This is a genomic window from Mycobacterium vicinigordonae, assembly GCF_013466425.1.
GTDB lineage: Bacteria > Actinomycetota > Actinomycetes > Mycobacteriales > Mycobacteriaceae > Mycobacterium > Mycobacterium vicinigordonae.
On the sequence record NZ_CP059165.1, the window covers coordinates 3960278 to 4015928 of the forward strand.

Below are 55651 nucleotides of genomic sequence, written 5' to 3' on the forward strand. Positions count from 1 at the left end.
ACCTGATGAAGCCGGACGAGGCGTGGGAGCTCACCTACCACGACTACGACCCGGACAGCGAGCGGCTACGGGAGACCTTGTGTACCGTCGGCAACGGATATCTCGCTACCCGGGGTTGCGCACCGGAGGCTACCGCTTCGCCCGCGCACTACGCGGGAACCTACGCCGCCGGCATCTACAATTCGCTGACAGACCAGATCGCGGGCCGGACCATCGAAAACGAGAGTTTGGTCAACCTCCCCAATTGGTTGTCTTTGACGTTCCGTATCGACGGCGGGGCGTGGTTTAGCGTCGATGACGCCGAATTGTTGGCGTACCGGCAGAAATTGGACCTCAGGGATGCCACGCTGACGCGCGAACTTCGCTACCGGGACAGCGCGGGACGGACCACCACGATGACCCAGCAGCGGTTCGCGTCGATGCACCAGCCGCACGTGGTGGCGATGCGCACCACACTTAGGGCTGAAAACTGGTCCGGGACAGTGGAATTCCAATCATTGGTGGATGGATCGGTACAGAACACCATGGTCGAGCGGTATCAGGCCCTGTCGAGCACCCACCTCACCGGCACCGCGATAGAGCACCCGGCGCCCGACTGCGTAATGCTACGAACGCTCACCTCTCAATCGCAGATCCCGATCGCGGTCGCGGCGCGCAACACGGTGTGGCGGGACGCTGCGCCCGCCGCGGCTCAGTATTCGGCGGTGTGTGAGGACCAGCGCGGCGGCCACCGCATCGAAATGGCCATCGCGGAGGGTGAAGCGATCAGCCTGGAAAAGGTCGCCACCGTGTTCACCGGTCGCGACTCCGCGATTTCTGAGCCGGCCCGGACGGCCTGGCGATGCCTTGAGGAAGCCGAGCGCTACGATCACCTGCACCGCCAGCACGCACGCGCCTGGGCTCGCCTGTGGGAGCAGTGCAGCGTCGGATTGAACGACGGCGCAAAGGCATTGCGGATTCTGCGCCTGCACCTGGTGCATCTGCTGCAAACCCTTTCGCCGCACACCGCCGAACTCGACGCCGGCGTTCCCGCCCGTGGGCTGCACGGTGAGGCCTACCGGGGGCATATTTTCTGGGACGCGCTGTTCGTGGCCCCGGTGCTGAGCCTGCGGATGCCGAACGTCACCCGCTCCCTGTTGTTGTACTGGTACCGGCGACTGCCCGAAGCCCGAAGCGCCGCTCGCCGCGCTGGCCACCTCGGCGCAATGTTTCCGTGGCAATCGGGCAGCGACGGGCGCGAGGCAAGTCAGGAACTTCATCTCAATCCCAAATCCGGTCGCTGGAACCCGGATCCGAGCGCACGAGCACACCATGTCGGTCTGGCCGTCGCATACAAGACCTGGCAGCACTACCAGGTGACCGGTGATCGCCAGTACCTCATCGACTATGGCGCCGAAATGCTGGTCGAGATCGCGCGATTCTGGGTAAGCCTGGCTATTTTCGACAACGAGCGCGGCCGCTACGTGATCCGTGGCGTCATCGGCCCCGACGAATTCCATTCCGGCTATCCGGGCCACGAGTACGACGGCATCGATAACAACGCCTACTCGAACGTGATGGCGGTGTGGGTGATCACGCAGGCGATGGCAGCCCTGGAGCTGCTTCCGCTGCGGGAGCGACTCGATCTGACCGCCCGAATCGGTTTGACGACAGCCGAACTCACCAGATGGACGCATGTGAGTCGGCGCATGTTCGTACCCTTCCACGACGGGGTGATTAGCCAGTTCGAGGGGTATTCGGAACTCGCCGAGCTGGACTGGGAAGGATATCGGCTGCAGTACGGCAACATTCAGCGTCTCGACCGAATCCTTGAAGCCGAAAACGACAGTGTCAACCGATACAAGGCGTCCAAGCAGGCCGACGTGCTGATGCTGTTCTATCTGCTCTCCACCGAGGAGTTGCTTGGCTTGTTCGGGCGGCTCGATTACCACTTCACTCCTGCGCAAATCCCGCGGACGATCGACTACTACCTGGGCCGAACCTCGCATGGATCGACGCTTAGTGCTGTCGTGCATTCCTGGGTGCTGGCTCGTTCAAACCGGGACAATGCGCTGGAGTATTTCGACGAGGTCCTCGACTCCGACGTCGCCGACATCCAGGGCGGCACCACCGCCGAAGGGATCCATCTGGCGGCAATGGCGGGCAGCGTGGATCTCCTGCAGCGGTGTTTCACCGGACTGGAGACCCGCGACGACCGCCTGGTGCTGGGGCCGCACTGGCCCGGCGGCATGGGGCCCATCGAGTTCCCGTTCGTGTATCGCGGTCAACGCCTTCATCTTCGGGTCAGCGGTCGAAGTGCGAGTCTGACCGCGGAAGTTGGGGGTCACGGTTCGATCGACGTCGAATGCCGTGGGCAGGTACACCGGCTGGCTCCAGGGCAGACCATCGAGGTCACCTGAGGGGCAACCGCTAATCCCGCGAGTGGCGCCAGACGGGTCAGTGCCGCACCAGCAGCACCGAGCAGTCCGGATAGCCTAGGATCGGATGGCAGTTCGGCGTGGCCAGGCCCGGCAGCGTGTCCGCGTCCGCCTCTCCGATAACCGCGAGATCTATTGCACCGCCATGCTTTCCGGCCAATTCGTGACCAGTGCCCGCGGCGACCACCTGAACAGGAACGTCAGGATAGCGGCGGACCCAGCTGTCCACGCGACGGTCGATCTGACGCACCATCGCGTGCCGGCGTCGGCCTTCCTCCATTGCCGCTCGCACGACTTCGTCGTTGTCGGCTTCGTCGTTCAGCACCACCGCGATCACTCCGAGGCGAGTCGGGGAACCGTCGTAGTTGGTGCGGATGACCGCCACCGGGCAGTGCGCACCAGCCACCAATGCGGCGGCAGTCGGCCCCAGAGATCCGTCGGTCGCCCAGCCGCGCCGGGCGGTGCCCACGCAGACCAGGGCCGTATCTTGAGATTCGTCGACCAGAACCTGGGCGGGGTCGCCGGACAACACCACCGTGTCAACCTCGACGAACGTACCTTCCTCGCGTGCTGCGCTCTGCACGGCGCACTCCGCCTGCGAAAGCGCCGTTTCGGCACGCTCAAGGTCCCAGTCGGAGGCTGTGAGTCCGTTGGCTGCGATCACGTACACCAGCCGAAGCGGCACCTGGCGGCTGACGGCCTCGTCGATCGCCCACTTCGCCGCGTTGACCGCGGCTTGTGAACCGTTGACGCCCACGGTCACCGACTTGGCGTTGAGTGGGTTCATATTGGCTCCTGCTTACGATTGCTGCGCTTCCCAGGCTAGGGGGTGCACGGTCATTTAGGCAGGGGCCGTTCGGCCTCACCTGCAGTGCCCGCACGTGTGACGTCGAGAGGCTGTGCGGCCAGTTCGAGCAAACTGTTCACGTCCGCGGCCGAGCAGGCCGCTGTACCCGGGGTCAACAGCATCGCGGCGCCCGCGGCGATGCCGAGCCGGATCGCCTCGGGCAGCGTCCAGCCCCGGCTCAAACCCACCGTGATCCCGGCGACCATCGCGTCACCGGCCCCGACCCCGCTACCCCCGTCCATCGGAACGGCCGGAAATCGCAGGCCGGCGTCTGCCGTCGCGAGCAGCGCCCCGTGCGAGCCTAGCGACACCACCACGACCTGGGCTCGCCCGAAGGTGATGAGCTCCTGCGCAGCTTCCAATTGGTCTGCCTCGGTGAGCAATTCACGTCCGACGCATTCCCGTAGTTCACGCACGCTCACCTTCAGCAGGTACACACCGGATGTGACGCACCCGAGGGCCGCACCCGATGTATCCAGAATCAGCAACGCACCCACGGCGCGGCACAGCTCGGCGACCCTGTCGTAGAAGTCGTCGGGCACACCGGGGGGCAAGCTGCCGCTGGCCACCACGAACTGCGCCGAGCGAGCCGCCATTCGCAGCTCCTGCAGACATCTGGCCTGTTCCCGGTCACTCAACAGGGGTCCGGGAAGGACAAACCGGTATTGGCGGCCAGTGCTGGTTTCGTTGACGGTGAAGCTCTCCCGGGTGGCGGCGTTGATCGGAATCTCGGCGAAGGACACGTCCTCGTCGCTGAGCAGTTTCGTCAGCAGGCCACCGGTCGATCCGCCCGCGGGGAACACCGCGAATACCGAACCACCCAGAACACTGGCGATCCGGGCGACGTTGACGCCCCCACCGCCCGGGTCGTAGCGGGTAGAGCTGCAGCGTAGTTTCTCGGTCGCCCGCACCACCCCCACCGCTGTGGTGACGTCGAGCGCCGGATTCATCGTCAGCGTGACGATCCGCGGCAATCCTGCGAGCGGCCCGGCCGGACTAACCATATTCGTTGACCCTGCCCGTTCTCGGCTGGCTTAGGTGAAGTTACTCGTCGTCTTGTTCGCGTGCGGGCAGGATTCCGCCTCGGCTTACAGGCCGCTCGGATAGGTTTCCGGTGTCTCGCCCGCTATCCACCGGCTGGTGCGCTCGAGTGGTTCCAGCGCGCGGGTGTGATCGATATGGATCATCGCGTCGAACTGACCGAGCGGTCGCACGTGGAAATAGTGGCTCTGCCGCTCGGTGGCCGGCTGATAAATCACTCCGATGGCGCGGCCGAGCCGCACGTCAGCCAGTGGTGCCGCGGCCCGCTGGTCCACGAGCGCGGACACCAGGAACGCCTGCCGCCCGGTCTCGTGGAACAGCCCTTCGACGCTGCCCACCAGCGCCGGCCGAACCACCTTGCGCTCGGCGACGCCGCCCCACTCGCTGGCCGCGGTCACCGTGCCCGAGTAGGTGCTCAACCCAATCAGCCGCGCCTCGTCGCCGTAGCGCTGACGCACCAGCTGCCCGAGCGTAAGCTGCCCATCGGCCCAGACCTCGGTCGCCGTCGCATCGCCGACGTGAGAGTTGTGCGCCCACACCGCAATTCGGGCAGAGGGCGAGTCGCGATCCCGATCCAGGTGCATAAGCAGCGCCTCGAGGGTCTGCGCCATGTGCTGGTCGCGCAGGTTCCAGGAAGTAACCCGTCCGCTGAACATCGCGCGGTAGTACTCCTCGGCGTTGCGCACCGTCTGCGCATTCTGCTGGGCATAGAACAGCTCGTCCTGTGCCAGCGGTCCGTCGCTGCTCAGGTACGCGAACGCGTTTCGCTGTAGCTCCACCAGCTGTTCGATCACCTCGTGTTCGCAGCTAGGGCCGGCGCCGAACGCGGCCGCAAAACCGTACGCCTGGCCGTCGTCGGCGCTGTTGTGGTCGAAGCAGGCGTAGCGGTTCCGCGCCCGGGCCGCCGCGGCCGGGTCGACCTTCTCGAGGTAGGTGACCACTTCGCCCATCGACCGATGCAGGCTGTACAGATCCAGCCCATAGAAACCGGCCTGGCGCCCGCCCACTGACGTTTGCCGCTCGTTGTGTCCGCGCAGCCACTCGGCGAAGTCGCGAACCACGGTGTTGCGCCACATCCAGCCGGGGAAGCGCTCGAATCCGCGCAGCGCCTGCTCGGCGTCGGCGTCCTCACCCAGGCTGCGGACGTAACGATTGACCCGGTAAGCGTCCGGCCAGTCCGCCTCGGCGGCGACCCCGATGAACCCCTTCTCCTCGATCAACCATTTGGTGATCTCGGCGCGCGCCTCGTAAAACTCGTGTGTGCCGTGCGAACTCTCCCCGATCAGCACCACTCGCGCGTCGCCAACGATCGCCTCCAGCACGTCGCTCGGCGGAATGCCCTGGGGCGAATTGATCGCCGCAACATTGAGTACCTCCGCGGGCGTCGGCGTCGAAGGCCTGATCACCGGGATACCGGTAGTCGGGGTAGCGAGCAGTCGGCGAACCTCCTCGTCACTGACCTGGCTGAAGTCCCAATACGACTCCCCTACCGCCATGAACGGGGTAGGCATCGATGCGCATACCACGTCGTCGACCACGGCGGCGAACTCTGCGCACGTTGATTCCGGAGCGGCCGGCACTGCAATAACCAGCTCGGCCGGCTCGGCCTCACGCAATGCCTGCACAGCCGCGAACATGCTTGCACCAGTGGCCAATCCGTCGTCGACGAGTAGCACGGTCTTGCCCGCCACCGCTACCGGCAGACGGCCGTCCCGATAGGCCGCTTCGCGGCGAGCCAGCTCGCGGCCTTCACGGTCGGCGACGTCACGCAGCTGTTGGGGGGTGATCCGCAGAGCCCGCACCATGTCGTCGTTGATCACAACGCGGCCACCGCTCGCCAAAGCTCCGACGGCGAACTCTTCGTGGCCCGGTGCACCCAGCTTTCGGACGATGAACGCGTCCAGCGGAACGTGCAGTCCCGCCGCCACCTCCCACGCGACGGGCACACCGCCGCGGGCCAGGCCGAGTACCAGCACGTCGGGACGGTCACGGTACGCGCTCAACAGCCCAGCCAGCACTTTGCCGGCCTCGCGGCGGTCACGGAAAACGCGCCTCGGGGAGTCCGACGCTGCGCTGGTCATGGTTTGTCAGTCCTGATCATCAGTGTGCGGAGGGTGCTCATTTGCGCCTCCTAGATCTCGAAGTCGCCGTTATGACGCTGTCCATTCGACCGATCCTGTTTGACCACAGCAAGAGACGGAAGTCCCTGCTCTTTGAGCCCTTCGTCGATTTCGCGCACGGGGCAACCGGATGCCGAGGTTTGATACCCCAACCCGATGTAGGACATGACGCGTTCCAGGATGAGCCGGAAGGCATCCCCGTCCTCGGCGAGCCGGGAAAGATCCCTGCGACACAGAAATCCCTCGAGTCGCCTGTCCAACGACCAACTCGCGTACACGGCCTGATCGGCATACGGCGAGCTCAGAAATTTGCAGGCCAGCGCGTCGACGTCCGCGTCAGTCAACTGCATGGAACCGCTTTGTTCATACACCATTTCGCATCCATGGAACGATCGGCCGGGCATCGGCCATCGGGTGGCACACCGCTGGGGACATGGCTACCTAACTCCTCGCGTGACACCGATCGATGCCGATCAACCCCTAGGCTCCGCCACCTGCGCATCGGCCAATAGGGTCCTTCGTCACCGTCCCCTGGCCCACTGGGCCTGCGTGGGCCGGACAGACTACGGTCGTCGGTGACGAAAAACCACGACTCGAAAGGGGCGGGCCGATGCCGGTGTCCGGCGAGGGAGTCACGATCCTCTCAGAGCACGAATGTTGGGATCTGTTGAGCAGTGTGCCGATCGGGCGGCTGGTCACCAGCGTCGACGCGCGGCCGGAGATCTTTCCGGTCAACTTCGCCGTGCAACGCCGAACCGTCCTCTTCCGCACCGCCGAAGGCACCAAGCTGATCAGCACCGCGATCAACAACCACGTCGTATTCGAGGCCGACGAGTACACCCTCGCCGAGGGATGGAGCGTGATCGTCAAGGGCGTCGCGCGCTCGGTGCGCGACGACGAAGACCTCGAGGAGGCCGAGCGCGCGCAGCTGCTGTCCTGGACCGCGCCAACGAAAACGCATTACGTGCGAGTGCTTCCCGAACTGGTCACCGGCCGCAGGTTCCGCTTCACGCCTCGGTGAGCGCGCCCCCGCAGCGCGCCACCGAATAATAAGGACTTCAGTCCCTCGCGCCCAGCCCGGTCCGGTGCTCGAATAGAGGTATGGGACTATCAGTCCCGGATGCCGGAGGTACCACCATGAACACCACACAGCTGCATCCCCGAACCCAGGCCTTTGCGCGGGTGCTCGGCCCCTTCTTCGCGATCGTGGGTGTGACGACCGTGGCACGCGGATCGCAGATGCGCGCGCTGCTCGACGGGTTTGAGTCCAACCCAGCCTGGGCCTGGGTGACCGGAACCTTCGTGCTCCTAATCGGTATCGTGATCGTCGCGCTGCACCCCTATTGGCGGGGAGCGCCGGCAGCCACCGTGTCCGTACTGGGCTGGATGCTCGCAATGCGCGGACTGCTGCTAGTAGCCTTCCCCGGCGCATTCATGTCCGCCGCCAACGCCACCGTCGGAATAGGTGCGCTGTGGACCGGCGCCAGCATCCTGGTGGCGGCGGTCGGGGCGTATCTGAGCTACGTCGGCTGGCGACCGGCGCGGGCTCGGGTGAAGACTGCGCAGACAACGAGCCGCGATCTTTCTAGCGCCGCGTAGTCGATGATCGTCGATTAATTTCGCGCACAGCCAGATTGACCGCACGCGGCACCGCACACGCCACCTTCGGAGTCAGCTCCGTGCCGTGCCCGGTGTCGGCTACCTCGACCATGACGACCACGACCGAGTCGGGCACCCGGTCCAGCGTGACGCCAAGCGCGTGCGTGCGGGCGAGATCGACGGTGTGCGAACTCAATCCCCCGTCGCTGGCCAGGTCAGTCAACGCACAGCAGCGCACGCGACCCGGAACCGGCTCCGCCACCACGGCGCCGTCGACCAGCACAGCCAGGCGGGCACCGGCCCACACCTGAAGCAGGCTCATCGGATCGGCAATGTCAGTGAACACCCGAACATCGGGCAACGCCATTTTCTCGATCGCCTCGGCGGCCAGGATCCCGACGGCGTCGTCGCGTCGGAAGCGATTACCCAGGCCAACGACGATGGTGCGCGCGGTCACCGGCGGCGCACCGTCAGGGTCAAGAAGTGGGTGGCGCACGAGATGCACGGGTCGTAGCTGCGAATCACCCTCTCGCACAATAGGGTCAGCGCCGCGTCATCGATGTCTAGATTGGCCGACACGACGCGGGCCAGGTCGGCTTCGATCGCGCCCTGGTTCTGCGAGGTGGGCGGCACGATGGTCGCCGCAGAGATCAGCCCGTCATCACCAATCCGGTAGCGGTGATACAGCAGGCCGCGGGGCGCCTCACTGACACCGTGCCCCACCCCGGCGCGGGCCACCACGTCGACGAACGGGCGTGCCGGGCGCTGGTATTCCTTGATGATGCGCAACGCTTCCTCGATCGCGTATACCACTTCTACGGAGCGAATAACGATGCTGTGGAATGGGTTTCGGCACTGGCCTGTTAGTCCGGCGCGAACTGCGGCCTGAGCGGCGATCGGCGACAGCACCGCCGAGTTCAGCGAATAGCGAGCCAGCGGCCCGGTGAGGTGGCGGCCACCGTCCAGTGTCGCCTGCAGCGCCGAAGAGTGCGGCACTTGCTTTTCCCTTACCCGCTCGGTGAATTCAGCCACCGGGAAGGGCCTGCCGGCGCTGCGCACGATGGTGCCGTTCTCGATCGGGTAGCGTCCGGGCGTGCTGAGCGCCAAGAACTCGTGGTCGATCTCGAGTTCGGGGAACTCGAAGCCCGACACCCACTCGACCGTTGCCAGCGCTTCGTCGAGGGCGCGGCGCAGCCGTTCGGCGATCGGCGCGAGTTCGGCTTTGGTTGGCACCGAATAGAAGCCGCCGACACGCACGTTGATCGGGTGTATCGCGCGCCCGCCGACGAATTCCATCAGCTCGTTGCCGGCCTTCTTCAGCGACAGGCCACGCTCAACCGCGGCCGCGTGCTGGCGGGACATGGCGACGATGTCGGGGCAACCGAGGAAATCCGGCGCGTGCAGCAGGTAGATGTGCAACACGTGGCTGTGCATCCACTCGCCGCAGTACAACAACCGCCGCAGCGCAACCAGCTCGTCGTCCAGCGTCACCGCGCAGGCGTCTTCGATGGCGTTGCATGCGCTGAATTGATAAGCCACCGGGCAAATTCCACAGATCCGTGCGGTCAGGTCGGGTGGTTCGGTGTAGGCGCGGCCGCGCAGGAATGCTTCGAAGAACCGCGGCGGTTCGTAGATGTTGAGCTCGACCCTTTCCAGCGCGCCGTCTTTCACCGTGACGTGCAGTGCCCCTTCGCCTTCCACCCGGGCCAGGGTGCCGACATTAAGGGTTCGGGTGCTCACCGCGGTTGCCGTTCGGCGGCAAAACTGGTCACGTTGAAGGTCGAGAACACCCGATCCACGTCGCCGTCGGACATCCCGTCGCGGCGCAACAACGGAATCAGTGTCGCGGTCTGCGGCGCCGCAGACGGCCCGAAACAGCCGAAGCAACCGCGATGATGCTTCGGGCACAGCGCACCGCAGCCAGCGTGGGTGACCGGGCCCAGGCACGGCGTGCCGTCGGCGACGACCAGGCAGGTGACGCCACGCATCTTGCATTCGGTGCACACCGTCTTGGCGGGCAGTCGGGGTTTGCGGCCGATCAACAGCGCGGACAGGGTGTCGAGTAATTGTCCGCGGTCGATCGGGCAGCCGTGCAGCTGATAGTCGACCTCGACGTGGGCCGAGGCGGGAGTCGACGTCGCCAAGGTCTGGATGTAGTCGGGTCGGGCGTAGACCACCGAAGTGAATTCAGCGACGTCAGCGAAGTTGCGCAGCGCTTGAACTCCCCCGGCAGTCGCGCATGCGCCGATCGCGACCAGCACCCGCGACTGCGCGCGGATGTCGCGGATCCGCTGCTCGTCGTGCGGTGTGGTGACGGAGCCTTCGACCAGCGACACGTCGTACGGCCCGTCCACCGTCGCGCTGGACGCCTCGGCGAAGTTGGCGATAGTAACTTGGCCGGCCAGGGTGAGCAATTCGTCTTCACAATCCAGCAGTGTCAGCTGGCAACCGTCGCAGGACGCGAACTTCCATACTGCCAGTTTGGGTGGGCTCATCTACAGCTCCTTCACCCGCAGCAACGGGCCGGCGACGTCGTAGGTCACGACGGGCCCATCGCGGCATAGCAGTAGCGGACCCAGCTGACAGTGCCCGCACAAGCCGATGCCGCACTGCATGTTTCGTTCTAGCGATACTCGAATATCCCGAGCGGCAATGCCTTTGGCGATCAGTTCCTCGGCGCCGAAGTGCAGCATGGCCTCGGGGCCGCAAAGCAGCGCTGTGGTGCGGTCGGGCTGCAGGGTGAGCCGGCGCAGTGGGGCGGTGACTAGGCCGACTTCCCCCGTCCAGCCCTGCGTCGCGGCGTCAACGATCAGGTGCAGGTCGATCTGCGGGTCGTTGGCCCATTTCTTGAGCTGGGCCGCAAACACGAAGTCGGACTTAGAGCGTGCGCCCACCACTAGCGTCAGCGTGCCGTAGCGCGCTCGCTGCGCCACCGCTTGCAGGATCGCCGGACGCAATGGGCACAAACCCACGCCACCAGCGACCATGACCAGATCTCGCCCGAGGGCTTCGGACAGGCCCCAGGTTGTCCCGAACGGCCCGCGGACGCCGATCACACTGCCCGGCTGGGAGTCGTGCAGTGCCCGGCTCACCGCGCCGACCGAGCGCACGGTGTGCGTGATGGAGCCGTCCGTCACCGTCGGGTCACCGGACACCGAGATCGCCACCTCGCCGACACCGAAGGCGTAGAGCATCATGAACTCACCCGGCTCGGGCGCCCGCAGTGCCTCGCCGAGCGGCTCAAGGCACAGCGTCGCCGAATCCGGGCTCTCCACAATGCGACTGCGCACCCGGTAGGGAACGGGCGCCATCGGCGAGTGCCGCTCAGGCTGGACGCGGGCAAGTTCAGTCATCGTCGGTCGCCTCTGGCGATCCGGCCATCTTGTTGATCTCCTCGGTGATGTCGATTCCGGTGGGACACCAGGCGATGCAACGTCCGCAGCCCACGCAGCCTGACATGCCGAACTGGTCGTGCCAGGTGCCCAACTTGTGAGTGATCCAGTGCCGGTATCGGGATGCCCCGGACTGTCGGACGCTACCGCCGCCGTGTACGTAGGTGAAGTCGAACTCGAAGCAGGACGCCCAGTTTCGCCATCGTTCGGCGTGGTCGCCGGTCAGATCGCTGACATCCTCGGTGCTGGTACAAAAGCAGGTTGGGCACACCATGGTGCAGTTGCCACAAGTCAAACAACGCTCTGCCACATCATCCCACTGCGGCGACTCGCGTGCGTCGATCAGCAGGTTGCGCAGGTTCGTCTCGGGCATCCGGCGACCCATGCGATGCGCAGCGGCTTCGACTTCACTTCGAGCACTATCGATTTCGTCTTCCGACGGTGCCCGGTGCGGCAGTTCGGCCAACACTTCGGCACCGTCGGGAGAGCCCACGTCTACCAGGTAGCTGGGTTCGCCGTCGTCGTCGAGGAGTTCAGTGAGTGCGAGGTCGTAGCCGGCCCCGACAGCGGGTCCGGTACCCATCGACGCGCAGAAGCACAGCCCGCCGGGTTCGGTGCAGTTCACCGCCACCACGAAGAGGTTGCGGCGGCGGCCGACGTAGGAGCTGTCGGGATAGTCGGCGTTACCGAGCACGCGATCCAGCGTCGCGATGGCGGCCAGATCGCACCCGTGCACGCCGACCAGCGCATATCGGGGTGGTTCCGGCTCAGATTGGACTGTTCCATCACGGCTTCCGGCCCACAACCGTAACCGCGCCGGGTGCAGGAACTGCTTCCACGACTGTGCCCCGGCTGAATGCCCGAACACCGCCTTGTCGTCACGGCGCCGGACCCGATAATGTCCAGGACCCACGTCCACGCCCCAGCCGCGTGGAAGATCGGCCGCGGAGTCGAGTTCGGAAAGCACAATCGCGTTGTCGCGCAACGTCGGGCCCACCACGCGGTAGCCGCGTTCGATCAGCGACTCGACGAGTTTGTGCAGTCCGGCCACGTCCAGCAACACGCACGTTTCGGACCGCCCGGTCATCGACATATCATTGTCCGATCAAGGTCATGCTGTAAACGGCCGTCTACTGGCCGACCGCCTGTTCGGACTCAGCTATCCATTCGACGAAGTCGTCGAGTTCGCGCCGCGGCGTCGAAGGCAACGGATCGGCGTCGATGGGTGCCCAGCCGACACGCAACAGCATCTGCGGATAGCCGTTGGCGCCAAAGACGTCTGCCCGCACCGCTTCTCGCGTCTCGGCGATCTCCAACGGCTCGGTGATGGGGCAGCTGGCCAGGCCCAGCGCGGTGGCGGTGAGCAGCACGATGCTGGTGGCCTCGCCGGTACGCAGCCAGGCCAGCTTGTCGTCAGTCATCGTTCCCAGCGCCAGGACCGCCGCATTTTCCACGTCCGGTGTGGCACCCGAGGGCATCCGCAATTGGGGTCGGGAGAACAGCCGGCCAGGCATCGGCGCGGTGCGGTCCGGCACCGGCGTGCTGTGCGCGGGTATACCGTCGTCTGAGGCGTGCCGACCGCTCCAAGCGGTGAGTTCGGCCAGGTAGTCCGCGTCGGCTGCGTGGTTCCAGACCGATTCCGCCACAATCTTGTTCAATTTGTCGGTGGCGTCGACCTGACGCAGCGCCACCCCGGCGCGGGCCGCGCGGGCCGCCATCAGAGCGATGTCACCACCCGCAACCGGCCAAAAGCTGTAGTGCCGCCGATCCGTTCGTCGCCGCGGTATCGCCGCGGCAAGCATGATGTCGAGCTGGCCGGCCGGATGCGGGGACACCTGGATGGCCGCGAGGTGATTCGGATCGTAGAAATTAGGCAGCCGGTTCACTTTGGCCTGCCATCCCGTCGCAGCCAAGCCGGTGATGCAGTGGTTGAGTGCCGCACCACAGCTCAGGATCATGTCTCGGCCATCGGGGTCGGTGTGGGGAAGTTGCAGTGTCGGATCGCAGTACAGGTGCAGGCTCGTCTCTCCCACCCGCCAGCGCCACGGCTGCGTGTTATGTACTGACGGGGCCCGGGAGGCCAGTCGCAGCGCCGTCTCAACAGTGCCGCGGTCTGGAAAATGTGCGTTCATCGCTAGCGACCTCATTCGTGCCTTTGTCTAGCTCACATGTAGCTCACCTCCAAGATGGCGTTGCGCCGGCCGTGACACGAGGGCACGGTGTCCCATTCAGTGAGGACTTTGTGCCATTGCTCGCAGCCGACGATCATCCCGCTGGTTCGGGGCCTAGACGTCTGGCAGCCAGGGAACCCGCGATGGAGGTGGCAACGATGGTGAGCAGGGCGCCGAACATCAATGCCGACGGCTCGCCGGCGCGCAGCAGGTGTTGCTGGGTGCCGATGGTGGCCGCGGCTACCGGCACACCGAGCTGGGCAGACGTCAGCACAGCCAGCGTCAAAGGCTGACCGAACAGTCGCCCGACGGAGTGCACCAGGATTGCACCGATTCCCAGGCTTGCCCCGAGCACAATGAGCCCGGGTTTGGCGGCCAGTTCTCGGACCTGCAGCGAGGCACCCAGCCAGATGAAGAAGAGCGGGCTGAAGAAGCCTTCGGTGATACCGAACAGTTGACGCGCAAGCCGCCGCGGTTCCCCGACCGCGGCGATGGTCAGCCCCAGCGCGAATCCCGCCAGCATGATCGACACCTGCGTGCGTACCGCCAGCGTCGCCAGCGCGAACAACAGCAGGAGGTTGGTGCGCAGCTCCAGCGCGAAACGCTTTCGACCGGAGTACTTGCGCACCCGCTTGAGCCAGCCCCGGCGGTCGGCCGCCCGCAAAACAAGGAACAGCACCACCGCGCAGCCGGCGACGGCCAGTGCGCCCAGCGCCGCCACTGGCGCGCGCTTGATGTCGATTACCAAGGGCAGCAGCACGATAGACGCGGTATCGGCGATGGCGATCTGCGCGGTGACGGCTAGTACTTGTGGCCCGTGCAATTGCAGCGAATCAAGCACCGGCAGCACAACCGCGGCCGAGGAAGACGCGATCAGTACCGCATAGACCGCGGCATGGCCGGTGCCGAACACGCCAGCAAGGGCGATTCCCGCGGCGGCCGCGAGGACACCTACCGCGACAGCCCTTGCCAGTGCACGCGGCAACGCCGTGCGCACCGCGCTGTCCCGCACCGGAACATGGGTGCCCACCACAAACATGATCAGTGCGAAGCCGATGTCGGCCAACAGCTTCAGTGTCGGATTCTGCACGTCGATGATGTTGAATCCGGACTTGCCGACCACCAGTCCGGCGGCCAACTCGCCAATCACCGCGGGAATTCGCAGGCGCGGGACGGACGCCAGCAGCGGGCCGACGAAACCTACGGCGGACAGCAAAGCCAGGGTGTCGAAGTCGAACTTCGGCACTGTCATCCGGTTCTCCGTTCCACGTCACGTCGACTCTAGGGCGATTAGCCCAATCATCGGAACGTTGCTTTCATCCACCCTGCCCGTCGTGGCAGGGTGGCGGACGTGTCCAACACCCCTGCACCGACAAACCTGAGCGAGATCAGCACGCCGACCGGCACGCTGCGCTACTACGACACTGGCGAAGGGCAGGCCACCCTGCTGTTCCTGCACGGTTCGGGTCCCGGCGTCACCGGATGGCGGAATTTCCGCTACGTGCTGCCCGTCTTCGCCGAGCAGTTTCGCTGTTTAATTCTGGAATTCCCCGGGTTCGGGGTCACCGACGACTTCGGCGGCCACCCGATGCTCACCGCGCAGGGGGTGGTGGCGCCGTTCCTGGATGCGCTGGGCGTGGACCGGGTGCACATCGTGGGTAACTCCATGGGCGGCGGGGTCGGTATCAACTTCGCGATCCGGTACCCCGATCGCATCGACCGGTTGGTGACGATCGGCGGCATCGGCACGAACACCTTCAGCCCAGGCCCCAGCGAGGGCATCCGGCTGCTGCAGGAGTTCACCGAAGATCCGACTCGGCAGCGGTTGGTTGATTGGCTCAAATCGATGGTGTACGACCAATCGCTGGTCACCGAGGAACTCATCGAGGAACGCTGGCAGCTGGCCACCGACCCGGCGACATTGGCCGCCGCGCGCCGAATGTATGGCAAGGCAGCATATTCGGCGATGATGGCCGCGATGAGCACCGCCGACCGGCCGATGCCATGGGCGGTGATGCACAAGGTGGCCGCGCCGACACTGCTGACCTGGGGCCGCGACGACAGGGTGAGCCCGCTCGACATGGCGCTGATCCCGATGCGCACCATTCCCAACGCGGAGCTGCACGTGTTCCCCAACTGTGGGCACTGGGCGATGATCGAGGCCAAGGCGGCCTTCGAGAGCACCGTGCTGGCATTCCTGTCGCGGCAAGGGCGCGGGGCGGCCTAGCTCAGACTTAAACCGAGCCGGCCAGGCCCTTGGTCAGCAGGGCGCGCGCTTCGGGTGTGCCGTCGAGCACCCTGCTGGTGCGGGTGCCGATCTGCCAGCGACCCTCGATCCGCTTCAGAACGAAATGATTTGCAGTGCAGCGCCATACATGGTATCCCTCGCCCTCACGAATGAGCACCAACGACTCGCACACGGCGACCGCTGTGTCGCCGTCGACGGTCACCACGCAGGGACCCAGAAAGTGGCAGCATCCGCTGGCGACCAATCTCTGATGAGGCGCGGAACTAACCATGGCGTGCACGTCCTCGCGGCTTTCCATGCGCATGACGTCGACGTCGTAGACGCCGTCCTGCGCCCACAGCCGCGCGGTGGCGTCGGAGTCGCCGGCGTCGACGGCCGGGCCGTAGGAGGCGATCAGTCGGGCGATGTCGCGTTCGTCCTCCAAGCGGCGCAGACGGGCTGCCAGTTGCTCAATATCAGTCACGCTGGTCTCCTATCAGGCTCTGCAGGCGCTGGTGCGCACCACCGACGATGGCGGCGCGGTCGGGCCCACTGCCAACAGCAGTTCGAGCACGTCGACGTTGTAGTCGCGCAGTTCCGGCCGGAGGGTGCTATCCACGCGCATCATGTCTTCTGGGTCAGGCCGGCGTCGACGACGATCTTGCCGCCGGTGATGTAGCGGCCCTGGTCGGATGCCAAGAACACCACCGCGTTGGCGATGTCGACCGGCTGCACCCACGGCACCGGCAACAGATTTCGCGCTTTGAGCACTTCGGCCGCGTCGGCCTCGGTGGGGTTTTCCAGATCCGGGCGCAAGCGCCGAAACGTCTTCTCGTTGAGCACCATCGGAGTGGCTACCGCGCCGGGGTGCACGGTGTTGACCCGAATGTTGCGCGGCCCCAGCTCGTTGGCCAGTGCGCGCGCCAAGCCCACCACAGCGTGCTTGCTCGCGGTGTAGTGAGCCGAGTTTGCGGTACCGCGAAGCCCGTTAGTGGAACTGATGATGACCACCGAGCCTCCGTCCGGGCCGATGCGCGGCACCGCGGCCCGGACCGTGTGCCACACCCCGGTGAGGTTGATGTCTATGGTGCGCTGCCAGACCTGCGGGTCCAACTCCCAGGACGGCGCACCAGCGGTATGGATACCCGCATTGGCGATTACCACGTCCAGGCGTCCCAGCTCGGTGACACCGGCGTCGACGGCGTCGGTCAGGGCGCGCAGGTCCGAGACATCGGCAAGGCCTGTTGCACAGCGGCAGCCCCGTCTTTCGACTTCTACTGCGGTGGAGCGCAGTTCGTCGCGCGCGGCCGGGAAGTCTAGAGCGACCACGTCGGCGCCCTCGTCGGCAAACCGCTGGCAGTGCACCCGCCCGGTACCGCCCGACGCCCCGGTGACGAGGACGACTTTGTCACGCAGGCCGGTGTTCATGACTGCTTGACCAGCTCAAAACCCTTGTAGCCGGCGTCGGCCACCTCGGCGCAGATCTCGTTGTAAGTGGCGAATCCCCCGACAAACAACATAAAGCCCCGGGGCTTTCCGGGGACGTTGGCGCCCATGTACCAGGAGTTGGCCTTGGTGAACAGCGTGGCTTCGGCCAGCCGGGTGCATTCGGCGCCCCAGGCGTCTACGTCGTCCTTGATGGCTTCGATGGCGACGTAGCCGTGGCTGTCGAGATAGTCGATGGTCTGCGCGATCCAATTCACCTGCGCCTCGGCGTGTAACACCATGTTCGCCAGCACGGCCGGCGCTCCGGGACCTGAGATCACGAAGAGGTTGGGGAACCCGTCGACGCCCAAGCCGAGGTAAGTGCGCGGTCCGTGCGCCCAACTGTCGCGCAGGGTCACGCCACCGCGTCCCACAATGTCGATCTTGGCCAGTGCACCGGTAAGCGCGTCGAAACCCGTTGCGAACACGATCATGTCGAGGTCGTAGTGCGATGCGGTGGTGTTGATTCCGGTTGCGTCGATCGACTCGATCGGCGTTTCGCGCACACTCACCAGCGTCACATTGGGCTTATTGAAAGTCTGGAAGTAGTTGCTGTCGGTGCAGATTCGTTTGGTGCCGATCGGATGGTCGTTGGGAATCAGCAGGTCGGCGACCGCGGGGTCGTCGATGACTGCCCGCACCTTCTCCTCGTAGAATCGACGCGCCTCCTCGTTGGCCGCCAGGTCGGTCATCTGGTCGGGGAAGGTCTTCGAGTACAGCACTCCGCCCAACTGCCAGCGCCTTTCGAATGCGGCGCGGCGCTCGTCGGCGCTGAACTCCATGGTGGGCCGGTCAGCGGTGATGTGCGGTGACCCGCCGCCACTGCGCCAGGACAGTCGGCGCCGCTCTCCGTACCCGGCCTTGATATCGGCCAGTTCCTCCGGTGTCAGCGGCTTGTTGCCGGCCGGCACACTGAAATTGGGGGTGCGCTGGAAGACGTAGAGTTGTGCGGCCTGTTCGCCGATGATCGGAATCGATTGGATGCCCGAGGATCCGGTGCCGATCACCGCGACCCGCTTTGCTGTGAAGTCGACGGGTTCCCGCGGCCAGTGAGCGGTGTGGTATACCTCGCCGGCGAAGGTGTCCAGGCCGGGGAAGTCGGGGATCATCGCGTCGGAAAGCGGGCCGGTCGCCATCAGACAGAACCGCGCTGTGTAGACCTTGCCGGTGTCGGTGCTCACCGTCCAGCGCAACGCCGCCTCGTCGAAAACCGCCGAGACGGCGCGGGTGTTGAACACAATGTCGCGGCGCAGGTCGAGCCTGTCGGCGACCCAGTTCAGGTAGCGCAGGATCTCGGCCTGGGTGGCGTACTTCTCGGTCCAGTCCCACTCCTGCTGCAACTCCTCGGAGAACGAGTAGCAGTAGTCGACACTCTCGACGTCGCAGCGGGCGCCAGGATAGCGGTTGTAGTACCACGTGCCGCCCGGCTCGGGCGCCGCCTCGATCACCCGTACCGTGAGCCCTTGGCCGCGCAGCTTGTGTAGGGCATAAAGACCGGCGAAGCCCGCACCGACGACCAGTACGTCCAGGGATTGCTCAGCGTTCACAAGGATCCACGGTAGAACCTCGCCGGCGCACAACCCAGACCCGTTCCCGATCAGCGGACGCCGCCGCATTCTCGTTTTTGGTCCGTTCATCGGGATCTACGGGTGAGTCCGCGCGCATGGTGCGGTAAACCAGACACAGGCCCACATAGATGAAGGACGTCAGGATGAGCGAGCGGGTTTTGGACCGAGTTGTCGAGATGGCCAGCCAGTTGCGCGAGCAGGCTCCCGAAGCCGAGCGCATCGGCCGGCTCACCGACCAGACGGTCAAGGCGATGAAGTCGGCCGGGCTGATCCGGCTGCTGCAAACCAAGCAGTATCAGGGGTTCGAGGTGCACCCGCGCGAATTCGCCGAGACGGTGATGGCCACCGCGGCGCTGGACCCGGCGGCCGGCTGGATCGTCGGCGTGGTCGGTGTGCACCCCTACCAGCTGGCCTACGCGGACCCGAAGGTCGCGGCCGAGATTTGGGCCGACGATGTCGACACCTGGATGGCGTCGCCGTATGCGCCGCAGGGCGTAGCTAGGCCGGTCGATGGCGGCTACATCTTCAACGGCCGCTGGCAGTTCAGCTCGGGCACCGATCACTGCGACTGGATCATTCTGGGCGCCATGCTCGGCGACGAAAAGGGCATCCCGATCATGCCGCCGCAGATGCTGCACATGATCCTGCCACGCAAGGACTACGAGATCGTCGAAGACTCGTGGAATGTGGTGGGGCTGCGCGGAACCGGGTCCAAGGACGTCATCGTCAAGGACGCATTTGTGCCGACCTACCGGACCATGGATGCGACTAAGGTGATGGACGGCAGCGCGCAGCGCGAGGCCGGGATGACCGAGCCGCTGTATCTGATGCCGTGGTCGACGATGTTCCCACTTGGCATCTCGGCGGCCACCATCGGTATCGCTGAGGGGGCGCTGGCCGCGCACCTGGACTACCAACGCGAACGGGTCGGCGCCACCGGCACCGCGATCAAAGATGACCCGTACGTGATGTTCGCGATCGGTGAGGCCGCCGCGGACATTAACGCCGCCCGCCAGGAACTGCTGGCCAACGCCGACCGCATCTACGACATGGTCGCCGCCGGCCAGCAGGTGTCGTTCGCCGACCGCGCGGCCGGACGGCGCACCCAGGTCCGCGCCGTGTGGCGCGCGGTGTCGGCGGTCGACGAGATCTTCGCCCGATCGGGTGGCAACGCCTCGCGGATGGACAAGCCGCTGCAACGGTATTGGCGTGACGTGCATGTCGGCCAGATGCACGCTATCCACGTCCCGGGCACGATTTACCACGCGTCGGCGCTGAGTTCGCTCGGCGTCGAGCCGCCGATGGGTCCGCTGCGCGCGCTGATCTGAGGAGCTTGCTGTGAGTGATCTGAAAAGCCTTGGCTACATCACTGTTTCGACAAACGAGATCGAACGCTGGCGGCACTTCGCGTTCGATGTGCTGGGGTTCGCCAAGGGGTCCGGGCCCGATCCCGACGCGCTGTATCTGCGGATGGACGAACGCGCCGCCCGGATCATCTTCGTGCCCGGCGAGAGCGAACGGGTGCGCACAGTCGGCTGGGAGGTCCGCGACAGCGCTGCCCTGCAGCGGGTCAAAGCGGCCCTGGACGGCGCCGGTGTCGCGTTCAAAGAACTGTCCCAGCAGGAGGCCGACAGTCGCCGCGTCGAAGAGGTGATTGCCTTCGAGGACCCGGGCGGCACCACACTTGAGGTGTTCCACGGCGCGGTACTCGACCATAGCCCGGTGATCACGCCGTTCGGCGCGAGATTCGTGACCGGTGACCAAGGTCTGGGTCATGTCGTCATACCGGCCACCGATCCGGGTGGGCTGTTCGACTTCTACACGAACGTATTGAGGTTCCGATCCCGTGGCGCCTTCCGGATCCCGGCGCCGCCGGAATTCGGCCCGATCCGGGTGCGCTTCCTCGGCATCAACGCGCGCCATCACAGTCTGGCGATCTGCCCGGCCATGCACCAACGCGACCCCGGCGTCGTGCACGTCATGGTGGAGGTCGACACCCTTGACGCGGTCGGGCAGGCGCTGGACCGGGTCAACGCCGAGGGAATCCAGCTGTCATCCACCCTGGGCAGGCACACCAACGACAAGATGGTCTCGTTCTATGTTCGCACACCCGGGGACTGGGACATTGAATTCGGCACCGACGGCATGCGGGTTGACGAAACCTTTTACACGGCAGAGGAAATCACCGCGGACAGTTACTGGGGTCACCAATGGGTGAGTGATCTGCCAGCGGCCATGCGGCCGTGACCGTCCGACCTGTCCCCGTCACATCCGTACCGAGGTGGGACGACGAAGCCGACGTGGTGATCGCCGGCTACGGCATTGCGGGCGCGGCGGCCGCGGTCGAGGCCGCACACTGCGGCGCCGAGGTCTTGGTATTGGAACGCACCGGCTCCTGGGGCGGTGCGGCCGCGATGGCGGGCGGCTTCATCTACCTCGGTGGTGGGACAGCACTACAAAAAGCTTGCGGCTTCGAAGATTCCGTCGACAACATGGCGGCCTTTCTGAACGTGGCCATGGGCCCGGGTGCCGACGCCGACCGGATCGCGGACTACTGCGCGGGCAGCGTCGCGCACTTCGATTGGCTGGTGCAGTGCGGCGTTCCGTTCAAGGCCGAGTTCTTCAGCGAGCCGGGATGGGAACCGATGGGTGACCACGGCCTGATGTACAGCGGCGGCGAGAACTCTTTCCCGTTCAACACCATCGCCTCCCCGGCCCCGCGCGGTCACGTCCCGCAGATGTCGAACAAGAAGCAGGGCGAAGCCAGCGCCGGCTACATGCTGATGAAGCCATTGGTGGAGACGGCTCAGGCGGCCAGCGCCCGGGCGCTCTACGACGTACGGGTGCAGGCGCTGGTGGTGGACGCCGACCGCCGGGCGGTCGGTATCCGCGCACGTCGCTACGGGGCCGAGTTGTTTATTCGAGCTCGCCACGGAATCGTGCTTGCCACAGGCAGTTTCGCCTACAACGACGCGATGGTGGCCCAGTATGCGCCGCGCATCGCCGGACGGCCGGCCGCTTCGGTGGAGCAGCACGACGGGCAGGCGATCCGGATGGCGCAGGCGCTGGGCGCCGACCTGGCTCACATGGACGCCACCGAGGTCGCGATATTTATCGACCCGCAGCAACTGGTCCGCGGCATCCTGGTCAATGGCCGCGGCCAGCGCTATGTCGCCGAGGACACCTACCCCGGGCGGGTCGGGCAACTCACGCTCTATCACCAGGACAACACCGCGTATCTGATCATCGACAGCGATGCGCAGGACGAGGCGATGGCGTCCTGGTCGCCGCGGTTGATGATGCGCCCGGCTTCGTGGGTGTGTGAGACGGTGGCCGAGCTGGAGGCGGAGATCGGCCTGGCGCCAGGATCGCTGCAGGCGACGATAGCCGCGTACAACGACGGCGCCGCACGCGGCGAGGATCCGCTGCTGCACAAGAAGCGGGAATGGCTGCGACCAATCGGCTCGCCGGTCGGTGCTATCGACCTGCGCGAGAGCACCGGTGGCTTCACCCTCGGCGGGCTGCGCACCTCGCTCGACGCCGAGGTGCTCGATGTCGACGGTTCGCCCATTCACGGGCTGTTCGCCGCCGGCCGCTCAGCCGCGGGATTGGCCGCCTGGGGTTATGCCAGCGGCATATCACTGGGTGACGGCAGCTTCTACGGCCGCCGCGCGGGTCGCTCCGCCGCCCGCTAAGTCGCACCCTTTCGCCCTTTTGCGGCCCCTGCGCGCCCTTGCGTGCCCTTGCGCGAGCAGACGCAAAAGCACCCGTTTCGGTATGACACCGGGTGCTTTTGCGTCTGCTCGCGCGGGATAGGTGACAACCGTCACGCCGTATGATATTCCTATTAGGAATATTCCAGCCAGGAGGAATCATGCCAGTGACCGCCGATACCCCCAGTGCCGTCATCGACCGCATCTCACTCGTTCTCGATGCATTCGACGGTCCGGGACGGCTCACACTGGCCCAGATCGTCCGCCGCACCGGCCTGCCCCGTTCGTCGGCGCACCGCATGCTCGAACGTCTGGTGCAGCTGCGGTGGCTGCGCCGCAGCGGTCGCGACTACGAACTCGGGATGCGACTGGTCGAACTGGGGTCGCTGGCCGTGCACCAGGACCGGCTGGTCCGAGCCGCCAAACCGCAACTGGCCGAATTGCACCGTGCCACTGGGCTTGTCGTACATCTCGCAGTACTCGACGGGCCCGACGTCGTGTATCTGGAGAAGGTCGGAGACCGCGTGTGCAACGGCCTGCCGACACGGGTCGGCGGTCGTCAACCCGCGCACTGTACCGCAGTCGGCAAGGCACTATTGGCCTACCGCGACGAGGACGCCGAAGTGGATCTGCAGACCCGCAAGACCCGCTACTCGATTTCCAGCAGCTCCCAACTGGCGGTCGAACTGGCCAAGGTGCGGGCACACGGCGTCGCATTCGAGCGAGAGGAATCACTGCTCGGCTTCGGCTGCGTCGCGGCACCGATCGGCGGTCAAGGCGAAGCAGTGGCAGCAGTGTCGGTGTGCGGCCCAATGAATCGCATGACGTTCGACCAGCGCCTGGCCGCGCCATTGCGCATGACGGCCATGAATATTTGGCGGAATGTCGACGACGGCGCCCAGCGGGTCGCCCCGACACTGCAACCATTGCGCCCGTTGGCGCCTCGACGACCGGCAGCTGCCCTGCAATACGCGTGAAACTCGACCCGCAGATCGCCGCGCTGCTAGATACGCTGGACGCCGGATTCCCACCGGTGCACACGATGACCGGCGCACAGGCCAGGGCCGTGATCCGGTCGCGGTTCGTGCCGCCGGATGAACCCGAACCCGTCTACCAGGTCCGCGACGACGTGGTGCCCGGTCCCCGCAGTGACATCCCGGTCCGGGTTTACCGGCCGGACGGCGACGATCTGCCGGTGCTGGTGTATGCCCACGGTGGGGGGTTCGTATTCTGCGACTTGGACAGTCATGACGCCCTCTGCCGCCATTTCGCCAATCATGTTGGTGCCATTGTTGTTTCGGTGGGTTACCGGTTAGCGCCCGAACACCGATGGCCCGCGGCCGTCGAGGACGTCTACGCCGTCACGCAGGCGGCAGCACGCGGCGCGTTCGGCGGCGACCCGGGCCGTGTCGCCGTCGGCGGTGACAGCGCAGGTGGGAACCTGGCCGCCGTGACCGCGTTGATCGCTCGCGACCGCGGCGGCCCGGACCTTGTCGCGCAGTTACTCATCTACCCGGTGATCGCAGCCGCTTTTTACACCGAGTCGTATCGGCTGTTCGGACGGGGCTACTACAACCCGAAGTCCGCCATGCAGTGGTATTGGGACCAGTACGTGCCGGCACTCCCCGACCGCAACCATCCTTACGCGGCGCCGTTGCACGCCGACCTGACCGGATTGCCCCCGGCGATCCTCGTGATCGCCGGACATGACCCGTTGCGGGACGAAGGGCTGGCATACGCCGCTGGTCTCAAGTCCGCGGGCGTCCAAGTGATGCTACTCCAATTCGATGGTGGCATACATGGTTTCATGAGCATGCCGAACTTGGACATGGCCCAGCAAGCCCAGAGCCAGGCGTGCGCCGCGCTGGCCGATCTGGTGTCGCGAGCGTGACGTGGCCGCGGTATGCGTGTCAGCATTCGGCGCCCCAGTCACATTTCGCGGCCGTCAAGGCTGAGGTCGGCAGATGACTGACGGCAAGGTGTACGTGATCGACCGGGTGGTGACGCGCCCGGGTTGCGCACGGCGGTTCGTTGACGCCTATCTGGCCGAGTACGCGCCAGGAGCGCGGCAGCGCGGCATGACGTTGCGCGACGTCTTGGTGAGCCCACCGATCTGGTTCGACGACGACGTCAACACCCTCACCATCACCTGGACCCTACCGAGCGTGCAGGCGTGGTGGGAGATGACCTGGCAAGGCAGACCTGATCCCAGGTTGGGCCAATGGTGGTCAGGTATCAGCGAATTGGTGGCAGAACGAACCCGGTCGTTCGCCGCGGCCGCCGCCGACGTGGATGACCTGTGTGATGTATAGCGTCACCAGACTTCTTGACGTACCAGCCGACGACCAAGACCGCATCCTGCGTGATATCCGAGCCCGTACCGGCGGCGCGACCTACCGCATCGTGGCGCCGACGATGCCCGGTTCCCGTAACGGCGGCGACATGCTGGTGCACCTTCGATTCCCCTCGGAACGCGAATGGCGGTCGTCGCAGCAGGATTTCGAGGATGCGCTGGCCGATCCAGTGATCAACCGGGTCAACGGCGCGAACTACACCGGCAGCCCGGTCCACACCGACACCGTCGGCGGCACCGTGTACCGCACCCTGCTGCTGCGGGTCAATCCGGCCGTTTCGACCGAAACATTGGCGCGGTTCGAGTACGAACTGCGGTCGATGTCGCGGTATGTGCAGACGATTACGTCCTGGCAGCTGAGCCGGGCCGAGGAGTCCGTCGGCGCGACAACCTGGACACACGTCTTCGAGCAGGAGTTCACCGACATCGAAGGTCTCGCGGGGCCATATCTGATGCATCCGGTCCATTGGGCGATGGTGGATCGCTGGTTCGACCCGGAATGCCCCGACGTCATTGTCCGGGAGCGCGTTTGCCACAGCTTCTGCGCGCTGCCCGACTGCTAGATCGGGCGCCTAGGCGTCTATTCGCGCATCCCGCGGGGGCTGCAACGGGGGCAAGATGGCGGTGCCGTCCAGCGAATGGACGTCGATGCGCTGTGACCACGGATAGTGCAGGCTGAACACGAGCTGTCCGGTACGCTGCGCGGCCGGCAGGTGACACATCGCCAGGACGGTCTCGGACAGGTATTCCACCGGTTCGGTGGGAAAATTATCCGGAATCAGTTGCGCCGCACCGGGTGTACGGATGGCTGTGGACGGGCCCACGCAGTTGACAGCGATGTTGGCGTCCAGCAGTTCGGCTGCCACACCCTGGGTGAAGCGGTGCAGCGCAGCCTTGCAGGACGCATAGACCACGTCGCCGGCGACTTTGTTGTAGTCCCGGTAGGGACGGCTCGGTGGCAACCCGGTGACCGACCCGACGTTGACGATCCAGCCACCGCCCTGATCCCGCATGGCAGGCACGACGCCTTTGGTGAGCACGAACGGGATGCGCAGGTAGTGCTCGACGGCCCGATCGAAGGTCCGCAGTGGCATGTCCTCGATGAGCGCGTAGTCGGCGAAACCCGCATTGTTGACCAGGATGTCGAGCCGCCCGGCGCGGTCGATCACCTCGTCGATCAGGTTGTCTCGCTGAGCGGGGTCCTCCAGGTCGGCCGCGACACCGATGGCGTGGCCCCCGGCGGCTTCGATCAGCGCGATCGTCTCTGCGATGGTGCCGAGCAGAACCGAGCCGGTGCCAGCGCGTGTCGACGGCGTCGGCGACCAACGCCGCGCCGTCACCACCACCGTGGCGCCTTCGGCGGCCAGCCGCTGGGCTATCGCGCGCCCAATACCGCGGCTGCTACCAGTCACTAAAGCTGTTCTGCCGCTGAGTAAACGGGTCATCGCAGTTCGAAGTGCTCTTCGACGGGCGCCCGATGCTGGTGCCACAGGTCAACCAGTCGATACGGGGTGGCGACCACCACCCGGCCCGAACCCGAGCGGTAGTAGGTGTGCGCGCTGGGGGTGTGACACCACACGGTCCCCGACATGGTCTGGTCGATGCCGGCAACGTAGTCCTCATACGCCTGCCGGGTGACTTCCATGGTCGACACACCGCGCAGCGCCATCAGTTGCAAGCATTCGATGACGTAGTGCGCCATAACCTCCATCGCAAAGTTGGCGCCCGCGCCGTGGCCGGGGCTGTAGTTGGGCGCCGAGTTGATAAACAGATTGGGAAATCCGGGCACGGTGCCGCCGCGGTAGGCGGCGGGGCTGTCGCCCCACTCGTCGGCCAGCTTGCGGCCGCTGCGGCCACGGATATCGATGGTGGACAGAAAGTCCAGGTGATACCCGGTCGCGTAGACGATGACGTCCAAATCGATCTGCCGACCATCTTGGGTGACAATGCCTTTCGCGTTGACGGCGCCAGGTTCACTGGCCTCGACGTCGACGTGGTCGCGGGTCAGCGCCGCGTAGTAGCCTCCGGGGTCGCGGATGATCCGCTTGCCGTAGGGCGCGAAGTCGGGGGTAACCTTCTTCGCCAATTGACTTCCTGCAGTGAAAGTTCGGTCGATGTAGTCCAAGCACATCTGCAGCAGCGCATCGTTGGCAGCCGAGATGGACAGGTGGTTTTCGGCCCACTGCGGATCCCTCAGGATGACCGGATAGTTGTTGTCCGCAGTGCCCCAGTAGGACTTCAGCCGATTCCATTTCGCGTAGTACGGCAGGTGCCGACCGAGGTAGCGGCGATGTTGGGGGACGTCGTCGGTCCGCCGTTTGCGCGGCGCAACCCAGTGTGGCTGGCGTTGGAACACGGTCAGGTGCGCGACCTGGTCGACGCAGGCGTCGACGATCTGCACCGCGGTGCACCCGGCACCGATCACCGCGACCCGGCGGCCGGTCAGGTCCAGTGCGGGATCCCACTGTGCCGAATGAATGCTGGTGCTCGCGAACGCTTTTCTTCCGGGAAGATCCGGCCAGCGCGGGCGGTTGAGGTAGCCGGCGGCGGTGATCACGACGCGGGCGTAGCTGACGTCATGGTTACCGTCACGGTCGACCGTGTGGACTTGCCACTGCGCGCGTTCTTGGTCCCACCAAAGAGCTTCGACTTCAACTGCGAACCGCGTCTGTTCCCGCAGTCCGTGCTTGTCGGCCAGGGCCACCAGGTAGGCCTGGTACTCGGCGCCCTGCGGATAGTAGCTGGTCCAGTCCGGGTTTACCTCGCGTGAAAGGGAGTAGTAGGCCGACGGAGTATCCACGCCGATACCCGGATAGGTCGTGGTCAGCCAGGTGCCGCCGACTTCGTCGTTGCGGTCGAAAATCTGGTACTCGACTCCGGCATCGGCGGCGGCCAGTGCGGCGATGATGCCGGCCAGGCCTGCGCCGATGATCGCGACAGTCGTGGTCTCCGGAATCGGCACGGTTCGTGGCAGCGTCGGCTGGGACGGTTGGAAACCACCCTGTTCAAGCAGCAGCGGTACGAACTCATCGTCGACCTCGCAACCCAGCGCTATTGGTAGCAGACGCCGGAACAGCGCCGGGTCGTCGGCGGCCAGCGCACCCGCGGGCCGGTCCGTGTCGAGCGCGGCCACCACCGCGTCGATCAGAGCTGCGGCGGTGGCCGGATCGGTGACGCCGGCACGCTCAGGTGGGTCGGGTACGTGGGAGATCCGCGACCCGAAGGTGTCGACGACAGCCGGGTCTCCGGTGAGTTGGGCCAGCACCGCGACCAGGACTCCGGGGTCGGCCGCACGCAGGCTGGACCGGAGTTCGTCGGTGAAGGTCATGCGGCTCAGTATCGGGGCGACCGGGTGCGGCCGTGACGTTCGTTTCCTCTGAGCGGGACGCGTAACTCGGTGTCGTCGCAACCACCCGAAAGCTAGTCCCTACAGTTGCCAGCATGAGCAATCCCTTGGAGATCACCGACTCCGGACCGATTCGGACCTGGACGATCAACCTGCCCGCGATCGGCAACGCGATCACGGGCAAGGACGTCATCGCCGCGTTCGAAACCGCGGTGGACGCCGCCAACATCGACACCGAGATCCGCGCGGTGATCCTCACCGGCCAGGGCAAGATCTTCTCGGCCGGCGGCAACGTCAAGGAGATGGCCGACAAGGCGAGCATTTTCGGCCTCGACGCGCTCGACCAGCGCTACGCCTACGTCGACAGCATTCAGCGGATCCCGCGCGCGCTGGGGCGCCTGGAGGTACCGCTGATCGCCGCTGTCAATGGCGCCGCGATCGGCGCCGGCTGTGACGTGGCGATGATGTGTGACATCCGAATCGCCTCCGAGCGAGCATCTTTCGCGGAAAGCTTCGTTCAGCTCGGTCTCATCCCCGGCGACGGCGGCACCTGGTTTCTGCAGCGCGCCGCCGGCTACGAGCGGGCCGCCGAGATGACGTTGACCGGCGACCGCATCGATGCGGCAACGGCTCTGCAGTGGGGCCTGGTCAGCCGGGTGGTTCCGCACGACGACCTGCTGTCAACTGCACACGAACTCGCTGAGCGGATCGCCAAGAACCCCTCGCACGCGCTGCGGATGGCCAAGCGACTGCTGCAGGAGTCGCGCACCGGCTCGCTGGAGACGACGCTGGCGATGGCCGCTGCCATGCAGCCGCTGGCCCACCGCGATCCCGAGCACGAGCAACGTATCGCGAAGTGGAAATCGCGCTGATGACGCTGGCCCGGCTGGTGCCCGCCGCCGAAGTCGCCGACGAGGCGACCGAGGCGCTGCGTGCCGAGGTCCGCGCATTCCTCGGCGAACAGCGGGCCGCCGGCAGTTTCACCCCGTCGGTGGACGCCTGGCTGTCACGCTGGGACGAGGACTTCACCGCCGCGTTGGCCGCCAGGGGCTGGCTTGGGATGACGGTGCCGGTCGAGTACGGCGGGCACGGGCGTTCGTTCTTAGAGCGCTTCGTGGTCACCGAGGAACTGCTGGCCGCCGGCGCACCTGTCGCCGCGCACTGGATTGCGGATCGTCAGATCGTGCCGTCACTACTGAAGTACGGCACCGAGGCACAGAAGCGGCACTTCCTGCCGCAAATTGTGCGCGGGGAATGCTTCTTCGCCATCGGGATGAGCGAACCGGACTCCGGCTCCGACCTGGCCAGTGTGCGCACCCGGGCCGAACGCACCGACGGCGGTTGGTCGCTGGTCGGCACGAAGGTCTGGACCTCCGGCGCGCACCTCGCGGAGGCCTTCATTGCGCTGGCCCGCACCGCGCCGATGGACCCGCAGCACCGCCACGCCGGCCTCAGCCAGTTCATAGTCGACCTGCGCTCTCCCGGCGTCGAGATCCGGCCGATCATTTCCATGAATGGCGCGCATCACTTCAACGAGGTCATTCTGGACGGCGCGTTCGTGGCCGATGACATGGTGTTCGGTGAGATCGGCAACGGGTGGAAGCAGGTGACCTCCGAGCTGAGCTTCGAACGCAGCGGGCCCGAACGGTTCCTGTCCACGTTCGTGCTGCTGGCGGCCTGCGCCGACCGGATGGCCGCCAACGCCATCCCCCGCGACGCTGATCTGGGGCGGCTGGTGGCGCGGGTCGCCGGTCTGCACCAGATGTCGACCGCGGTGGCCGGTGCGCTGGAGCGCCACGAACCGGCCGACGTGCCCGCCGCGGTGGTCAAAGTACTGGGAACCACCACCGAGGGCGACATCGCCGATTTCGCCGACCTGCAAGCTAGCCCCGACGCGGTGTTCTTAGATCTGGTCCGGGCGGCAGTAGACCAGCGGCCCGGCTTCACTCTGCGCGGCGGCACCAATGAGGTGCTACGCGGCGTGATCGCCCGCGGACTGGGACTGCGATGAAGGTAGACCCGGCCCTGGTGGACATGATGGACTCCGTTTTCGCCGAATACCGCGTGAAACATCCTGAGGTGGCCGTGCGGCGGGACCCGGATTTGTGGCAGCGTCTCGATGAACTCGGCCTTGTTAGGTTGACCGGCGCCGAGGAGCATGGGGGCAGCGGGGCAGGCTGGTTCGAGGCGGCCGAGCTGCTGAGTGCCGCAGCTCGTCATGCGGTGCGAATTCCATTGGCAGAACATGACTTATTAGCTTGCTGGCTGCTGGCCGCGGCCGCGGGATTGCCGGCAGGTGGCGCGGTCCGCACGGTATGCATGCTCAACAGCCAGGGGATTGCCACGGACGTGCCGTGGGCGGCCACCGCCGACCGCGTTGTCGTGGCGTGGCGTGGCGAAGGCGGGTACCGGGTCGCCGACGTGGCGGCGCAGGATTTGTCAATCACCCCGGGAGCCAATCTGATCGGCGAACCGCGCGACGAGGTGATCGTCGACCTCGCCGACCTGGAAGGCGCACCGGTCCCGCTGGCGCTGGTCACCGAGCTGCGGCTGAAGTCGGGGTTGGTGCGCGCCATCGAGGTGTGTGCCGTGCTGGACCGGATTGTGGCGCTGTGCGTCGACCACACCACGTCGCGTATCCAGTTCGGCCGCCCGTTGGCAGAGTTCCAGGCCGTACAGAACCTGGTTTCCGACATCGCCGCCGAGGCCGCGCTGGCCCGGGCGGCGACCGAGGCGGCTCTGACTACCGCAGTGGCCGACGGCTGGTCGGCACCCAGTCTGGATTTCCTTGTGGCCGTGGCACGTTCGTGTGCTGGCCACGCCAGCACAGTGGTGGTGCGCAATGCACACCAGGCGTTCGGCGCGATCGGGACGACCCGCGAGCACCAACTGCACGAGTACACCCGCGCGGCCCTGGCCTGGCGCGGCGAGTTCGGCTCGGTGCGTTACTGGGACGATCAGGTCGCCGAGGCGGCAATGCATGCCAGCGCTGGCGGTTTGTGGGGATTGATCACCGGATCCTGATCGTGTTCCACTCACCGGGCAACTGTGGGGCCGCCATGACCGCACCGGGGTTGACTGCCTGCCATGAGCACTAACATCAGTCTGCCCGAACTACAGGAGTTCATCGGCGGATTCTGGTACCACTACGACGAGGGCCACTACGATCAGCTGGCCGCGCGCTATGCCGAGGACGTGCGCTACATCAGCCGAAGCGACAACGGCGCAAGCCCGTTTGAGGAGCTGATGTCGCCGGAGCTACACGGGCGCGCAGCAGTGCTGGAGTGGCTGTCCGCACACCGCCAGCAGAGCCCATACCCGCTGCGCCACCACGCCACCAACCTGCATCGCCTCGGCAGCGACGGTGCGGTGACGCGGGCCCGCTTCTACATTCTGGTCAACCAGATCGCCAACTTCGTGCCGTTCGCGGTGTCCAGCGGTAGCACCGAGCTCGGGGTGCGCCGCGGGCCCGACGGACTGCAGATCACCGACATGGAGGTCATTCTGGACACCACCAACTCGGTACTGCTGGCCGAGCGGCACACCGCAAGCCCCGCCGGGTCGTGAGCGTCCACGACACGTTCTCCGGTGGCGTGGCCGTGATCACCGGAGCGGGCGCGGGGATCGGTGCCGGTCTGGCACGTTACGCGAGCCGGTTGGGCATGACCGTTGTGCTCGCCGACATCGACGCGGACGCCATCGCGGCGCTTCGCGCGGAGTTGGGTGCGGCGGTCGACGTGGTGTGCGACGTGCGCGACCCAGATGCGGTGCAAGACTTGGCCGACCGCACCTACCGCGATGTCGGGCCGGTCCGACTATTGGTCAACAATGCTGGCGTCGAGCAGTTCGGCTACCTTTGGGACACCCCGATCACCAACTGGCAGCGGGTGATCGACGTCAACATCAGCGGTGTCTACCACGGGATCAGGGCCTTTCTTCCCAAGATGATGGCCACCGACGCGCCGGCATGGGTGTGGAACCTGTCCTCGGTCGGCGCGGTGGTGGCGATCCCTTTGCAGGCGCCCTACATCATGAGCAAGCACGCGGTGCTCGCGATGACCGAATGCTTGCGCCTCGACGTCGAGACAGCCGGGCACGGCAGCCACCTTCACGTCCAGGCGGTGTTACCGGGCGCGGTGGTTTCCAATATTTTCGAGTCAGCGGGCGGAGTTGATTTCAGCGGTGACGCCGCTTCAGCCGAAGGGCAACGCGCGGCCATGCTGGACATCAAGGCCGCGGCCATGGACCCGCTGACAGCCGCGCAGACGTTGTTCGAACAAGCGGCGCAGGGACGGTTCTATCTGGTGACCCAGGATTCGGTCACTTCGGCGATGAGGCAGCGCGCCGAAGTGCTTGCGGCGCAGCGTCCTCCGGCGTTGAAATGATGCTCGATCCCGACGCCGCGGCGCGGATCGCCACGTTCGGTGACTTGGCGCCGATGCGGGTGCGTGGTCTCGCGGCGGTGCGCGCGGCGATCGAAGCCGCTCCCCTGCCCAACGACATGCCGGAGATGTGTGATGTGAGCGAGGCACTCGCCTATTCGGTTCCGGTCCGGGTGTACCGTCCGACCAACGATCCCGTCGGGCCGGTGCTGGTGTACTTTCACGGCGGCGGACTGGTGATGGGTTCGAACCGCTCCTTCGAACCGCTGGCCCGCGCTCTGGCATCGGTTTCCGGTGCAACCGTGGTGGCTGTCGACTATCGGCTGGCACCCGAGTCGCCGCCACCGGCGCAGTTCGAAGACGCCTACGCCGCTACGGATTGGACTTCTCAACAACCCTGGGCGGGCGAGCTCGTCGTCGTCGGCGACAGCGCGGGCGGCGCCCTGGCGGCCGGGGTGTGCTTGGCTGCGCGTGATCGTCGCGGCCCGAACATCTGCGCGCAGGTGCTGTTGTATCCCGGGCTGGATCGCGACATGTCCGCTCCGTCAATAACTTTCCTCGGCGATGCCCCGATGCTGTGCCGCGACGACATCGACTATCTGCACGGGCTTGCCGAATGCGAGGCCGACCCATATCTCGTCCCGGCGTATGCCCACGACCTGGTGGGGCTGCCGCCGGCCATCGTGGTGACAGCGGGCTGCGACCCAATCAGAGATTGGGGTGAACGCTACGCGGACCGGTTGCGTGCGGCGGACGTGCAGACTACCGCCACCCGCTATCCAGGTGTGCACCACGGGTTTCTGATGCGGCCCGAGGCGACGGCGCGTGGCCGGTTGGCCATCGCGGAACTGGGCGGGTTGTTACGCGCCAAATTCGCTTATCCACTGCGCTTTTACGGCCAGACACCATCATTTCCTGCCCCATCCCCGTAAGGAGAAAGCTGATGCTCACCGAGAAGCGGCGGATCGAGCTCTCCGACGTGCTGTGCCCGGCCGCGCCGCCGTGTGAGGTCGACGACATCTACACCGACGACCAACGCGAACGCCTGCTGGACGTGGTGCGCACCGAGGGGCCGTGGCGGTTGATCATCGCCCAGCATTTCGCCTCGGCTGACGAATTGATCGCAACGATGAGCGGACTGTTCCCCGAGGGCTTCACGCCGTCGCTGGACCTTTTCCTCACCCCTACCTTCCGCGGCTATTTAGCCAACTACGGCGCAGTGCTCTACCCGCAACTGCACGACTGCTTCTACAACGAACGGTTCTTGCAGCTCGCCAAGAGCTACTGGAACGCCGACTACGCCAAGCCGCAGCTGATGCTCTTCAACATCAACGGACCGTGCGCCAATCGCGATCCAGGACACTTGGATTCGCCGAGCTTCCGCGGCGTACGGCACGAAAACGCACCGACCTGGCTCACCAGTGTGATGGGTAAGTCCGGTCTGTTCCGCGACTATCTGATCAAGATGACTCAGGTCATCACCTGGTTCTCCCTGGACGGCGGTAGCGGCTTCACCTACTGGCCCGACGGTCCACTCAAGGCGCCCCGGCGGGTGCGGCCGCCGATCTACAACCGCGGCGTAGTGGTGCAGAACGAGATGATGGTGCACCGCGGCGAGGCCAACGGCCCATTGGATCAACAAATTCCAGCCGGTCTCGGCTTCGACACCGTCTTTGCCGGTGACCCGGGTGACCCCGACCACTGGCTGCTCAAGAACGGCGAGCAGGCGATCGCCCGCCACCACACCGACGAACTACGCTTCCTGGTGCACTGGTCGGCCGAGGTGTTCACCGACCTCGACGAACTGAAGAAGAACATGGAGGGCTCGGACGACCTGACCATCGAGAAGGCCATCGACATCATGGTCGACGACGTCAACGCCCGTGGCGGCAAGCTCGATATCCCGGACGAACCGTTGCACGATCCAGCTTTCATCGCCGCTCTGAACGCCGCCTACGACCTAGGTGGGCCAGCGGTGTACCCCGAGGAGGCGCCGATCAGCGCGTTTTCGCTTTGATTCTGAAGCCGGGGCGCACAGGCGCTAGCCGCCCACACCACCAGCGCAGAGTCAAAGCCGTGTCACCGCACCACCACAGTGCTCGGTAGCCGTGGCTCCGCCAGATGACGGTGCGACGGTGGGTGGCGGCCGCCCTCGTCGGTGATGCCGTAGCGCTCGGCCAGTTCGGCGCCGATGAACGTCTGCCCACTGAGTTCGTCCAGTGCCGGATCGCCGCACAACGCGTCAATCAAATAGCCGGTAAATTCCGGAGTTTCGGCATGCTCAGCCGTCTTCGCCAGCGCGTCCGGGTTGCCGGCGAGAGTGCCACGCAGCCGTTCGGTCAGCAGAATGCCCATCCAGATGCAGACCGTGGCTACGCCGGTGCCGCGAAAGTCGACGGCCATGTCGGCAGCCATCTTGTCAACCCCGGCTTTTTGCGCGCCGTATGCCGGGCCGTGCATGTAGCACACCGCGCCCGGGGAAGAGGTGAACGCAATCAGGCCGCGCTTGCGCGCGACGAGCAGCGGCGCGGCGTACCACGACGCCACGTACGACGAGCGCAGCCCGACGTCGAGTACGTCGGCGAGCGCAAGCGGCTTATCCCAGAACGGCTTTGGGCTCACCAGTTCGTCGGAGATTACGGCTGCATTGTTGACCAGCAGATCCAGCCGTCCCTCCTCGGAGGCTATTCGGTGGAAGAGTGCGGCGACGGCGTCATCGTCGCGGTGATCCACGCGAAACGCAACGCCACCCGGGGGCGCCTCGGTGATGCTGCGGCCCGTGGCATAAACCCGCCACCCCCGCGCACTAAGGGCCGCGGCGATGCCAAGGCCCGCACCGCGACTGGCGCCGGTGACTACGGCGATCGGTGTTTCGCGGCTCATTCCACACCGCGCTGCATGATCCGCTCGCTGGCGAGAGCGTTGGTCTCCCATATCAACCGTTCCCGGCGATCGTCCGTGCCGACAACCCCGGCAGCATGGACGACCGCATCGCATCCGTCGAGTAATCGGTCGGCGATATCGGGTGCCCGAAGATCTCCTTCCAGCAGCGATAAGTCACCGGACGCTCGAAGTCGGCGCAGCAGCATGTCGTTGGACCACCCCGGCTCGACGAGCAACCGCACGCTTTGCCCGGCGGCCAGTAGTCCGTTGACCATATGGGCGCCGACGTAACCCGTTCCGCCCGTGACCGCGATACGCATCGCAACAGACCCTATCCCCCGCCGACGATAGGCAGTTCTCCGGCCGCTACGGCGTCCTCGATCGACGCCCGCAGCGCCGAACAGACCAGGAAGTGCGCCCGGTGATGACTGGAGATCCGCTCGGCCTCGCGTCGCTCAACGCAGGCTGCGGATGCGTCCGCATTCCACTGCACGCTGGTCTGGTTCCAGCTGCTCTTGCGGACCAGCACCTGCGCACCGCAACTGCGGCACCCGAGTGGCACCATCGGCATGTCGTCGAGCCGGTTGTCGGTCCGCATCGCTTCAGAAGCTAGCGGCTACCCGAGCCGGCCCGGGCCGCCAAGTTCGCCTCGATCTCCTTCATCCACGCCTCATGTGGACGCGTGGTGTCCAGCTCGAACTCAAAGCGGTCCACCATATCTGGTTGCACGTCGGCGATATCGACGTAGAACTGGTCATACCAGCGCCGCAGTTGATAGACCGGCCCGTCCTCCTCGACCAGCAACGGGTTGTCGATACGCGCCTTGTGCCGCCAGATCTCGACGTCCTGCTCGAAGCCCAACTTTACGTAATCGCCGAGGCTGACCGCTGTCTGTATGGCTTGATCGTCGGGCAGCGTCGCCGACTTCTTGACAATGATTCCGTATTGCAGCACAAAGGAATTCGCGTCGATCGGGTAGTGGCAATTGATCAGGATTGTCCGCCGGTCGCCGTCGTCGTAGTGATAAGTCAGGTCGTCGATCATGAACGACGGCCCGAAATAGGACGCGACCGAGGTGGTGCCGAGCAGCGCCACATCCCCGGACCCGCTGCCCATGTCGGGCCGGCCCTCACCGTTCATGTACTGGGTGGCCACGTGGCCTTCGAAGATGTTCTTGAAGTAGGTGGGCAGCGACCCGTGAATGTAGAAGAAGTGCGCCATGTCCACGACGTTGTCGATGATCTCGCGACAGTTGCTGCCGACCACCGTGGTGTACCAGTGCCAGTCGGTCCATTCGTCGCTGGTTGCGCCCTCGATGCGCGGAATGTTGACCTCGGACGGCGGCGGGTTGTGCTGGGGGTCGTTCCAGATGAACAACATGCCGTCCTGTTCCAGGGTGGTCCAGGACGCGGTCCGGGCCAGCCGCGGCGTGCGCTTGGCGTAGGGAACCTGCTTGCAGCGACCGTCACCGCCCCAACGCCAGTCGTGGAATGGGCAGGCAATCTCGTTGCCCTTCACGGTTCCCTCCGCCAGATTCCCACCCATGTGCCGGCAGAATCCATCCAGCACACTGATTTTGCCGGTCCCACTGCGGAACACGACGAGCTGCTGACCGAACGCTCTGACCGCGTGCGGTTTGCCGTCCCCGTAATCTCGGACCAGTCCCAGGCAATGCCAGCCGCGGGCGAACCGCGTCGGGGCGGCCTGCGCTTCGATGAGCCGAATCTCGTCGGCGTCGGATTGCGACATCATGGGTTTCATTGAACGCCGGTGGCTGTCCAGATGGCAGGGACGTGTCCCGGTGATCAGGACGCATCTTCCAATCCGACGCCACGCGCGCCTAACGTTGCCGACCGTGACCGCACACAGTACGACGATTCCCACCGGGCTCGAGGTGGCCGATACCACGGTCGACCTGCTGGTGGTGGGCTCGGGCACCGGACTGGCCGCGGCGCTAGCCGCTCGCGAACTCGGGCTGTCGGTGCTCGTCGTGGAGAAGTCGCCGTATGTGGGCGGATCGACGGCGCGGTCGGGCGGGGCGCTGTGGTTGCCCGCAGGTCCGGTGCTGGCCGAGTCGGGCGCCGGCGACTCGGCGGATCAGGCCGCCATGTATCTGGATGCCGTGGTGGCCGGGTCGGCGCCCCCGCAGCGCTCGTCCGGGTTCTTGAACAACCTGTCCGCGACGGTCGAGATGCTGCGCCGCACCACGCCGCTGCGGCTGTTCTGGGCCCGCGACTACTCCGACTACCACCCCGAGCAGCCGGGCGGCCGGGCGGCGGGCCGCACCTGCGAGTGCTACCCGTTCGACACCGCGGTCCTCGGTGCGTACCGCACCCGGCTGCGACCCGGTGTGCTGGAAGCTGGGTTCGCGATCCCGACCACGGGCGCGGACTACCGTTGGATGAACTTGGTAACGCGGATGCCGCGCAAGGGAATTCCGGTGTTCGCCAAGAGGATTGCTCAAGGCTTGGGCGGTATGGCGATCGGCCGGCGTTACGCCGCGGGCGGTCAGGGGCTGACCGCCGGCCTGTTCGCCGGGGTACTGCGGGCGGGGATACCGGTGTGGACGCAGACCAGGTTGACGCACCTGGCCGGCGACGGCGATCGGGTGACCGGCGCGGTGATCGACCACGACGGCCGCGAGGTGACGATCACCGCGCGCCGCGGCGTGGTGCTCGCCACCGGCGGCTTCGACCACAGTATGGACATGCGGTGGAAATTCCAGTCCGAGTCACTGGGCGCAAACCTGAGCCTGGGCGCGGACACCAACACCGGTGACGGGATCCGACTCGGGCAGGAGCGCGGCGCCGACGTGGACTTGATGGACCAGGCGTGGTGGTTCCCGGCGATCGCGCCGCTGCCTGGCAAGGCGCCCGCGGTGATGCTGGCCGAACGATCCCTGCCGGGCTGCCTGATCGTCAACCAAGACGGCCGCCGGTTCGCCAACGAGGCATCCGACTACATGTCGTTCGGTCAGCGACTGCTCGACCTGGAGCGCCAGGGCAGCCGCGTCGAATCGATGTGGATCATCTTCGACCAGCGCTACCGCAACAGCTATGTCTTTGGCGCCGAGTTGTTTCCGAGAATGCGGGTACCGCAGGCGTGGTATGACGCCGGGATCGCCGCCCGCGCGGACAACCTGCCCGACCTCGGTGCTCGAATCGGGGTTCCCGCGCCGGAATTCATCCGCACGATGACGCAATTCAACCAAGCGGCTTCCCTGGGTACAGATCCCGAGTTCGGCCGCGGGCGTAGTGCTTATGACCGTTACTACGGCGACCCGACCGTCAAGCCGAATCCCAACCTGCGTGCCCTGGTCGACGGCCCCTTCTACGCCGTGAAGATGGTGCTGTCCGACCTGGGCACGTGCGGCGGACTCAAGGCCGACGAACGGGCGCGGGTGTTGCGTGAGGACGGCAGTGTGATCGCTGGGCTGTACGCCATCGGGAACACCGCGGCCAACGCATTCGGCACCTGCTATCCAGGTGCGGGTGCGACGATCGCGCAGGGTTTGGTATACGGCTACGTCGCTGCCCGGGATGCCGCGAGCCAGCCCTAGTCGGCCGCGCGCCTGGCCTCGACCTGCTTCTCCACCTCGCGCCAAAAACCCGGAGTGGGACGCGGTTGGCCGAACCCACCTTTGCTGGCTTTGCTGATGATGGCGTCGGCTTCGTCGATCTCCTTCATCAGCTCCAGCGCGAACTCACGCTCGGCGGCGTAATATTTCGCCGCCCATCGCAGCGCGATCACCGAGTAGGCCCAAGCAGGTTCGATCTCGGCGCCCTCGGAATCTTCGACCGCCTTGCGGTGCCGGGCTTCGGCATAGGCCACGTATTCCTGCAGCTGTTCTTTGAGCCGGGTCGGGTTGCTCAGATGACCGAACGTCACCCGCAGCAGCATGCTGTGCTTGAGCACCGGCGGGTCCAGCGGCGCGTTGTTGGTCCAGTCGGTGATCGCGGCCATACCGGCCGGAGTGATCTTGTAGAGCCGACGGCTGCGGGTGCCTTCGTCGCGCTCGACGCGGGAGGTCACTAGGCCGAGCGTCTCCAGCTTCTTCAGCTCGGTGTAGATCTGGCTGTAGGACGGGCTCCAGTAGTAGAGGTCGACACTCCAGTCGATCCATTTCTTGAGGTCGTAGCCGGAGACTTCTTCCTCGTAGGACATCATGCCCAGCAGCGCCCAGCTGGTCGCGGCGAGCGCCGCCTTGACCTTCTCGCTGGGCTGCTCCATCGCGCCAGAGTAACAATTCCGCTCGGGGATGCACCCGATCCTGACCACTGGCCGGGACGCCGAGTTGCGGGCACGGGGCGATAACGGGGTGCCGGCGCTGCTCTATCGTGACGGGCATGGTGGATTCGTTTGCGTCGATGACCGATTCGCTGCCGGTGTACGAGTCACTGGCGGTGTCGGTGCGGCGGTTGATCGACGCGACAATCCGCACCGAAGTCAGCCACGAGGTCATCGCCGCCGCTCGAGCCAAGATCGACAGCGTCACAAGCGAACTCAGTGCCGAGCTGATGCCAGGCACGTTCGGTGAACGCCGGATCGACGACGGCCAGGGCGTCGCCTCGGGCAATGTCGTTATCGGAGTTCGTAACCCGTCCGCACCCCCGCTGGTTATCCACCGCGAGAGCGACGGGTCAGTGTGGACCGAATTCACTCTGGGCGCGGCCTTCGAAGGTCCGATGGGGCATGTGCACGGCGGAGTATCGGCCATGATCCTCGACCATGTGCTCGGGGCGACCGCACACCAACCGGGACGACCCGCTTACACCGGAACGCTGACCCTGCGTTATCACCGGCGCACTCAGTTGCGGCAGCCGTTGCGCGCCGATGCGTGGATCGAAAGTCAGCAGGGCGTCAAGACTTTCGCGGTGGGCCAGATCAGCGATGGCGAGGGGGTGACGGTGTCCGCCGAAGGTGTCTTCATTCATCCTCGTAATAGTTGAACGTCGCCGGACTCTATGCCCTAGGAGACCGGACTACCGGCGATCTGCTCGCGACGGGTCGGCTGCGCTCGGCATGCCGAGTTGTGTCGGGCTTTGTGTTGGGGCGAGCGGCTAGGACTTTGGGGTGTGGGCCAGAACCGCTCCCGCGGCACCCGGAGCGCCCCGGGCGACCACCACCGGCATCGACGTGCAGGCGTCGGTGCGCAGGATGGTGTGCACGACGTCGACGAGGTCTTCGACGGGCATAAGTTTGCCTGGCATGCAGCCTCGCGACACCCACAGCGGGTAAGCCTGCATGGCCAGCTCGCGGTCCCAGCCGGCGTTCATGCCGGTCTGGGCATCGCCCTCACCTCCGGCGCATTCACCGACGATGAGACTGGTGAAGCCGATGTCGGGGTGCTCGGCGCGCCATGCCTCGACCAGGCGTTCCAGCGCGGCCTTGCTGACGCCGTAGGCGCCCAATCCTGGCCAGGGCGGCCCGAAGCTGCCCGCATCCGAGGACAGATAGACGACTTTGCCTGCGGTTCTATCAGCGGAGGCGGTGAGGTGCGGGACGGCGGCCGCCGTGGCCAGCGCAGCGCCGATCACGTTGGTGTCGAGCACACGGCGCCAGGTCGCGGCGTCGGTTTCGGCCAACGGCACCAAGGGACTGATCGCGGGCGCGTAGACGACGTTGTCGATGCCGCCGAGCGCGTCCGCCGCGGCGTCGATGCCCGCTCGGGCCGACGCCTCGTCGGTGACGTCGCACTCCACGGCAACCGCCGCTGATCCGGCTTCCTGTGCCGCAGTTTCGATGCGCTCACGCCGCCGGGCGAGCAGCGCGACCTGGTCACCGCGCTTTGCCAAGCCGACACCAATGCACCGCCCCAGCCCGCTCGAGGCTCCGATCACCACTGTTCTCGCCATATCGACCTCCGCAGCGAAGTGTGACACACCGCATGGGCGAGGCGAGAACGGGGTTACCGTTTTGGGAGCATGGCATTGCCCTTGGGCCGGGCGACGACGCTGTCATACCGGGTAGCCAGCGGCCGCAGGAGCGCTGTGGCTGCGGTACAGCCACCGCAAAGTTCGTGCCGTCGAACTGTGTTGGCACCAGGCGAATTCCGGCCGCTTGGGCACCACCACTAGCCGTCCATTTTCGCCGGCACGCGACCAACCTTTATTGAGGTGATCCCTCGGGCTGGACCCCGAAGATGTTGAGGAAGTTGCACACCAGCTGGTAGAAGCCGACGGTGAGGGTGAGGTCGGCGAGTTGATTGATGCTGAGGGTTTTCAGCGCTGCGGTGCGCTCGGCCGCACTCAGGGTGTGGTTGGTCAGTATCAGATCGGCGAGCCGCAAGATGTTGGCTTCTTCTTCGCCAAGGCTTTCCGTCGACCCGGACTCGGCGGCGGCGATATCCGCTTCAGTCACACCGATGGCGCGACCGATGTTGAGGTGATGGTGCAGCTCGTAGCCACAGTGATAGCGGAACCCTACCCGCAGGATGACGAGTTCGCGCCAAGTCGGAGGCAGCGAATTTTGTTGCAGCACATCGTTGGCCAGCGTCAAGAAGCTTGGCGCCAGGGCCGGGGTGTGCATGATCATGCGAAAGATGTTCAGCGACGCTCGGCTGGTAACCGCGTCCTGAAGGTGCGGTGGCAGCACGTCGATATCCGGGTACGGCAACGGTTCCCGCGGTGGCACCATCATCCGAGCACCCGAATCGGTTCGGCGCCATCCCAGTTGGCGGCCGACTCGCGGACGTAGTCGAACATCTCGCCCTTCGGGCCGCTGATGTCACTGATCTCGACCACGGTGCCCTGGTCGAATTCGGTGTCCAGGTAGGCGAAGCGGCCTTGTTCGCCGCCGATGCTTCCTTCCTGGGCAACGGTGTAGCCGGCCGCCAGCGCGCGGTCGTAAAGGCCTTGGAAATCGTTGGTCCAGTACGCGATATGCTGCGCACCTTGCCGACCTGAGTCCAGAAACTCTTTGTACATCGACGACGCATCGTTGCGTTGCTGGATCAGCTCGAGCTGGACGTCGCCGGAGTTGGCCAGCGCCACACTCATCTTCAGATCAGAGTCCGCCCCGCGGTAGCGGAAGTAATCGGTGACGACGTCCTCGATGTAGAACCATGGACCCACCCCCAGACGCACCCACTGGTCCATCGAGGTGTGGATATCGCGCACGACATAGCCAATCTGGTTGATATTCCCGAATATTCGGCTCATTTTCGATTCTCTTTCGTTAAGCGAGCGGTCACCATTTCCTCGATTTCCGCGCGAGCCGCAGCAAGATCAACATGTTCATCGATCAGGGACTGCAGCGCCACCCCACGTAGCATGGCAACGATCACGGCGGCCAGCCCGTGCGCGCTGACCGGGGCGACTTCACCGGCCGCAACTGCTCGTTCCAAACGCTTTTCGATCTCCGCGCGGAACTCCCGGTCCGCGGCGACCATTGCGGGCCTGATGTCCTCGGATGGGTAGGCGACCGCATCCGCCCACAGCACCAGCCGGGCCCGGTTGACTGGTTGCAGATCCGACATCACCTCGAAGTAGACGCGGATCAGCCGGCGCAGGTCGTCCAGGGGCTCGCCGGACTCGCCGATCATCGCCTCGCGGAACTGCTGGGTCACCGCTTCGACCACACGCAGCAACAGGGCGCCCTTGGAGCCGAAGTGGTGGGTGGCCAGTCCGCGGCTGTAGCCCGCTCGCTCGCCGACGTTGGCCAGGGTCACCCTGGCGGGACCGATCTCGCCGACGAGTTCGGCGGCCGCCCTGACTAGTTTTCGTTCCGCTTCGCCGCGCCGTTCTTCCTGGCTGCGCCGTTCGCTCACCGTCTCTGCCCTGGCTCGGATTGATACATACTTACTTGTTAACTAACAAGTTAACTCAAGACTCGCCTGTCCGCAACCGGGCGGCGGAAACAGCTTGGAATCACGGGACTTTGGCGTCCGGTATACGGTGGAGCGCATGAAATACCTACAGGTCGACGGAGTCGGACAGGTCAGCCGCATCGGTCTTGGAACGTGGCAGTTCGGCTCGCGCGAATGGGGTTACGGCGACGACTACGCCTCCGGTGCCGCCCGCGATATCGTGCGGCGCGCCCGCGCCCTGGGCGTCACTCTCTTCGACACCGCCGAGGTGTACGGGCTGGGCAAGAGCGAACGCATCCTCGGCGAAGCGCTGGGCGACGAACGCGCAGACGTAGCGGTGGCTAGCAAGATTTTCCCCGTCGCACCCTTCCCCGCAATCATCAAGCAACGCGAACGCGCCAGTGCACGCCGCCTCCAGCTAGACCGCATCCCCCTGTACCAAATCCACCAGTCCAACCCACTGGTCCCCGACACGGTCATCATGCCCGGCATGCGCGACCTACTCGACGAAGGCAAGATCGGCGCGGCCGGCGTCTCGAACTATTCGCTGTCCCGTTGGCAGCAGGCAGACGCGGCGCTCGGCCGGCCCGTCATCAGCAACCAGGTGGAGTTCTCGCTCGCCCGCCCGCGCGCGCTGGACCACATGGTTCCCTTCGCCGAGCGGGAGAACCGCATCGTTATCGCCTACAGCCCACTGGCACAGGGACTGCTCGGCGGCAAGTACGGCGTCGACAACCGACCCGGCGGTGTTCGCTCGGTAAACCCGCTGTTCGGCATCGAGAATCTGCGCCGGATCGAGCCGCTGTTACAGACCCTGCGCGATGTCGCCGGCCAGGTCGGCGCCAAGCCCGCCCAGGTCGCGCTCGCCTGGCTGATCAGCCTGCCTGGCGTGGTGGCCATCCCAGGCGCCTCTAGCGTGGAGCAGCTTGAATTCAACGTAGCGGCGGCCGAGGTCGAGCTGAGCAACGAATCGCGCGATGCGCTAACCGCCGCTGCCCGCGCATTCAAGCCGGTCTCGGCGCGCCGGGTTCTCGCCGACCTGGTCCGCGAGAAGATCGGGCGTTAGCGCGGGGAACCGTCAGCGAGGCACAGGTCGGCGACTCAGCGGGGCCGTGAAGCCTCCGGTGTCATCGAAGCTCGCCCAATGTCCGTCGTCATCGACTTCCATCCGCCAGCCCAGCGCGTAACGCCCAGCAATCACACGAGCGAACCATCGATGCGCGGCCTCGGCAGTCTCGAACTCCCTGCTCGCGACGACTGCTCCCCGCGGATCGATGGCCCGAAACACAGTCATTTGTAGCGAATAGCCAATCAGGACAGCTTTCAACCCAGTTGTTGCCCACCTACATCGTCCGTGCCAGCCGGTCAGCCAGCAGTTCGGCGAAGCGTGCCGGGTCCTCCAATGCGCCGCCCTCGGCAAGAAGCGCGGTGCCGTAGAGCAGTTCGGCGGTTTCGGCGACCGTGGCATCGTCGGGCCGGTCGGCATGAGCCTGACGCAGCCCCTTGACCAGCGGATGGTTCGGGTTGAGTTCCAAGATCCGCTTGCCCACCGGGACGTCCTGGCCGGACGCCTTGTAGAGCCGGGCCAGCGCCGGGGTGATACCAAACGCGTCGGTGATCAGGCAGGCGGGCGACTCGGTGAGACGGGTGGACAACCGCACTTCCTTGACGTGTTCGCTCAGCGTCTCCTTGAGCCAGCTCAAGAGGTCGGCAAACTCTTTCTGCTGCTCCTCACGCTCGGCCGTCGAGGACTCTTCGCCCCCGTCGAGATCCACCTCCCCCTTGGCCACCGACTGCAGCGGCTTGCCGTCGAACTCGGTGACGGTGCCGACCCAGACCTCATCGACTGGGTCGGTCAGCAACAGCACCTCGTAACCCTTGGCCTTGAAAGCCTCCAAATGCGGCGATTTAAGCAGCTGCTGTCGCGACTCCCCGGTGGCGTAGAAGATCTGTGTCTGGCCTTCTTTCATCCGACCGACGTACTCCGCCAGTGTGGCGGGCTCCTCCTCGCTGTGTGTCGAGGCGAACGACGACACCGCCAGCAGAGTTTCCTGGTTGTCGAAGTCCGACAGCAGGCCTTCCTTGAGGACCTTGCCGAACTGAGTCCAGAAGGTGCGGTACTCGTCGGGCCGCTGCGCTTGAATCTCCTTGATGGTGGAGAGTACCTTTTTGGTTAGCCGCCGACGGATCGCGTTGATCTGCCTATCCTTCTGCAGGATTTCCCGAGAAACGTTGAGCGACAGGTCTTGTGCGTCGACGACACCCTTGACGAAACGCAGGTACTCGGGCATCAGTTCATCGCAGTCACCCATGATGAAAACCCGTTTGACGTACAGCTGCACCCCGGTCTTAGCGTCCCGGTTGAATAGGTCGAACGGGGCCTGGGACGGGATGAACAGCAACGCCTGGTACTCGAAGGTGCCCTCGGCCTTCATCGCGATGACCTCAAGTGGGTCGTCCCAAGCGTGCGCGATGTGCTTGTAGAACTCCTTGTACTCCTCGTCGGACACCTCGTCTTTAGGCCGCGCCCACAGCGCCTTCATCGAGTTCAACGTCTCGGTTTCGGTGACGACCTTTTCTTCGGTCTCCACGGGCTCGTCCTCGGAGGCCTCCTCGGATCCCTCGACCGGCACCTGGATGCGGCGCTCGACCTCCATCCGGATAGGCCAGGCGATGAAGTCGGAGTACTGCTTGACCAGGCCTTTGAGCTTCCACGGGGACGTGTAGTCGTGCAGCTCGTCCTCGGCGTCCTCGGGCTTGAGATGCAGGGTGACCGAGGTGCCCTGCGGGGCGCCTTCAACGGCTTCGATGGTGTAGGTGCCCTCGCCGCTGGACTCCCACTTGGTGGCTTCGCTTTCGCCGGCTTTGCGGGTGAGCAGCTGGACCTTGTCGGCGACCATGAAAGACGAGTAGAAGCCGATGCCGAACTGGCCGATCAGCTCCTCGGAGGCCTGCTCGTTCTGGGCGTTCTTGGCCTCTCGAAGTTGTTGGCGCAGTTCGGCGGTGCCCGACTTGGCCAGCGTTCCGATCAGGTCCACCACCTCGGCACGGGTCATGCCGATTCCGTTGTCGCGGATCGTCAGTGTCCTGGCGTCCTTATCGACATCGATCTCGATGTGCAGATCGGAGGTGTCGACGTCTAAGTCCTTGTTACGAAGAGCTTCCAATCGCAACTTGTCCAACGCATCGGAAGCATTGGAGATCAGTTCCCGTAAAAACGAGTCCTTGTTCGAATAGACAGAGTGGACCATCAAGTCCAGCAATTGCCGGGCCTCTGCCTGGAACTCCAGCTGCTCGACCTGCGCGTTCATGATTTTCCTTCCGACGAATCCGATCGCGTCCGAATTTAGACGAGACGGCGATCGCCTGCGCTGCGTGGGGCGGGTTTTTGGTTTGATGGCTACTATGTGGGACTTCGCACGCACAGTAAACGCGCTGGCGGTCCGGCTGCTTGACGCACCGGTAGTCGGCAGGTTGGTTCGCCGCGGCCTCGTGGTGGTCCGCTACGAGGGGCGGCGTTCGGGTCGGACGTTCGAACTTCCGGTGGGGTACCGGCGCTCCGGAGGTGCAATCAAGATCAGCGTCGCGATGCCCGATTCCAAGCAGTGGTGGCGGAACTTCCTTGGCGACGGTGGACCGATCACCCTGCTGAACTTTGGCGGTGCTGACCGCACCAGCCATGCCGTCGCCCATCGCGACGAGCGCGGGCGGGTGTCGGTCACAGTGCGCCTCGACTGACAGGCTCGTGGATGAGTTGCTCGACGACATCGGCCAAACAGGCGAACCCAGGCGCCGCGGCCATATCGGCTGCCATGCGTCCGGCCGCTTCCCGGTAACGGGGCTGCTCCAGCACCGCGAGGATGTCGCGGCGCAACGCGCGCGGCGACGGCCGCTCGGTCCTGAGCCGGCGACCAACCCCGGACCACGCCACCCGCGCGCCCACTTCGGGTTTGTCCTCTTTTCCGCCGGTGGCCACAATCGGTACGCCATAGCGCAGTGCGTACTGCACTCCCCCGTAGCCGCCGTTCGTGACGTACACGGCCGTGCGCGGCAGCAGTTCGTCATAGGGAAGAAAAGTTGCCGCCCGGGCATTTTCGGGCAGCGGCGGCAGCGTGTCGAGCGGTCGCCCACCGGTGCTGACCACCACGAGGACGTCCTCGTCGGCCAACGCCTGCAGCGTTGGCGCAATAGCCTGCCGGTAGTCGGAATTGGCGACGGTCCCTTGGGTGACATGCACTATTGGTCGGCTGCCGCCGAGATCGTGCCACCAGTCCGGCAGCGGCGCGTCTGATCCGGTTGCACCGAGCGGTCCGGCGAAGTGCAGCGACGAGGGCGCGTCCGACCGTGGGTACTCGAAGGCAGGAACGGTGAACTGCACCATCGCGTCGGCGAGCGCTCCTAGCTCCAGGAACGAGCAGTTGCCTGCGTTGCCGTGCACCCGGCGGTAACTATCGTCGATAATCTCGTTGGCACGCAGCACGATTCGTCGAGTCATCGCGGCCAACACGGCATTGCGCGGCCTGTTGCAACGCCGTGCTGGAGCGAGCCCTAAACCCGCCATAGCCGTATCGACACTGGGGACAAGGATGGGCACAACGCCACACATGACCACCGGCGGGCGGCTGGGTCGTCGGTGCCCGAGCAGGATCAGCGCACCCGTGAAGGCCGGGTCGACCAACACAACGTCTGCGGGCTGTGCGGCCTGCGCCGCCATCAACATCTGGTACTGCGGCAGCGCGGGACGGGCGAACACGTGCTCGAGGTCGAACGCCCCTGCTTTGATCCCCTTCAGCTTGGCGCGCTCTGGGAAAGTTTCCAAAATGCTGATGTCATAGTCGGCGTCGGACGGCAACCGAATGTGAGTTGCGCCCACGGCGCGGACCCGCTCGGCGAAATTGGTGCCAGTAATGAACCGAACTTGATCACCCCGTTCAACGAAACCTCGGGCGATCGCCAGCATCGGCGTGACGTGGCCATGGGCGGGGATGCTGCCGATGATGATCGATGCCATGCTGCGCTCCCTCTGGCCGCGCTTCGCTACGTTAAGGTAGTATTCATTACTATGGCACAGCAGTCAATATCGAAATCCGCTGCTCGGTCCGCCCGCGCCTACCGATCCGAACTACGGCAACGGCAGGCCGAGCAAACCCGTTCTCGGGTGTTGGCCGCCGCTGCTGAGCTGTTTGCCGAGTTTGGTTACACCCGCACAACATTCGCGAAAATCGCTGAGGCAGCAGGTGTTTCGCCCGAGACCGTGCAGGGGCACGGCCCCAAGGCCGCCCTGATGATCGCGGCCGTCGAGTACGCGGGAGTGGGGGTGGCAGGAGAAGAAAACATCTTCAATCTCGAAACCGGCCGTCGCATCCTGACAATCCAGGACGGCACGGAGGCCCTGACTCATATCGTCGCAGTCATCATCGACATCCACCGGCGAACCGCGCCGCTGGCCCCGGCGCTATACGGCGGCGCCGCCGTCGACCCCGAACTGGACCGGTACCTACAGGAGTTGAACGCCAGCATCAATCGGCAGATCGAGCGGGTGCTCGGCGTGGCACGCGACCGCCGTTGGCTCCGCGACGATCTTCCCTTCGACGAACTGGTCGAAACGGCCGCGGTGATCGCCACTGTCGAGACCTATCTGCGCCTCACGCGCAGCGACGGGTGGACCCCGGAGCGCTACGGTACCTGGTGCCGACGCATGCTGGCCGAGAACATCTTTCGCTGATCAGGCGGCGTTCAACTCGAAGACCGGGATAACCCGGTCGGTGCGCTTTTCGTACTCGCCGAACCCCGGAGCACGCTGCACGACGATCCGATAGATGGCATCGCGCTCGTCACGCGGGAGTTCGCGGCTGGTAACGGGGCGCGCAGGGTCGGAGCCGATCTCGATGCTCGCGCTCGGGTGGGCGCGCAGATTGTGCACCCACGCCGGACTCTGGTCGCGACCCGCGGCGGAGCCGACAATGTAGATCTTGCCGTCGATGTCGAAGTAGGCGACCGGATTGACCCGCTGGGCGCCACTTTTCGCTCCGGTCGACGTCAGCAACAATAACGGGAAGCCCTCGAATTGCCCGCCCACCTTGCCGCCGTTACGACGGAACTCCTCGATGTTGTGTTCGTTGAATTTGCGTTCCGCGTCGTCAGCCATGTCTCCATCCTGACATGCACGCCAACGGGCTCCCCACGCCGAGCGTGAATCGGCCCACGGCTCACCGGCGAGTCGCGTCGCAGCTTGCACTCTCGGCGCGGACCGGCCAGCCAATCAGCAGATTCGCGGAAGTTGTTCCCCCAGTTGGCGTTCGATAACCTGGGTGGTGCCGAAGGCTGTCCTGCCGACCACCATGCCCGGGTGCTCGGCAACCACGCGGCCGATGATCGCGGCGTCGGCGCCCTCTGGGCGGGACCGCATCGCATCCAGCGCCGCTTCGCTGCTGCACGGGTCGACGAATGCCACCACTTTGCCCTCGTTGGCCACCTGCAACGGGTCGAGCCCCAGGAACGAGCAGGCCGACGAAACCGTTTCCGGGATCGGGATTTTCGCCAGCTCCAGCTCGATCCCCACTGAGGCGGCACGCGCAATCTCTACCACCGATGCCACCAGTCCGCCCCGGGTGGGATCGCGCAGCACGTGCACGGCGCTGCCGGCTGCGTCTAGCATGGCGGCCACCAGACGGTGCAGCGGGGTGCTGTCGGTGGTGACGACGGTCCCAAAATCGATGCCCTCGCGCACGCTCATGATCGCAACACCGTGTTCGCCTAGATTGCCCGAGACGATGATGTGGTCGCCTGGGCGGGCCCGCTCCGGATCGATGTGCACTCCCGGCGGGACTACGCCGACACCAGCGGTGTTCACGAAGATCTGGTCTGCGCCGCCCTTGGCCACTACTTTGGTGTCGCCGGTGACGATGTTCACGCCGGCATTCGCCGCGGCCTTGCCCATGGTTTCGGCGACAGCACCGAGCACGTCGAGTTCGAGCCCTTCTTCCAGGATGAACCCCGCCGTCAAAGCTACCGGCTGTGCTCCGCTGCAAGCCAAGTCGTTGATCGTGCCGTTGACCGCCAGGTCGCCGATATTGCCTCCCGGAAAGAATAACGGTTGCACCACATAAGAATCCGTGGTCAGCGCGATGCGTCCGCCGGCAACGTCGAGCAGTGCCGAGTCGCGTGCCGCACCCCGTGCGCCGCCGAACGCCGGCAGGAAGAGATTCTCGATCAGCTCCTCGGACAGCACGCCGCCGCCTCCGTGGCCCAACACGATGCGCCGGGTTTCCCGCAGCGGCAACGGGCACACCCAGTCCGCGGGGTCGATCGCCACTGGAAAGTCAGGCATGAGCCGAGGCTTCCAGCCGGCGGAACTGGTAGTAGGCCGCGCAGGCTCCTTCGCTGGACACCATGGTCGCCCCCAGCGGGGTGCGTGGCGTGCAAGTGGTGCCGAAGGCCGGGCACTCGTTGGGTTTCAGCAGTCCCTGCAGCACCTCCCCGCTGTGGCAGTCCGCGGATTCGGATACCTTCAGGTGCCCCACACTGAACTTCAGTTCGGCGTCGAACTGCGCATAGCGCGGCGACAGGGTCCAGCCAGACTGCGGGATCATGCCGATGCCTCGCCACTGGCGGTCTGTGACGACGAATACATCGGCAAGCGTCTGCTGCGCCACGGTGTTGCCCGCTGCGGTCACCGCGCGTGGGTAGGCGTTGCGCAACTCCGGAGTTCCGGTCTCAAGCAGGTCGACTAGCTGCCGGACACCCTCGAGCAAGTCCAGCGGCTCGAATCCGGTGACCACGATCGGCACCCGGTATTGCTCGACGAGCGGGCCGTATTCAGCGGTGCCCATCACCGTGCAGACGTGCCCGGCGGCAAGGAAGCCCTCGACCCGGTTGGTGGGTGAGCTCAGGATCGCCGTCATCGCCGGCGGCACCAGGACATGGGAGACCAGCATTGAGAAGTTGGTCAGTCCGAGCCGCTGAGCGTGCACCACCGCCATCGCGTTTGCCGGTGCTGTGGTCTCGAAGCCGACGCCGAAGAACACCACCTGCTTGTCGGGGTTGTCGGCGGCCACTCGGGTGGCGTCCAGCGGCGAATAGACGATTCGGACATCACCGCCGCGAGCACGGACGCTGAACAGGTCGTGCTGGCTGCCGGGCACCCGCAGCATGTCCCCGAAGGAGCAGAAGATGACGTCGTCACGCATGGCGATCTCCAACGCCCGATCGATCATCTCGAGCGGCGTCACACAGACCGGGCACCCGGGACCGTGAATGAATTCGACTGCCCCGTCCAGCAATTGGTCGATACCGTTGCGGATGATCGAATGTGTCTGTCCGCCACAGACTTCCATGATGGTCCAGGTCTTGGTGGCCCGCTTCTTGATTTGGTCGACCAGGGCGCCGGCGGCCGCCGGATCCCGGAACTCGTCGAGGTATTTCATGCTGGCTCCCTACTGCTCTGTGCTGCTCTATCCTTGGTCTCCGGCCAATTCCTCATCGAGCACCCCGAGGTCTTGGAACATTCGCAGGGTCTCGTTGGCCGATGCCTCGTCGAGTTGGGTGATGGCGAAGCCGGCGTGCACGATCGCGTATTCACCGATCTGCAGGTCGGGCAGGTAGGCCAAGCACACCGTCTTGGTGGTGCCCCCGAAGTCGATGGTGCACATTCGCGTTCCTGCCTCCTCCCAGGTGCGCACTACCTTGCCGGGAATTCCGAGACACATCGGCTGGTCCCCCTTTCCTGTCGCTGCGCCGCGATCACGGCCTGCCCCAGCGCCAGCCCGCCGTCGTTGCAGGGCAGCACCGCATGCGTCAGCACTTCGTAACCATCGCTGACCAATCGTTCCCGCAGGCCCACCCGTAGCAGGCGGTTCACGAACACCCCGCCGGTCAAACCGACGGTGCGAATCCCCGCTGCGGCATGCCCGATCGCTCGGGTCGTCGCTTCGATCACCGCGACGTGAAACCCAGCGGCCAGATCGGCTCGCGGGACTCCGGCACGCAGACCCTGGACCAACGCGGCGACCAACGGGAGCGGATCCAAAACACCTGCCGTTACCGCGAACTCCATGGGCTCGGGGTGGCCACGACGGGCGAGATGCTCGAGTTCGACGGCCGCCTGTCCCTCGTAGGTGACTTCCTGGCAAACGCCGAGCAGGCTGGCCACGGCATCGAACATCCTCCCCATGCTGCTGGTCGGGATGCACCCGATGCCGCGCGGGATCTGTTGAGCCAGCACGTGTCGTGACCGTTCGCTCATCGCGCGGACGGCCGGAATGTCCGGCGTCCAGTCGATCTGGGCTCGGTGCAGTAGCTCCAATGCAATGCGTTCCGGACGTCGCACCGCGCCCTCGCCGCCTGGCAGCGCGAACGGGGCGAGGTGTCCCACCCGGGTGAACGATCCCGGGTCGGTGATTATCAGCAGCTCACCCCCCCAGACGGTGCCATCGGTGCCGTAGCCGGTGCCGTCGAACGCGACCGCCAGCATCGCGGTACCAAGTCGTCCGTGTTCGGCCAGCAGTGACACCGCGTGGGCGTGGTGGTGCTGCACCCGCACGATCGGCAGGTTCTGGCGCTGCGCCCAGCTGGTGGTCGCATAGCTCGGGTGCAGGTCGCACGCGATCAGCTCAGAGCGGCTGTCAGTCATGAACGAGAGGTGGTCCAAGGCTGATTCGAAGCACCTCTGGGTACGTGGATCGGCCATGTCCCCCAGGTGCGACGACATGTGCGCGTGCCCGTCGGAGGACATCAGACAGAAGGTGGTCTTGAGGTCTCCGCCCGTGGCCAGGATCGTGGCACGTGGCGTCACCCCGGGCGCCCTCACCGGCAGTGGGGCATAGCCGCGGGAACGCCGGATCGGTACCACTGCGCCGTTCGGCTCCACCGTCAGCACCGAATCCTCGCAGGGCACATGGACGGGCCGATCATGAGTGAGTACCGCGTCGGCGAGCCCATCGATCCAACCGAGGTCGGCGTCGCGAAAGACGATGGGTGACCCGGAGTCGTTGGCCGAGGTCATCACCAGCGGCATCGAACCCAGCCGGTCGAAAAGCAGGTGGTGCACTGGCGAATACGCCAGCACCACCCCGATTTCGGACAGCCCGGGCGCCACTCCCGCCGCCACCACGTCGTCGCGGGCGGGCAGTAACACGATGGGTGCGGCCGCAGATCTCAGTAGGTTGGCTGCCGCCTCGTCGACGTCGCAGACTCGTCGCGCCCCAGCAATATCGGCCACCATCACCGCAAAAGGCTTCGCAGGCCGGTTTTTCCGGCGTCTCAGCGTTGCGACGGCGGCGACATCGTTGGCGCGGCAGGCCAGGTGGAATCCGCCGATACCTTTCACAGCGACAATCAATCCGCTGTCGATCGCTGCCGCGGCGGCGTCCAGTGGATCTCCTCCGCCCGGCCCGTGCCAAGACAGGGTGGGGCCGCAGTCGGGGCAGGCGATTGTCTGCGCGTGGAATCGGCGGTCGGTGGGGTCGCAGTATTCGGTCGCGCACCGCGTGCACATCGGAAACTGCGCCATGGTGGTCGTCGGCCGGTCGTAGGGCAGGTCGGTAATGACGGTGTAGCGCGGACCGCAATTGGTGCAGGTGATGAACGGGTGGCCGTAACGGCGGTCGCGGGGATCGCGAAGTTCACGCAAGCAGTCGTCGCAGACGGCGATATCGGGGGGGACCAGGGTGCGGCGCTCGTCACCGCTGCGGCTATCCAGTATCCGGAAGCCGGACTCACCGATCGGCGGCAGCGCAGTCGTCCGGATCGAGTCGATGCGCGCCATCGGCGGGTGGTCGACCATGATCGCCCGCATCGCGGCGTCGACTTGTTCGGGCGGTCCTTCCAACTCGCAATGCACCGACCCGGAGTCGTTATAGACGCAGCCGGATAGACCATGACGTGCGGCGATGCGCGCGACAGCGGGGCGAAATCCGACGCCTTGGACCACGCCGACAATGTCGAGTCGCAACCGCACGCCATGCACTGTGTCACTCCGACTGCTCATCCAACCTCCTGAGCAGTGACAGACTTCCGCGCTTTCAGGGCTGGCGGCACGGGCTGTCTTCTTCAGGCTAGACCTCTGCCGGACGTACCGACAATCATGAGCCCGCGCAGAAAGTCCACACATCTTCGCGACATCGCCAGCTCCCAGCAGGCAGCATTGGGTAATGCCCGAATGGCTGTCGCTGGTACGGCGAAGCCCAGGCGGTCGCGGTCAGCTGTCAGGAAAGGTTGAGCAATGGGTAGATTCCACCGGCACGATGACGGCACGGTCCACAGTCACGACGGGGACCACCACGACCACGAGGACGAGCACGAGCACGAGCCTCGCGGTGACCATGGCGACCACAGCGGCTACACGACCGGCGCGCAGCGCATCGACGTGCTGGAGTCGATCTTCGCCGAGAACGACACCCGCGCCGATATTAACCGTAAAGCGTTCGAAACCAACGGAATTCGAGCACTGAATCTGATGAGCTCACCAGGTTCGGGCAAGACAACTGTGTTGGCCGCCACCCTCGACGAATTGGCTGGCGACCTGTCCGTCGGTGTGATCGAAGGCGACATCGCCACCGACCTCGACGCGGCTAAACTCAGCGGCCGTGGCGCCCAAATCTCGCTGCTGAACACCGACAACGGATTCGGCGGCGAGTGCCATCTCGACGCCCCGATGGTCAACAGGGCCTTACAGGGACTGGACCTAACGCAACTGGACCTGGTGATCATCGAGAACGTCGGAAACCTGGTCTGTCCGGCCGAGTTCGATGTGGGCGAACACGCCAAAGCAATGGTGTACTCGATCACCGAAGGTGAGGACAAGCCACTGAAGTATCCGGTGATGTTCCGCTCGGTCGACGTAGTGCTGCTGAACAAGATCGACCTGGTCCCCTACCTGGACGCCGACGTCGATACCTACACTGAGCACGTTCGGCAGGTCAATCCGACAGCGACCATCTTCCCGGTGAGCGCACGCACCGGCGAAGGCATGGCTTCTTGGTTCGATTGGGTGCGGAAATTCGCGGGTTAGCAGGCCCGCTCGCGCTTTTGCTCCATCAGCTGCAGAATTTGCGGTGCACTGGTGTACACGGCCACCACGTCGTCCAGGCCGCACGCCGCGATGATATGACGTACCGATGGCTGCTGGCTGACCAGGCAGAGGTCGACACCGCGCTCACGGCAGTGGGCTGCCTGCTCGGCCAGCGCCAGATACGAGGAGCACGACATGAAGTCGACGCTGTTTATATCGACGATGAACAACTGCGGGGCGGCGGCGAACGCCGAGGCCTCGGCCAGCAGTACCCGCCAGGTCTCGTCGTT

At 65.4% G+C, this 55651-nt stretch carries 59 protein-coding genes (2 of these 59 cut by a window edge); 24 read left to right on the forward strand and 35 right to left on the reverse strand.

Going from position 1 to position 55651, the window contains the following annotated elements; genetic code table 11:
- On the forward strand, window positions 1-2399 hold the 3' portion of the coding sequence (locus H0P51_RS17760; protein ID WP_180914090.1) for a glycosyl hydrolase family 65 domain-containing protein. It extends 1111 nt beyond the left edge of the window; only the last 2399 of its 3510 coding nucleotides appear in the window; its start codon lies off the left edge, out of view; it ends in the stop codon at window positions 2397-2399.
- A gap of 37 nt (window positions 2400-2436) precedes the next feature.
- On the opposite strand, the gene H0P51_RS17765 is transcribed toward H0P51_RS17760, so the two are convergent.
- The 4 genes from H0P51_RS17765 to H0P51_RS29280 all read right to left on the reverse strand — a co-directional run bounded on the left by H0P51_RS17765 (window position 2437) and on the right by H0P51_RS29280 (window position 6799).
- On the reverse strand, window positions 2437-3204 hold the full coding sequence (locus H0P51_RS17765; protein WP_180914092.1) for a universal stress protein: 768 nt from the start codon (window positions 3202-3204) through the stop codon (window positions 2437-2439).
- Between the two features lie 50 nt (window positions 3205-3254).
- Window positions 3255-4268 (reverse strand): 1-phosphofructokinase family hexose kinase, encoded by a 1014-nt coding sequence (locus H0P51_RS17770; RefSeq protein ID WP_180914094.1) that lies wholly within the window; start codon window positions 4266-4268, stop codon window positions 3255-3257.
- Window positions 4269-4352: 84 nt separating this feature from the next.
- Complete coding sequence (locus H0P51_RS17775; protein WP_180914095.1) at window positions 4353-6386, reverse strand: erythromycin esterase family protein; 2034 nt, start codon at window positions 6384-6386, stop codon at window positions 4353-4355.
- A 50-nt stretch (window positions 6387-6436) separates the two neighbouring features.
- Complete coding sequence (locus H0P51_RS29280) at window positions 6437-6799, reverse strand: hypothetical protein (RefSeq protein WP_425488876.1); 363 nt, start codon at window positions 6797-6799, stop codon at window positions 6437-6439.
- Window positions 6800-7035: 236 nt separating this feature from the next.
- On the opposite strand from H0P51_RS29280, the gene H0P51_RS17785 reads away from it, so the two are divergent.
- A complete protein-coding gene (locus H0P51_RS17785; RefSeq protein WP_180914096.1) occupies window positions 7036-7446 on the forward strand; it encodes a pyridoxamine 5'-phosphate oxidase family protein in 411 nt (136 codons plus the stop codon).
- 116 nt (window positions 7447-7562) lie between these two features.
- Entirely contained in the window at window positions 7563-8024 is a 462-nt protein-coding gene (locus tag H0P51_RS17790; RefSeq protein WP_180914097.1) for a hypothetical protein, read from the forward strand.
- Here H0P51_RS17790 and H0P51_RS17795 read toward each other — a convergent pair.
- From H0P51_RS17795 to H0P51_RS17825, 7 genes are all read right to left on the reverse strand, one after another.
- Complete coding sequence (locus tag H0P51_RS17795; RefSeq protein WP_180914098.1) at window positions 8011-8481, reverse strand: hydrogenase maturation protease; 471 nt, start codon at window positions 8479-8481, stop codon at window positions 8011-8013. The genes H0P51_RS17790 and H0P51_RS17795 overlap by 14 nt on opposite strands.
- Complete coding sequence (locus tag H0P51_RS17800; protein WP_180914099.1) at window positions 8478-9764, reverse strand: Ni/Fe hydrogenase subunit alpha; 1287 nt, start codon at window positions 9762-9764, stop codon at window positions 8478-8480. The genes H0P51_RS17795 and H0P51_RS17800 overlap by 4 nt, the downstream gene beginning before the upstream one ends.
- Window positions 9761-10519, reverse strand: a complete 759-nt coding sequence (locus tag H0P51_RS17805) for an NADH-quinone oxidoreductase subunit B family protein (protein ID WP_180914100.1) — start codon at window positions 10517-10519, stop codon at window positions 9761-9763. Before H0P51_RS17805 ends, H0P51_RS17800 begins: the two co-directional genes overlap by 4 nt.
- On the reverse strand, window positions 10520-11377 hold the full coding sequence (locus tag H0P51_RS17810; protein WP_425488877.1) for an FAD/NAD(P)-binding protein: 858 nt from the start codon (window positions 11375-11377) through the stop codon (window positions 10520-10522).
- The gene (locus H0P51_RS17815) at window positions 11370-12509 is read right to left on the reverse strand and encodes a 4Fe-4S dicluster domain-containing protein (RefSeq protein WP_180914101.1); all 1140 of its coding nucleotides are present in this window, start codon (window positions 12507-12509) and stop codon (window positions 11370-11372) included. Before H0P51_RS17815 ends, H0P51_RS17810 begins: the two co-directional genes overlap by 8 nt.
- 37 nt (window positions 12510-12546) lie before the next feature.
- A complete protein-coding gene (locus H0P51_RS17820) occupies window positions 12547-13548 on the reverse strand; it encodes an Acg family FMN-binding oxidoreductase (RefSeq protein ID WP_180914102.1) in 1002 nt (333 codons plus the stop codon).
- A 133-nt stretch (window positions 13549-13681) separates the two neighbouring features.
- Window positions 13682-14839 (reverse strand): cation:proton antiporter, encoded by a 1158-nt coding sequence (locus tag H0P51_RS17825; RefSeq protein WP_180914104.1) that lies wholly within the window; start codon window positions 14837-14839, stop codon window positions 13682-13684.
- Between the two features lie 90 nt (window positions 14840-14929).
- Between H0P51_RS17825 and H0P51_RS17830 the strand changes: the two genes are divergently transcribed.
- Window positions 14930-15814 (forward strand): alpha/beta fold hydrolase, encoded by an 885-nt coding sequence (locus H0P51_RS17830; protein ID WP_425488878.1) that lies wholly within the window; start codon window positions 14930-14932, stop codon window positions 15812-15814.
- 7 nt (window positions 15815-15821) lie between these two features.
- Here H0P51_RS17830 and H0P51_RS17835 read toward each other — a convergent pair whose 3' ends face one another.
- Genes H0P51_RS17835 through H0P51_RS17845 form a run of 4 tightly spaced genes read right to left on the reverse strand, consistent with a single transcriptional unit; the run spans window position 15822 to window position 18846 of the window.
- On the reverse strand, window positions 15822-16298 hold the full coding sequence (locus H0P51_RS17835; RefSeq protein ID WP_180914108.1) for a nuclear transport factor 2 family protein: 477 nt from the start codon (window positions 16296-16298) through the stop codon (window positions 15822-15824).
- Between the two features lie 12 nt (window positions 16299-16310).
- On the reverse strand, window positions 16311-16433 hold the full coding sequence (locus H0P51_RS28990; protein ID WP_281373711.1) for a hypothetical protein: 123 nt from the start codon (window positions 16431-16433) through the stop codon (window positions 16311-16313).
- Between the two features lie 5 nt (window positions 16434-16438).
- On the reverse strand, window positions 16439-17242 hold the full coding sequence (locus tag H0P51_RS17840) for a mycofactocin-coupled SDR family oxidoreductase (protein WP_180914110.1): 804 nt from the start codon (window positions 17240-17242) through the stop codon (window positions 16439-16441).
- Window positions 17239-18846 (reverse strand): flavin-containing monooxygenase, encoded by a 1608-nt coding sequence (locus H0P51_RS17845; protein WP_425488879.1) that lies wholly within the window; start codon window positions 18844-18846, stop codon window positions 17239-17241. Before H0P51_RS17845 ends, H0P51_RS17840 begins: the two co-directional genes overlap by 4 nt.
- Before the next feature lie 164 nt (window positions 18847-19010).
- Between H0P51_RS17845 and H0P51_RS17850 the strand changes: the two genes are divergently transcribed.
- From H0P51_RS17850 to H0P51_RS28605, 7 genes are all read left to right on the forward strand, one after another.
- A complete protein-coding gene (locus H0P51_RS17850) occupies window positions 19011-20195 on the forward strand; it encodes an acyl-CoA dehydrogenase family protein (RefSeq protein ID WP_180914113.1) in 1185 nt (394 codons plus the stop codon).
- 10 nt (window positions 20196-20205) lie between these two features.
- Complete coding sequence (locus H0P51_RS17855; RefSeq protein ID WP_180914115.1) at window positions 20206-21114, forward strand: VOC family protein; 909 nt, start codon at window positions 20206-20208, stop codon at window positions 21112-21114.
- Window positions 21111-22562, forward strand: a complete 1452-nt coding sequence (locus H0P51_RS17860; RefSeq protein ID WP_180914117.1) for an FAD-dependent oxidoreductase — start codon at window positions 21111-21113, stop codon at window positions 22560-22562. The genes H0P51_RS17855 and H0P51_RS17860 overlap by 4 nt, the downstream gene beginning before the upstream one ends.
- Before the next feature lie 179 nt (window positions 22563-22741).
- Window positions 22742-23557: an IclR family transcriptional regulator gene (locus H0P51_RS17865; protein WP_180914119.1), complete on the forward strand. Its 816-nt coding sequence runs from the start codon at window positions 22742-22744 to the stop codon at window positions 23555-23557.
- Window positions 23554-24471: an alpha/beta hydrolase gene (locus tag H0P51_RS17870; RefSeq protein ID WP_180914120.1), complete on the forward strand. Its 918-nt coding sequence runs from the start codon at window positions 23554-23556 to the stop codon at window positions 24469-24471. Before H0P51_RS17865 ends, H0P51_RS17870 begins: the two co-directional genes overlap by 4 nt.
- Window positions 24472-24544: 73 nt before the next feature.
- Entirely contained in the window at window positions 24545-24892 is a 348-nt protein-coding gene (locus H0P51_RS28600; RefSeq protein ID WP_246398046.1) for a hypothetical protein, read from the forward strand.
- The gene (locus H0P51_RS28605) at window positions 24885-25496 is read left to right on the forward strand and encodes a Dabb family protein (RefSeq protein WP_246398048.1); all 612 of its coding nucleotides are present in this window, start codon (window positions 24885-24887) and stop codon (window positions 25494-25496) included. Before H0P51_RS28600 ends, H0P51_RS28605 begins: the two co-directional genes overlap by 8 nt.
- 9 nt (window positions 25497-25505) lie before the next feature.
- Here the strand turns inward: H0P51_RS28605 and H0P51_RS17880 are convergent, their stop codons facing one another.
- Together H0P51_RS17880 and H0P51_RS17885 are read right to left on the reverse strand one after the other, a co-directional pair.
- Window positions 25506-26378, reverse strand: a complete 873-nt coding sequence (locus tag H0P51_RS17880) for an SDR family NAD(P)-dependent oxidoreductase (protein WP_180914122.1) — start codon at window positions 26376-26378, stop codon at window positions 25506-25508.
- The gene (locus H0P51_RS17885) at window positions 26375-28261 is read right to left on the reverse strand and encodes a flavin-containing monooxygenase (protein ID WP_180914124.1); all 1887 of its coding nucleotides are present in this window, start codon (window positions 28259-28261) and stop codon (window positions 26375-26377) included. Before H0P51_RS17885 ends, H0P51_RS17880 begins: the two co-directional genes overlap by 4 nt.
- A 113-nt stretch (window positions 28262-28374) precedes the next feature.
- On the opposite strand from H0P51_RS17885, the gene H0P51_RS17890 reads away from it, so the two are divergent.
- The 7 genes from H0P51_RS17890 (at window position 28375) to H0P51_RS17920 (ending at window position 34678) form a co-directional block, all read left to right on the forward strand.
- Window positions 28375-29151 carry a crotonase/enoyl-CoA hydratase family protein gene (locus tag H0P51_RS17890; protein WP_180914125.1) on the forward strand — a complete coding sequence of 259 codons (777 nt, stop codon included), beginning with the start codon at window positions 28375-28377 and terminating at the stop codon, window positions 29149-29151.
- Complete coding sequence (locus H0P51_RS17895) at window positions 29151-30290, forward strand: acyl-CoA dehydrogenase family protein (RefSeq protein WP_180919056.1); 1140 nt, start codon at window positions 29151-29153, stop codon at window positions 30288-30290. The genes H0P51_RS17890 and H0P51_RS17895 overlap by 1 nt, the downstream gene beginning before the upstream one ends.
- Window positions 30287-31303, forward strand: coding sequence for an acyl-CoA dehydrogenase family protein (locus H0P51_RS17900; RefSeq protein ID WP_246398050.1), 1017 nt, complete (start codon window positions 30287-30289; stop codon window positions 31301-31303). Before H0P51_RS17895 ends, H0P51_RS17900 begins: the two co-directional genes overlap by 4 nt.
- A gap of 63 nt (window positions 31304-31366) precedes the next feature.
- Window positions 31367-31846, forward strand: coding sequence for a nuclear transport factor 2 family protein (locus H0P51_RS17905; RefSeq protein ID WP_180914127.1), 480 nt, complete (start codon window positions 31367-31369; stop codon window positions 31844-31846).
- Entirely contained in the window at window positions 31843-32664 is an 822-nt protein-coding gene (locus tag H0P51_RS17910; protein ID WP_180914129.1) for an SDR family NAD(P)-dependent oxidoreductase, read from the forward strand. Before H0P51_RS17905 ends, H0P51_RS17910 begins: the two co-directional genes overlap by 4 nt.
- A complete protein-coding gene (locus H0P51_RS17915) occupies window positions 32661-33593 on the forward strand; it encodes an alpha/beta hydrolase (protein ID WP_180914130.1) in 933 nt (310 codons plus the stop codon). The genes H0P51_RS17910 and H0P51_RS17915 overlap by 4 nt, the downstream gene beginning before the upstream one ends.
- Window positions 33594-33604: 11 nt before the next feature.
- Window positions 33605-34678, forward strand: a complete 1074-nt coding sequence (locus H0P51_RS17920) for a hypothetical protein (RefSeq protein ID WP_180914132.1) — start codon at window positions 33605-33607, stop codon at window positions 34676-34678.
- A 62-nt stretch (window positions 34679-34740) separates the two neighbouring features.
- Here H0P51_RS17920 and H0P51_RS17925 read toward each other — a convergent pair whose 3' ends face one another.
- The 4 genes from H0P51_RS17925 to H0P51_RS17940 are packed head-to-tail and all read right to left on the reverse strand — an operon-like array spanning window position 34741 to window position 37296.
- Window positions 34741-35544: an SDR family NAD(P)-dependent oxidoreductase gene (locus H0P51_RS17925; RefSeq protein WP_180914133.1), complete on the reverse strand. Its 804-nt coding sequence runs from the start codon at window positions 35542-35544 to the stop codon at window positions 34741-34743.
- Window positions 35541-35864 carry an NAD-dependent epimerase/dehydratase family protein gene (locus tag H0P51_RS17930; RefSeq protein WP_180914135.1) on the reverse strand — a complete coding sequence of 108 codons (324 nt, stop codon included), beginning with the start codon at window positions 35862-35864 and terminating at the stop codon, window positions 35541-35543. Before H0P51_RS17930 ends, H0P51_RS17925 begins: the two co-directional genes overlap by 4 nt.
- Before the next feature lie 11 nt (window positions 35865-35875).
- Complete coding sequence (locus H0P51_RS17935; RefSeq protein WP_180914137.1) at window positions 35876-36142, reverse strand: ferredoxin; 267 nt, start codon at window positions 36140-36142, stop codon at window positions 35876-35878.
- 11 nt (window positions 36143-36153) lie between these two features.
- Window positions 36154-37296: a 3-ketosteroid-9-alpha-monooxygenase, oxygenase component gene (locus tag H0P51_RS17940; protein WP_180914139.1), complete on the reverse strand. Its 1143-nt coding sequence runs from the start codon at window positions 37294-37296 to the stop codon at window positions 36154-36156.
- A gap of 103 nt (window positions 37297-37399) precedes the next feature.
- Here H0P51_RS17940 and H0P51_RS17945 point away from each other — a divergent pair, with 103 nt between their 5' ends.
- Window positions 37400-39103 (forward strand): 3-ketosteroid-delta-1-dehydrogenase, encoded by a 1704-nt coding sequence (locus H0P51_RS17945; RefSeq protein ID WP_180914141.1) that lies wholly within the window; start codon window positions 37400-37402, stop codon window positions 39101-39103.
- On the opposite strand, the gene H0P51_RS17950 is transcribed toward H0P51_RS17945, so the two are convergent.
- The gene (locus H0P51_RS17950) at window positions 39100-39774 is read right to left on the reverse strand and encodes a PadR family transcriptional regulator (protein WP_180914143.1); all 675 of its coding nucleotides are present in this window, start codon (window positions 39772-39774) and stop codon (window positions 39100-39102) included. The two genes, H0P51_RS17945 and H0P51_RS17950, sit on opposite strands and share 4 nt — an antisense overlap.
- 116 nt (window positions 39775-39890) lie before the next feature.
- Between H0P51_RS17950 and H0P51_RS17955 the strand changes: the two genes are divergently transcribed.
- On the forward strand, window positions 39891-40493 hold the full coding sequence (locus tag H0P51_RS17955; RefSeq protein WP_246398052.1) for a PaaI family thioesterase: 603 nt from the start codon (window positions 39891-39893) through the stop codon (window positions 40491-40493).
- Window positions 40494-40604: 111 nt separating this feature from the next.
- On the opposite strand, the gene H0P51_RS17960 is transcribed toward H0P51_RS17955, so the two are convergent.
- The 4 genes from H0P51_RS17960 to H0P51_RS17975 form a co-directional block, all read right to left on the reverse strand.
- Window positions 40605-41387: an SDR family oxidoreductase gene (locus H0P51_RS17960; protein WP_180919059.1), complete on the reverse strand. Its 783-nt coding sequence runs from the start codon at window positions 41385-41387 to the stop codon at window positions 40605-40607.
- Window positions 41388-41652: 265 nt separating this feature from the next.
- Window positions 41653-42183, reverse strand: coding sequence for a carboxymuconolactone decarboxylase family protein (locus H0P51_RS17965; protein WP_246398053.1), 531 nt, complete (start codon window positions 42181-42183; stop codon window positions 41653-41655).
- Window positions 42180-42704, reverse strand: a complete 525-nt coding sequence (locus tag H0P51_RS17970) for a VOC family protein (protein ID WP_180914144.1) — start codon at window positions 42702-42704, stop codon at window positions 42180-42182. Before H0P51_RS17970 ends, H0P51_RS17965 begins: the two co-directional genes overlap by 4 nt.
- Entirely contained in the window at window positions 42701-43312 is a 612-nt protein-coding gene (locus H0P51_RS17975) for a TetR/AcrR family transcriptional regulator (protein WP_180914146.1), read from the reverse strand. The genes H0P51_RS17970 and H0P51_RS17975 overlap by 4 nt, the downstream gene beginning before the upstream one ends.
- Window positions 43313-43448: 136 nt before the next feature.
- Between H0P51_RS17975 and H0P51_RS17980 the strand changes: the two genes are divergently transcribed.
- Entirely contained in the window at window positions 43449-44417 is a 969-nt protein-coding gene (locus tag H0P51_RS17980; protein WP_180914148.1) for an aldo/keto reductase, read from the forward strand.
- 12 nt (window positions 44418-44429) lie between these two features.
- On the opposite strand, the gene H0P51_RS28610 is transcribed toward H0P51_RS17980, so the two are convergent.
- Together H0P51_RS28610 and htpG are read right to left on the reverse strand one after the other, a co-directional pair.
- On the reverse strand, window positions 44430-44645 hold the full coding sequence (locus H0P51_RS28610) for a hypothetical protein (protein ID WP_246398054.1): 216 nt from the start codon (window positions 44643-44645) through the stop codon (window positions 44430-44432).
- A gap of 49 nt (window positions 44646-44694) precedes the next feature.
- The gene (gene htpG / locus H0P51_RS17985; RefSeq protein ID WP_180914149.1) at window positions 44695-46662 is read right to left on the reverse strand and encodes a molecular chaperone HtpG; all 1968 of its coding nucleotides are present in this window, start codon (window positions 46660-46662) and stop codon (window positions 44695-44697) included.
- Between the two features lie 94 nt (window positions 46663-46756).
- On the opposite strand from htpG, the gene H0P51_RS17990 reads away from it, so the two are divergent.
- On the forward strand, window positions 46757-47089 hold the full coding sequence (locus H0P51_RS17990) for a hypothetical protein (RefSeq protein WP_180914151.1): 333 nt from the start codon (window positions 46757-46759) through the stop codon (window positions 47087-47089).
- Here H0P51_RS17990 and H0P51_RS17995 read toward each other — a convergent pair.
- Window positions 47070-48362 carry a glycosyltransferase gene (locus H0P51_RS17995; protein ID WP_180914153.1) on the reverse strand — a complete coding sequence of 431 codons (1293 nt, stop codon included), beginning with the start codon at window positions 48360-48362 and terminating at the stop codon, window positions 47070-47072. The genes H0P51_RS17990 and H0P51_RS17995 overlap by 20 nt on opposite strands.
- Before the next feature lie 51 nt (window positions 48363-48413).
- Between H0P51_RS17995 and H0P51_RS18000 the strand changes: the two genes are divergently transcribed.
- Window positions 48414-49076: a TetR/AcrR family transcriptional regulator gene (locus tag H0P51_RS18000; RefSeq protein ID WP_180914154.1), complete on the forward strand. Its 663-nt coding sequence runs from the start codon at window positions 48414-48416 to the stop codon at window positions 49074-49076.
- On the opposite strand, the gene H0P51_RS18005 is transcribed toward H0P51_RS18000, so the two are convergent.
- The 5 genes from H0P51_RS18005 to hypF form a co-directional block, all read right to left on the reverse strand.
- Window positions 49077-49499, reverse strand: coding sequence for a nitroreductase family deazaflavin-dependent oxidoreductase (locus H0P51_RS18005; protein WP_180914156.1), 423 nt, complete (start codon window positions 49497-49499; stop codon window positions 49077-49079).
- 114 nt (window positions 49500-49613) lie between these two features.
- Window positions 49614-50681, reverse strand: a complete 1068-nt coding sequence (gene hypE, locus H0P51_RS18010) for a hydrogenase expression/formation protein HypE (protein WP_180914157.1) — start codon at window positions 50679-50681, stop codon at window positions 49614-49616.
- A complete protein-coding gene (gene hypD, locus H0P51_RS18015) occupies window positions 50674-51777 on the reverse strand; it encodes a hydrogenase formation protein HypD (protein ID WP_180914159.1) in 1104 nt (367 codons plus the stop codon). The genes hypE and hypD overlap by 8 nt, the downstream gene beginning before the upstream one ends.
- Before the next feature lie 27 nt (window positions 51778-51804).
- Window positions 51805-52059 carry a HypC/HybG/HupF family hydrogenase formation chaperone gene (locus tag H0P51_RS18020; protein ID WP_180914161.1) on the reverse strand — a complete coding sequence of 85 codons (255 nt, stop codon included), beginning with the start codon at window positions 52057-52059 and terminating at the stop codon, window positions 51805-51807.
- A complete protein-coding gene (hypF, locus tag H0P51_RS18025) occupies window positions 52032-54338 on the reverse strand; it encodes a carbamoyltransferase HypF (RefSeq protein WP_180914163.1) in 2307 nt (768 codons plus the stop codon). Before hypF ends, H0P51_RS18020 begins: the two co-directional genes overlap by 28 nt.
- 234 nt (window positions 54339-54572) lie before the next feature.
- Here hypF and hypB point away from each other — a divergent pair, with 234 nt between their 5' ends.
- Entirely contained in the window at window positions 54573-55361 is a 789-nt protein-coding gene (gene hypB / locus H0P51_RS18030) for a hydrogenase nickel incorporation protein HypB (protein WP_180914165.1), read from the forward strand.
- Here the strand turns inward: hypB and H0P51_RS18035 are convergent.
- Window positions 55358-55651, reverse strand: the 3' portion of a protein-coding gene (locus H0P51_RS18035; RefSeq protein ID WP_180914167.1) for an anti-sigma factor antagonist. It continues 156 nt past the right edge of the window; only the last 294 of its 450 coding nucleotides appear in the window; its start codon lies off the right edge, out of view; it ends in the stop codon at window positions 55358-55360. The genes hypB and H0P51_RS18035 overlap by 4 nt on opposite strands.

Coding starts and splice junctions, on each gene's coding strand:
- H0P51_RS17765 (WP_180914092.1), bottom strand. CDS start 3,204: ATGAACCCACTCAACGCCAAGTCGGTGACCGTGGGCGTCAACGGTTCA.
- H0P51_RS17770 (WP_180914094.1), bottom strand. CDS start 4,268: ATGGTTAGTCCGGCCGGGCCGCTCGCAGGATTGCCGCGGATCGTCACG.
- H0P51_RS17775 (WP_180914095.1), bottom strand. CDS start 6,386: ATGACCAGCGCAGCGTCGGACTCCCCGAGGCGCGTTTTCCGTGACCGC.
- H0P51_RS29280 (WP_425488876.1), bottom strand. CDS start 6,799: ATGGTGTATGAACAAAGCGGTTCCATGCAGTTGACTGACGCGGACGTC.
- H0P51_RS17785 (WP_180914096.1), top strand. CDS start 7,036: ATGCCGGTGTCCGGCGAGGGAGTCACGATCCTCTCAGAGCACGAATGT.
- H0P51_RS17790 (WP_180914097.1), top strand. CDS start 7,563: ATGAACACCACACAGCTGCATCCCCGAACCCAGGCCTTTGCGCGGGTG.
- H0P51_RS17805 (WP_180914100.1), bottom strand. CDS start 10,519: ATGAGCCCACCCAAACTGGCAGTATGGAAGTTCGCGTCCTGCGACGGT.
- H0P51_RS17810 (WP_425488877.1), bottom strand. CDS start 11,377: ATGACTGAACTTGCCCGCGTCCAGCCTGAGCGGCACTCGCCGATGGCG.
- H0P51_RS17815 (WP_180914101.1), bottom strand. CDS start 12,509: ATGTCGATGACCGGGCGGTCCGAAACGTGCGTGTTGCTGGACGTGGCC.
- H0P51_RS17820 (WP_180914102.1), bottom strand. CDS start 13,548: ATGAACGCACATTTTCCAGACCGCGGCACTGTTGAGACGGCGCTGCGA.
- H0P51_RS17825 (WP_180914104.1), bottom strand. CDS start 14,839: ATGACAGTGCCGAAGTTCGACTTCGACACCCTGGCTTTGCTGTCCGCC.
- H0P51_RS17840 (WP_180914110.1), bottom strand. CDS start 17,242: ATGAACACCGGCCTGCGTGACAAAGTCGTCCTCGTCACCGGGGCGTCG.
- H0P51_RS17850 (WP_180914113.1), top strand. CDS start 19,011: ATGAGCGAGCGGGTTTTGGACCGAGTTGTCGAGATGGCCAGCCAGTTG.
- H0P51_RS17865 (WP_180914119.1), top strand. CDS start 22,742: ATGCCAGTGACCGCCGATACCCCCAGTGCCGTCATCGACCGCATCTCA.
- H0P51_RS28600 (WP_246398046.1), top strand. CDS start 24,545: ATGACTGACGGCAAGGTGTACGTGATCGACCGGGTGGTGACGCGCCCG.
- H0P51_RS28605 (WP_246398048.1), top strand. CDS start 24,885: ATGTATAGCGTCACCAGACTTCTTGACGTACCAGCCGACGACCAAGAC.
- H0P51_RS17880 (WP_180914122.1), bottom strand. CDS start 26,378: ATGACCCGTTTACTCAGCGGCAGAACAGCTTTAGTGACTGGTAGCAGC.
- H0P51_RS17885 (WP_180914124.1), bottom strand. CDS start 28,261: ATGACCTTCACCGACGAACTCCGGTCCAGCCTGCGTGCGGCCGACCCC.
- H0P51_RS17890 (WP_180914125.1), top strand. CDS start 28,375: ATGAGCAATCCCTTGGAGATCACCGACTCCGGACCGATTCGGACCTGG.
- H0P51_RS17895 (WP_180919056.1), top strand. CDS start 29,151: ATGACGCTGGCCCGGCTGGTGCCCGCCGCCGAAGTCGCCGACGAGGCG.
- H0P51_RS17900 (WP_246398050.1), top strand. CDS start 30,287: ATGAAGGTAGACCCGGCCCTGGTGGACATGATGGACTCCGTTTTCGCC.
- H0P51_RS17905 (WP_180914127.1), top strand. CDS start 31,367: ATGAGCACTAACATCAGTCTGCCCGAACTACAGGAGTTCATCGGCGGA.
- H0P51_RS17915 (WP_180914130.1), top strand. CDS start 32,661: ATGATGCTCGATCCCGACGCCGCGGCGCGGATCGCCACGTTCGGTGAC.
- H0P51_RS17920 (WP_180914132.1), top strand. CDS start 33,605: ATGCTCACCGAGAAGCGGCGGATCGAGCTCTCCGACGTGCTGTGCCCG.
- H0P51_RS17925 (WP_180914133.1), bottom strand. CDS start 35,544: ATGAGCCGCGAAACACCGATCGCCGTAGTCACCGGCGCCAGTCGCGGT.
- H0P51_RS17930 (WP_180914135.1), bottom strand. CDS start 35,864: ATGCGTATCGCGGTCACGGGCGGAACGGGTTACGTCGGCGCCCATATG.
- H0P51_RS17935 (WP_180914137.1), bottom strand. CDS start 36,142: ATGCGGACCGACAACCGGCTCGACGACATGCCGATGGTGCCACTCGGG.
- H0P51_RS17940 (WP_180914139.1), bottom strand. CDS start 37,296: ATGATGTCGCAATCCGACGCCGACGAGATTCGGCTCATCGAAGCGCAG.
- H0P51_RS17950 (WP_180914143.1), bottom strand. CDS start 39,774: ATGGAGCAGCCCAGCGAGAAGGTCAAGGCGGCGCTCGCCGCGACCAGC.
- H0P51_RS17955 (WP_246398052.1), top strand. CDS start 39,891: ATGGTGGATTCGTTTGCGTCGATGACCGATTCGCTGCCGGTGTACGAG.
- H0P51_RS17965 (WP_246398053.1), bottom strand. CDS start 42,183: ATGATGGTGCCACCGCGGGAACCGTTGCCGTACCCGGATATCGACGTG.
- H0P51_RS17970 (WP_180914144.1), bottom strand. CDS start 42,704: ATGAGCCGAATATTCGGGAATATCAACCAGATTGGCTATGTCGTGCGC.
- H0P51_RS17980 (WP_180914148.1), top strand. CDS start 43,449: ATGAAATACCTACAGGTCGACGGAGTCGGACAGGTCAGCCGCATCGGT.
- H0P51_RS28610 (WP_246398054.1), bottom strand. CDS start 44,645: ATGACTGTGTTTCGGGCCATCGATCCGCGGGGAGCAGTCGTCGCGAGC.
- htpG (WP_180914149.1), bottom strand. CDS start 46,662: ATGAACGCGCAGGTCGAGCAGCTGGAGTTCCAGGCAGAGGCCCGGCAA.
- H0P51_RS17990 (WP_180914151.1), top strand. CDS start 46,757: ATGTGGGACTTCGCACGCACAGTAAACGCGCTGGCGGTCCGGCTGCTT.
- H0P51_RS17995 (WP_180914153.1), bottom strand. CDS start 48,362: ATGGCATCGATCATCATCGGCAGCATCCCCGCCCATGGCCACGTCACG.
- H0P51_RS18000 (WP_180914154.1), top strand. CDS start 48,414: ATGGCACAGCAGTCAATATCGAAATCCGCTGCTCGGTCCGCCCGCGCC.
- H0P51_RS18005 (WP_180914156.1), bottom strand. CDS start 49,499: ATGGCTGACGACGCGGAACGCAAATTCAACGAACACAACATCGAGGAG.
- hypE (WP_180914157.1), bottom strand. CDS start 50,681: ATGCCTGACTTTCCAGTGGCGATCGACCCCGCGGACTGGGTGTGCCCG.
- hypD (WP_180914159.1), bottom strand. CDS start 51,777: ATGAAATACCTCGACGAGTTCCGGGATCCGGCGGCCGCCGGCGCCCTG.
- H0P51_RS18020 (WP_180914161.1), bottom strand. CDS start 52,059: ATGTGTCTCGGAATTCCCGGCAAGGTAGTGCGCACCTGGGAGGAGGCA.
- hypF (WP_180914163.1), bottom strand. CDS start 54,338: ATGAGCAGTCGGAGTGACACAGTGCATGGCGTGCGGTTGCGACTCGAC.
- hypB (WP_180914165.1), top strand. CDS start 54,573: ATGGGTAGATTCCACCGGCACGATGACGGCACGGTCCACAGTCACGAC.